The sequence below is a fragment of the Brevibacillus porteri genome (genome assembly GCF_003013475.1).
GTDB classification, from domain to species: domain Bacteria; phylum Bacillota; class Bacilli; order Brevibacillales; family Brevibacillaceae; genus Brevibacillus; species Brevibacillus porteri.
Window position 1 is genome coordinate 57209 of the sequence record NZ_PXZO01000067.1, and the last position, 57485, is coordinate 114693.

Annotated in this window: 61 protein-coding genes and 1 other annotated feature (2 of these 62 running past the window's edge); of the genes, 57 read left to right on the forward strand and 4 right to left on the reverse strand. The window is 48.3% G+C overall.

The window, feature by feature from the left end:
- The 8 genes from C7R92_RS29455 to C7R92_RS29490 form a co-directional block, all read left to right on the forward strand.
- Positions 1–520, forward strand: partial view of a PAS domain-containing sensor histidine kinase gene (locus tag C7R92_RS29455; RefSeq protein WP_106836611.1) — the 3' end only. Its footprint begins 914 nt before the window's first position; the window shows 520 of its 1434 coding nt (coding positions 915–1434); the start codon falls outside the window, past its left edge; the stop codon is at positions 518–520.
- Between the two features lie 140 nt (positions 521–660).
- On the forward strand, positions 661–2352 hold the full coding sequence (gene dnaX / locus C7R92_RS29460; protein ID WP_106836612.1) for a DNA polymerase III subunit gamma/tau: 1692 nt from the start codon (positions 661–663) through the stop codon (positions 2350–2352).
- 45 nt (positions 2353–2397) lie between these two features.
- The gene (locus tag C7R92_RS29465) at positions 2398–2709 is read left to right on the forward strand and encodes a YbaB/EbfC family nucleoid-associated protein (protein WP_026042919.1); all 312 of its coding nucleotides are present in this window, start codon (positions 2398–2400) and stop codon (positions 2707–2709) included.
- Between the two features lie 28 nt (positions 2710–2737).
- Positions 2738–3334 carry a recombination mediator RecR gene (recR, locus tag C7R92_RS29470; protein ID WP_017246916.1) on the forward strand — a complete coding sequence of 199 codons (597 nt, stop codon included), beginning with the start codon at positions 2738–2740 and terminating at the stop codon, positions 3332–3334.
- A gap of 261 nt (positions 3335–3595) precedes the next feature.
- Positions 3596–4069: an SRPBCC family protein gene (locus C7R92_RS29475; protein ID WP_106836613.1), complete on the forward strand. Its 474-nt coding sequence runs from the start codon at positions 3596–3598 to the stop codon at positions 4067–4069.
- Positions 4070–4128: 59 nt separating this feature from the next.
- Positions 4129–5106 carry a CPBP family intramembrane glutamic endopeptidase gene (locus tag C7R92_RS29480; protein WP_106836614.1) on the forward strand — a complete coding sequence of 326 codons (978 nt, stop codon included), beginning with the start codon at positions 4129–4131 and terminating at the stop codon, positions 5104–5106.
- A 15-nt stretch (positions 5107–5121) separates the two neighbouring features.
- Entirely contained in the window at positions 5122–5352 is a 231-nt protein-coding gene (locus tag C7R92_RS29485) for a DUF2508 family protein (protein WP_012683849.1), read from the forward strand.
- A gap of 12 nt (positions 5353–5364) precedes the next feature.
- Complete coding sequence (locus C7R92_RS29490) at positions 5365–5631, forward strand: pro-sigmaK processing inhibitor BofA family protein (protein WP_069852542.1); 267 nt, start codon at positions 5365–5367, stop codon at positions 5629–5631.
- Between the two features lie 16 nt (positions 5632–5647).
- On the opposite strand, the gene C7R92_RS29495 is transcribed toward C7R92_RS29490, so the two are convergent.
- Entirely contained in the window at positions 5648–6175 is a 528-nt protein-coding gene (locus tag C7R92_RS29495) for a hypothetical protein (protein ID WP_069852545.1), read from the reverse strand.
- 209 nt (positions 6176–6384) lie between these two features.
- Here C7R92_RS29495 and C7R92_RS29500 point away from each other — a divergent pair, with 209 nt between their 5' ends.
- The 13 genes from C7R92_RS29500 to C7R92_RS29560 all read left to right on the forward strand — a co-directional run bounded on the left by C7R92_RS29500 (position 6385) and on the right by C7R92_RS29560 (position 15906).
- Entirely contained in the window at positions 6385–7374 is a 990-nt protein-coding gene (locus tag C7R92_RS29500) for a hypothetical protein (RefSeq protein ID WP_106836615.1), read from the forward strand.
- A gap of 60 nt (positions 7375–7434) precedes the next feature.
- Positions 7435–7617, forward strand: a complete 183-nt coding sequence (locus tag C7R92_RS29505) for a sigma factor G inhibitor Gin (RefSeq protein WP_007719893.1) — start codon at positions 7435–7437, stop codon at positions 7615–7617.
- 104 nt (positions 7618–7721) lie between these two features.
- Entirely contained in the window at positions 7722–9194 is a 1473-nt protein-coding gene (locus C7R92_RS29510; RefSeq protein WP_106836616.1) for an aminotransferase class I/II-fold pyridoxal phosphate-dependent enzyme, read from the forward strand.
- A 39-nt stretch (positions 9195–9233) separates the two neighbouring features.
- The gene (gene tmk / locus C7R92_RS29515; RefSeq protein WP_017246923.1) at positions 9234–9875 is read left to right on the forward strand and encodes a dTMP kinase; all 642 of its coding nucleotides are present in this window, start codon (positions 9234–9236) and stop codon (positions 9873–9875) included.
- Between the two features lie 171 nt (positions 9876–10046).
- A complete protein-coding gene (locus C7R92_RS29520) occupies positions 10047–10376 on the forward strand; it encodes a cyclic-di-AMP receptor (protein WP_007719896.1) in 330 nt (109 codons plus the stop codon).
- A gap of 90 nt (positions 10377–10466) precedes the next feature.
- Complete coding sequence (locus C7R92_RS29525) at positions 10467–10913, forward strand: YaaR family protein (protein WP_007719898.1); 447 nt, start codon at positions 10467–10469, stop codon at positions 10911–10913.
- A 16-nt stretch (positions 10914–10929) separates the two neighbouring features.
- Positions 10930–11910: a DNA polymerase III subunit delta' gene (holB, locus tag C7R92_RS29530; protein WP_069852552.1), complete on the forward strand. Its 981-nt coding sequence runs from the start codon at positions 10930–10932 to the stop codon at positions 11908–11910.
- Between the two features lie 3 nt (positions 11911–11913).
- On the forward strand, positions 11914–12729 hold the full coding sequence (locus C7R92_RS29535) for a PSP1 domain-containing protein (protein WP_017246925.1): 816 nt from the start codon (positions 11914–11916) through the stop codon (positions 12727–12729).
- A 28-nt stretch (positions 12730–12757) separates the two neighbouring features.
- A complete protein-coding gene (gene yabA / locus C7R92_RS29540) occupies positions 12758–13129 on the forward strand; it encodes a DNA replication initiation control protein YabA (RefSeq protein WP_106836617.1) in 372 nt (123 codons plus the stop codon).
- Between the two features lie 108 nt (positions 13130–13237).
- Positions 13238–14005, forward strand: coding sequence for a tRNA1(Val) (adenine(37)-N6)-methyltransferase (locus C7R92_RS29545; RefSeq protein ID WP_106836618.1), 768 nt, complete (start codon positions 13238–13240; stop codon positions 14003–14005).
- On the forward strand, positions 13980–14255 hold the full coding sequence (locus C7R92_RS29550; protein WP_069852557.1) for a GIY-YIG nuclease family protein: 276 nt from the start codon (positions 13980–13982) through the stop codon (positions 14253–14255). Before C7R92_RS29545 ends, C7R92_RS29550 begins: the two co-directional genes overlap by 26 nt.
- Positions 14252–15124: a 16S rRNA (cytidine(1402)-2'-O)-methyltransferase gene (rsmI, locus tag C7R92_RS29555; protein WP_069852559.1), complete on the forward strand. Its 873-nt coding sequence runs from the start codon at positions 14252–14254 to the stop codon at positions 15122–15124. The genes C7R92_RS29550 and rsmI overlap by 4 nt, the downstream gene beginning before the upstream one ends.
- Positions 15125–15255: 131 nt before the next feature.
- Positions 15256–15906 carry a class I SAM-dependent methyltransferase gene (locus C7R92_RS29560; RefSeq protein WP_106836619.1) on the forward strand — a complete coding sequence of 217 codons (651 nt, stop codon included), beginning with the start codon at positions 15256–15258 and terminating at the stop codon, positions 15904–15906.
- 60 nt (positions 15907–15966) lie between these two features.
- Here the strand turns inward: C7R92_RS29560 and C7R92_RS29565 are convergent, their stop codons facing one another.
- Positions 15967–16215: an AbrB/MazE/SpoVT family DNA-binding domain-containing protein gene (locus C7R92_RS29565; RefSeq protein WP_007719913.1), complete on the reverse strand. Its 249-nt coding sequence runs from the start codon at positions 16213–16215 to the stop codon at positions 15967–15969.
- 444 nt (positions 16216–16659) lie between these two features.
- Positions 16660–16915, forward strand: a binding site (T-box leader).
- A 58-nt stretch (positions 16916–16973) separates the two neighbouring features.
- Between C7R92_RS29565 and metG the strand changes: the two genes are divergently transcribed.
- From metG to spoVG, 11 genes are all read left to right on the forward strand, one after another.
- Complete coding sequence (metG, locus tag C7R92_RS29575) at positions 16974–19001, forward strand: methionine--tRNA ligase (RefSeq protein ID WP_106836621.1); 2028 nt, start codon at positions 16974–16976, stop codon at positions 18999–19001.
- A gap of 27 nt (positions 19002–19028) precedes the next feature.
- A complete protein-coding gene (locus C7R92_RS29580; RefSeq protein WP_017246933.1) occupies positions 19029–19799 on the forward strand; it encodes a TatD family hydrolase in 771 nt (256 codons plus the stop codon).
- Between the two features lie 359 nt (positions 19800–20158).
- On the forward strand, positions 20159–21256 hold the full coding sequence (locus C7R92_RS29585) for a 3D domain-containing protein (protein WP_069852563.1): 1098 nt from the start codon (positions 20159–20161) through the stop codon (positions 21254–21256).
- A gap of 170 nt (positions 21257–21426) precedes the next feature.
- Positions 21427–21975, forward strand: a complete 549-nt coding sequence (rnmV, locus tag C7R92_RS29590; protein ID WP_069852640.1) for a ribonuclease M5 — start codon at positions 21427–21429, stop codon at positions 21973–21975.
- Between the two features lie 3 nt (positions 21976–21978).
- On the forward strand, positions 21979–22872 hold the full coding sequence (gene rsmA, locus C7R92_RS29595) for a 16S rRNA (adenine(1518)-N(6)/adenine(1519)-N(6))-dimethyltransferase RsmA (protein WP_017246936.1): 894 nt from the start codon (positions 21979–21981) through the stop codon (positions 22870–22872).
- Between the two features lie 216 nt (positions 22873–23088).
- The gene (veg, locus tag C7R92_RS29600) at positions 23089–23361 is read left to right on the forward strand and encodes a biofilm formation stimulator Veg (RefSeq protein WP_069852565.1); all 273 of its coding nucleotides are present in this window, start codon (positions 23089–23091) and stop codon (positions 23359–23361) included.
- 117 nt (positions 23362–23478) lie between these two features.
- Entirely contained in the window at positions 23479–23658 is a 180-nt protein-coding gene (locus tag C7R92_RS29605) for a small, acid-soluble spore protein, alpha/beta type (RefSeq protein ID WP_017246937.1), read from the forward strand.
- Positions 23659–23872: 214 nt separating this feature from the next.
- Positions 23873–24751 carry a 4-(cytidine 5'-diphospho)-2-C-methyl-D-erythritol kinase gene (gene ispE / locus C7R92_RS29610; protein WP_069852567.1) on the forward strand — a complete coding sequence of 293 codons (879 nt, stop codon included), beginning with the start codon at positions 23873–23875 and terminating at the stop codon, positions 24749–24751.
- A 55-nt stretch (positions 24752–24806) separates the two neighbouring features.
- On the forward strand, positions 24807–25640 hold the full coding sequence (purR, locus tag C7R92_RS29615) for a pur operon repressor (RefSeq protein WP_007719934.1): 834 nt from the start codon (positions 24807–24809) through the stop codon (positions 25638–25640).
- Between the two features lie 6 nt (positions 25641–25646).
- A complete protein-coding gene (locus C7R92_RS29620) occupies positions 25647–26027 on the forward strand; it encodes a RidA family protein (RefSeq protein WP_017246939.1) in 381 nt (126 codons plus the stop codon).
- Positions 26028–26219: 192 nt separating this feature from the next.
- Positions 26220–26507, forward strand: a complete 288-nt coding sequence (spoVG, locus tag C7R92_RS29625) for a septation regulator SpoVG (protein ID WP_007719936.1) — start codon at positions 26220–26222, stop codon at positions 26505–26507.
- Positions 26508–26554: 47 nt separating this feature from the next.
- Here spoVG and C7R92_RS29630 read toward each other — a convergent pair whose 3' ends face one another.
- Positions 26555–27571 carry a CobW family GTP-binding protein gene (locus C7R92_RS29630; RefSeq protein ID WP_069852569.1) on the reverse strand — a complete coding sequence of 339 codons (1017 nt, stop codon included), beginning with the start codon at positions 27569–27571 and terminating at the stop codon, positions 26555–26557.
- Between the two features lie 196 nt (positions 27572–27767).
- Here C7R92_RS29630 and glmU point away from each other — a divergent pair, with 196 nt between their 5' ends.
- The 12 genes from glmU (at position 27768) to C7R92_RS29690 (ending at position 43154) form a co-directional block, all read left to right on the forward strand.
- Positions 27768–29153: a bifunctional UDP-N-acetylglucosamine diphosphorylase/glucosamine-1-phosphate N-acetyltransferase GlmU gene (glmU, locus tag C7R92_RS29635; RefSeq protein WP_106836622.1), complete on the forward strand. Its 1386-nt coding sequence runs from the start codon at positions 27768–27770 to the stop codon at positions 29151–29153.
- 22 nt (positions 29154–29175) lie between these two features.
- Positions 29176–30126 carry a ribose-phosphate diphosphokinase gene (locus C7R92_RS29640; RefSeq protein WP_017246942.1) on the forward strand — a complete coding sequence of 317 codons (951 nt, stop codon included), beginning with the start codon at positions 29176–29178 and terminating at the stop codon, positions 30124–30126.
- 89 nt (positions 30127–30215) lie between these two features.
- Complete coding sequence (locus tag C7R92_RS29645; RefSeq protein ID WP_017246943.1) at positions 30216–30824, forward strand: 50S ribosomal protein L25; 609 nt, start codon at positions 30216–30218, stop codon at positions 30822–30824.
- Positions 30825–30929: 105 nt separating this feature from the next.
- The gene (gene pth, locus C7R92_RS29650) at positions 30930–31499 is read left to right on the forward strand and encodes an aminoacyl-tRNA hydrolase (RefSeq protein ID WP_017246944.1); all 570 of its coding nucleotides are present in this window, start codon (positions 30930–30932) and stop codon (positions 31497–31499) included.
- 61 nt (positions 31500–31560) lie between these two features.
- Positions 31561–31791, forward strand: a complete 231-nt coding sequence (locus tag C7R92_RS29655) for an anti-sigma-F factor Fin (protein WP_007726431.1) — start codon at positions 31561–31563, stop codon at positions 31789–31791.
- Between the two features lie 146 nt (positions 31792–31937).
- Positions 31938–35486: a transcription-repair coupling factor gene (gene mfd, locus C7R92_RS29660; RefSeq protein WP_106836623.1), complete on the forward strand. Its 3549-nt coding sequence runs from the start codon at positions 31938–31940 to the stop codon at positions 35484–35486.
- A 40-nt stretch (positions 35487–35526) separates the two neighbouring features.
- The gene (locus C7R92_RS29665; protein ID WP_069852576.1) at positions 35527–36594 is read left to right on the forward strand and encodes a peptidylprolyl isomerase; all 1068 of its coding nucleotides are present in this window, start codon (positions 35527–35529) and stop codon (positions 36592–36594) included.
- A 235-nt stretch (positions 36595–36829) separates the two neighbouring features.
- The gene (gene spoVT / locus C7R92_RS29670) at positions 36830–37372 is read left to right on the forward strand and encodes a stage V sporulation protein T (RefSeq protein ID WP_069852578.1); all 543 of its coding nucleotides are present in this window, start codon (positions 36830–36832) and stop codon (positions 37370–37372) included.
- Between the two features lie 109 nt (positions 37373–37481).
- Positions 37482–39146, forward strand: coding sequence for a putative polysaccharide biosynthesis protein (locus C7R92_RS29675; RefSeq protein WP_069852581.1), 1665 nt, complete (start codon positions 37482–37484; stop codon positions 39144–39146).
- Between the two features lie 9 nt (positions 39147–39155).
- Positions 39156–40628 (forward strand): bifunctional methyltransferase/pyrophosphohydrolase YabN, encoded by a 1473-nt coding sequence (gene yabN / locus C7R92_RS29680; protein WP_069852643.1) that lies wholly within the window; start codon positions 39156–39158, stop codon positions 40626–40628.
- Positions 40615–40908, forward strand: a complete 294-nt coding sequence (locus C7R92_RS29685; RefSeq protein ID WP_012683879.1) for an RNA-binding S4 domain-containing protein — start codon at positions 40615–40617, stop codon at positions 40906–40908. Before yabN ends, C7R92_RS29685 begins: the two co-directional genes overlap by 14 nt.
- A 110-nt stretch (positions 40909–41018) precedes the next feature.
- On the forward strand, positions 41019–43154 hold the full coding sequence (locus C7R92_RS29690) for a GDYXXLXY domain-containing protein (protein WP_106836624.1): 2136 nt from the start codon (positions 41019–41021) through the stop codon (positions 43152–43154).
- A 27-nt stretch (positions 43155–43181) separates the two neighbouring features.
- Here the strand turns inward: C7R92_RS29690 and C7R92_RS29695 are convergent, their stop codons facing one another.
- Positions 43182–44465, reverse strand: a complete 1284-nt coding sequence (locus tag C7R92_RS29695) for an MDR family MFS transporter (RefSeq protein WP_106836625.1) — start codon at positions 44463–44465, stop codon at positions 43182–43184.
- Between the two features lie 98 nt (positions 44466–44563).
- Here C7R92_RS29695 and C7R92_RS29700 point away from each other — a divergent pair, with 98 nt between their 5' ends.
- The 13 genes from C7R92_RS29700 to hpt form a co-directional block, all read left to right on the forward strand.
- The gene (locus C7R92_RS29700; RefSeq protein ID WP_106836626.1) at positions 44564–46342 is read left to right on the forward strand and encodes an SgrR family transcriptional regulator; all 1779 of its coding nucleotides are present in this window, start codon (positions 44564–44566) and stop codon (positions 46340–46342) included.
- Positions 46343–46403: 61 nt separating this feature from the next.
- A complete protein-coding gene (locus tag C7R92_RS29705; RefSeq protein ID WP_069852589.1) occupies positions 46404–48443 on the forward strand; it encodes a copper amine oxidase N-terminal domain-containing protein in 2040 nt (679 codons plus the stop codon).
- A 183-nt stretch (positions 48444–48626) separates the two neighbouring features.
- The gene (gene yabP / locus C7R92_RS29710) at positions 48627–48911 is read left to right on the forward strand and encodes a sporulation protein YabP (protein ID WP_007726414.1); all 285 of its coding nucleotides are present in this window, start codon (positions 48627–48629) and stop codon (positions 48909–48911) included.
- Positions 48908–49480 carry a spore cortex biosynthesis protein YabQ gene (yabQ, locus tag C7R92_RS29715; RefSeq protein ID WP_106836627.1) on the forward strand — a complete coding sequence of 191 codons (573 nt, stop codon included), beginning with the start codon at positions 48908–48910 and terminating at the stop codon, positions 49478–49480. The genes yabP and yabQ overlap by 4 nt, the downstream gene beginning before the upstream one ends.
- Before the next feature lie 18 nt (positions 49481–49498).
- Positions 49499–49807: an FtsB family cell division protein gene (locus C7R92_RS29720; RefSeq protein ID WP_017246953.1), complete on the forward strand. Its 309-nt coding sequence runs from the start codon at positions 49499–49501 to the stop codon at positions 49805–49807.
- 41 nt (positions 49808–49848) lie between these two features.
- Positions 49849–50220, forward strand: a complete 372-nt coding sequence (locus C7R92_RS29725; protein WP_106836628.1) for a S1 RNA-binding domain-containing protein — start codon at positions 49849–49851, stop codon at positions 50218–50220.
- A gap of 285 nt (positions 50221–50505) precedes the next feature.
- The gene (spoIIE, locus tag C7R92_RS29730) at positions 50506–52980 is read left to right on the forward strand and encodes a stage II sporulation protein E (RefSeq protein WP_106836629.1); all 2475 of its coding nucleotides are present in this window, start codon (positions 50506–50508) and stop codon (positions 52978–52980) included.
- Between the two features lie 139 nt (positions 52981–53119).
- The gene (locus C7R92_RS29735) at positions 53120–53881 is read left to right on the forward strand and encodes a vWA domain-containing protein (RefSeq protein ID WP_069852593.1); all 762 of its coding nucleotides are present in this window, start codon (positions 53120–53122) and stop codon (positions 53879–53881) included.
- Positions 53871–54806, forward strand: a complete 936-nt coding sequence (locus C7R92_RS29740; protein ID WP_244195866.1) for a serine/threonine protein kinase — start codon at positions 53871–53873, stop codon at positions 54804–54806. The genes C7R92_RS29735 and C7R92_RS29740 overlap by 11 nt, the downstream gene beginning before the upstream one ends.
- Positions 54807–54821: 15 nt before the next feature.
- Entirely contained in the window at positions 54822–55571 is a 750-nt protein-coding gene (locus C7R92_RS29745) for a threonine/serine exporter family protein (RefSeq protein WP_017246958.1), read from the forward strand.
- A 5-nt stretch (positions 55572–55576) separates the two neighbouring features.
- Positions 55577–56029, forward strand: a complete 453-nt coding sequence (locus tag C7R92_RS29750; RefSeq protein WP_069852597.1) for a threonine/serine exporter family protein — start codon at positions 55577–55579, stop codon at positions 56027–56029.
- Positions 56001–57431, forward strand: coding sequence for a tRNA lysidine(34) synthetase TilS (gene tilS, locus C7R92_RS29755; RefSeq protein ID WP_106836630.1), 1431 nt, complete (start codon positions 56001–56003; stop codon positions 57429–57431). Before C7R92_RS29750 ends, tilS begins: the two co-directional genes overlap by 29 nt.
- On the forward strand, positions 57428–57485 hold the 5' end (the start) of the coding sequence (gene hpt / locus C7R92_RS29760) for a hypoxanthine phosphoribosyltransferase (protein WP_106836631.1). Its footprint extends 482 nt past the window's final position; 58 of the gene's 540 nt are visible here — the first part of the coding sequence; it begins with the start codon at positions 57428–57430; its stop codon lies beyond the right edge, outside the window. The genes tilS and hpt overlap by 4 nt, the downstream gene beginning before the upstream one ends.

A 57485-nucleotide genomic window follows, 5' to 3' on the forward strand; every position in this document is an offset into this window, starting at 1 on the left:
AATCATGCTCACCGAAATCAATCGCATCAATTCTTTAGTCAGTGAATTCCTACTATTGAGCAAGCCGCGTAATATTCAATATTCTATGGTCGACTTAAATACTGTTTTTGAGGAAATTTTGCCGATCGTCGAGTCACAGGCAAATCTGTACGGAATTGATGTCCAGTTTGCCTCTCGGGGTAAGCTTCCGATGGTCGTAGGGGATACCGAGCTATTGAAGCAAGTGTTCATTAATATCTGCAAAAATGGAATAGAAGCAATGGGAGAGCAAGGGTCGCTTCGGATTTCCCATCATTTCGATCGGGATGGCGACAAAGTGAGTATCGATATTCACGATACAGGTCCGGGTATCCCGCTTTACATTATTGATAAGATTTTTGATCCGTTTTTTACGACAAAAGAGGAAGGGACAGGGCTCGGATTGTCTGTCTGCCAAAAAATCATTCACGATATTGGCGGTCAAATCCGTGTCTCCTCCAAAGGGTTTGGGACGACCTTCCATATCATGCTGCCGTATTAGGAGTAGAATGCGTCCCGCACAATTGTGAACGGGGCGTTTTTCTGTGAGACATGTCCGTTCACTTTGTACGAACGGTGGCAATCGTGTATACTGAATAGGATATAGAAGAGGACTGTGCAGATGGGGAGTGTCACACGAACATGGCTTATACCGCGCTATACCGCGTATACCGACCGCAGACTTTTCAAGACGTAGTCGGACAAGAGCATGTTACGACAACCTTGCGTAATGCTTTACGCGAAAATAGGCTGTCCCATGCCTATTTATTCAACGGTCCCCGAGGTACGGGAAAAACAAGTGCAGCCAAAATTATGGCGAAAGCAGTGAACTGCGAGCAGCCCATAGATGGCGAACCATGCAATCAATGCGATACATGTAGAGCCATCTCCAACGGTTCTGTAACGGATGTGCTGGAAATCGACGCGGCATCCAACCGTGGTGTTGAAGAGATCCGCGACATTCGCGACAAAGTGAAATTTGCCCCGAGCGACGTCAGGTATAAAGTGTACATCATCGATGAGGTGCATATGCTGACGACAGAGGCATTTAACGCTTTGTTAAAAACCCTCGAAGAGCCGCCGTCCCACGTCATTTTTATTTTGGCGACAACAGAGCCGCACAAGCTGCCAGCGACGATTATCTCTCGTTGCCAGCGCTTTGATTTTCACCGAATTCCACTGAGAGTGATGGTCGATCTTTTGCAAAAGATTTGTCAATCACAAGGGGTGCAGGTGGAGGAGCAGGCCCTGCAGCTCGTAGCGAAGATGGCTGAAGGTGGAGCCCGTGATGCTCTTAGCTTGTTGGACCAAGCGATTAGCTATAGCAAGGACGAGGTTCGTGCTAGTGATATTATGCAGATTACGGGCACAGTTGCCCAATCTTACTTTTCTGTGCTTGCGCGACATATTGCCGAAAACGATGTTGCACAGGTCATGGAGCAATTTGATAAAGTCATGGTGCAAGGGAAGGACCCGGAGCAATTCCTGCACGATTTCCTCTACTATTACCGCGATATGCTGTTATTGAAGACAGCGCCGCAGTTGGAAGAGATTGTCGAGCGGACCATGATTGATGATCAGTTTGCAGAGGTTGCAAAGCTGTACTCGTTTCCGGTGCTTTACGCAGCGATTGAGACCTGCAATCAGGCTTTGTCGCAATTAAAATGGTCGACCTATGCGAGGGTGTTGGTTGAACTGACCCTCGCCAAAATGTGCCAGCCTAATGCGACGGAATCTATGGGAGCCTCACCCGTTAACAGCGAGGAACTGACCGCGATGTCCAATCGCATCCGCATTTTGGAAGAGCGTTTGGTTCAAGTGATGCAAGGTCAGGTGAGCATTCCCGGCCAACAAAAGGCCGAAGAAACGCGCAAGAACGAGCCAAGGCGTATAGCCGCCGCTTCTGGTGGTTCACGAACCCCGATGAATAGAGTCAGGGAAGTCGCGAAGGCCATGGATGAGAATTTGGCGAGACAGGTGCGCGGGCAGTGGAGTCAAATTTTGACCGAACTGAAAAAGATCAAGATCCAGTACCAGGCTTGGCTAGTCAATGGTCAACCGGTAGCTGCTGGCAATGAAGCTGTTGTCGTAACCTTCAACAGTGCCATCCATTGCGATAAGACGATGGAGGCAGAGCTTCGGAGCGTGATCGAGCGCGTTATGTCTACGGTGCTGGGTAAGCCCCTGCAGCTCTTGTCTGTCATGGAGGAAGAGTGGCAAAGTGTAGACCAGCAGGTTGGTCAAAAAGACGCTTCTGATGAGCCAGAAGAGGACCCGTTTTTGGCGGAAGCCATCAAGCTCGTCGGAGAAGGTCTTGTTGAAGTCAAAGACTAAATCATACACTCATAACCATTTAGGGAGGATACCTCAATGAAAAACATGCAGCAAATGCAACAAATGATGAAGCAAGTGAAAAAAATGCAGGAAGATATGCAAAAAGCGCAAGAAGGCTTGAAAGAGAGAATCGTGGAAGGCTCTGCTGGTGGCGGTGCTATCACTGTGAAAATCGATGGACATAAGCAAATCAAAGACATCGTGATCAAGCCAGAAGTAGTAGACCCTGAAGATGTAGAAATGCTGCAAGACCTGGTGCTAACTGCTGTGAACGATGCACTGCGCAAAGCAGATGAAATGGTAGGTAAGGAAATGGGCAAATTTACCGGAGGCATGAACATCCCAGGCCTGTTCTAAAAATTGGGCAGGAAAAGAGGAGTAGGCGATGTTTTATCCAGAACCGGTCTCAAAGCTCATTGATGGTTTTATGAAGTTGCCCGGCATTGGTCCAAAAACCGCTGGGCGGCTTGCCTTTTTTGTGCTCAATATGAAAGAGGACGACGTGCTTGATCTGGCAAAAGCATTGGTCAATGCCAAGCGTCAGCTTCATTACTGCTCGGTCTGCAACAATATTACCGATCTCGATCCATGCCATATTTGTCGGGACAAACGTCGTGACGGCTCAGTCATCTGTGTGGTGCAAGAGCCGCGAGACGTGGTAGCGATGGAGAAGACGAGAGAGTTTGAAGGGTATTATCACGTTTTACACGGGGCGATTTCTCCTATGGATGGGATCGGTCCGGAGGATATTCGCATTCCCGACCTGTTGAAGCGCCTCGGTGACGAGCAGGTGAAGGAAGTCATTTTGGCGACCAATCCGAATATCGAAGGGGAAGCGACAGCGATGTACATTTCCCGGCTGATTAAACCTTTTGGCATTCGCGTGACGCGTATCGCGCACGGCTTGCCAGTCGGTGGAGATTTGGAGTACGCCGATGAAGTCACGCTGACCAAAGCATTGGAAGGCAGACGCGACCTGTAAGGAAATTTAAAAAGTCGTCCTTTGATCACGATGTAGTTTAAGCTGATCATTCGACATCGAAATTGGCGTTCACCTTCGAAGTCCGGTGCTCATGTAGGTCCCCTACACTCCGCTCCTCCTTCTTCAGGTTCTCGCCACTTTCTCGGTGCTGAAAGGACGACTTTTTAAATATCACCCTAGAGAATCAATACGAACGATATAGATTAAAAAAAGAAGACGGGGGCTGCCTGTCTTTTTTTCGTTTCGAGAGGAGGATGCAGTATGCCGGTTATTCGTATGGAGTTTTTGATAGATGCTCCGCGACAGGACTGCTTCGATGCTGCCAGAAGCATTGATTTGCATATGGAATCGACCGCCAGCACAAAGGAGAAAGCGATTGGGGGAGTAACGAGCGGACTGATAAACCTGGGGGAGACGGTTACCTGGGAAGCCATTCACTTCGGTATCAAGCAGAATTTGACGGTGAAAATCACAGAGATGGAGGAACCGCGCTATTTCGTGGATGAGATGGTTTCTGGCGCATTCAAACGGTTTCATCACACGCATGAGTTCATTCCGATAACGGAGAATCAGACGAGGATGATCGATATTTTTGACTACACATCTCCGCTGGGTATTTTGGGGAAGCTCGCGGATTGGTTGTTCTTGGAGGCGTATATGACGCGGTTTTTGCGGACGCGCAATGAATATCTCAAGCAAGTAGCAGAAGCACAGATAAAAGCTTTGCAATCCTGATAGAAATGCCGGACTTTTTTGAATGGACGAGACATACAGTGAAATAGGAGCGTGAGGAGATGCTGACAGGACCAGGACTGTCGCTTGCGAGTGGGATACGGCGACAAAAGTCCACTCCATGGGCGATCATGCTGTTTATTGGGTATTGGCTCATGTTTGCTGCCGAGCTATCCATGATTCGTTTTCACAAGGGGGAAGACGGAAAGTGGGTCGCTACCACCATCGGGCAACCGGAGGTATGGCTAGGATTACTTGCATTTGCAGTGACGGTATTTAGCTTCATTGCGACCGTTGGTTTTATTGTGAGCTTGCTCCGAGAAAGACGGCAGAAGACGTCATGGCTATGGCAATATGACGAACTCACAGGGAATGATGTACTGCATATTGTTGCTTGGCTGCATGTGTTTCAAACAGGCGTACTGCTGTTGTATGGGTTTTTACTGGAAGGTACCTTCTTTTCCACCGGTACGATCGGAGGGATATTGGAATCAGCTATTTTTCAACTATTCCTGTTGATTTTGATTCCGCTGTGGTTTCGTGGAAGACTGGGGGAAATCGGCGTTCGCCGACCTGTACGACTAGGCCGGATGCTGTTGATGCTCGCTGCTCTGTTTCTTTTGATTGCACTGGTGCTGGATGCGGTGGTGACTAACCCGATTGCGGACTGGTTTGGACTGTCTCTGTCATCAGAGCGAGAGCAGCTGATCGAAAAAGAGATTGTGCAGGCGAAAGAAACGGATATTTTGGCGGCGCTCACCTCACTTCTGGTCATTGGCATATTGGTTCCGATTGCGGAGGAGATTTTGTTTCGCGGCGTGATTCAGACTTATCTGGTTCGGAGAATCGGGCCCATTATGGGTATCTTCCTGAGCAGTTTCTGGTTTGGGCTCCTGCATATGGATATCGCTCTGTTCGCTCCGCTTTTTGTCATTGGAATTCTACTCGGATTCGTTCGACATCGGTACCAATCAATTTGGGGAGCTGTTTTGTTGCATGCAGTGAACAACATGACAGGAGTACTTTACTACTTTCACTGAGGGGGAAGCTTGCAGGTGAGTAGGTGGAGAAAAAAAGCGCGGTTCGTGGTGGAATGGAATGAAGCGAGCTTGGATGTGGCAGTCAATCAGGCGCGAATGGACTGGCAGCATGCTCGCCATCTTGTGGAGATCAGTGAACCGGATGGCGGTTTGGATGATGTCATTTATTATTTGCATGTGACCGAAAAGCGGTATATGTATTTGCTCGCGCAAGCAAAGCGCGAGAGGAATCGCCAACAGGCATAGGAGGAAAAGCCGATGACTACAGGGTGGGTTATAGCACTGATTGTAGTTGGGATTTTGCTGGTGATTGCCGCCAGCAAATCTGTCACGGGCCCAATCAGGTGGATTGGATTGGGGATCATGCAAGTTGTAATTGGCGCACTATTGCTGTTTTTCACCAATCTGGTTGGAGAGTTGGCTAACTTCCACATCCCGATCAACCCGGTGACGGCTCTGCTCGTCGGACTTCTCCGCTTGCCTGGATTGGCGGCGTTGATTGTCATCAAGCTATGGGTTATGTAAAGGTGTATCGATTCGGTTATCCATCGGTAAGCAAAAAAGCAACGCCGCGATCCTCGTATTTCACCCGGCTACGACTTGGCTGACGAAAGGAAGCAAGGAGGGCGAGGAGGCGTGGCAGCGCAACGATCAACGTTCCGGTGATCAAGGTGAGCGCGTATCCTTTCGAAAGCCACACATAAGCCCCGGCTGCTATCGCCATACTTCCCACGATTACCGTGAGCTCACTGCCCCGATAGACAGATAGCGGGATGGGAAGTGGATAGCCTGCACCCCACCACGGAGAGACGAGCATATCGGCAGTTGTCTTTGGCTTATGGCCGCGTAGAAGGGCATACAGTCGAAATAAAACCAAATGACAGATCGGTATTACAGGTAGAATCGCTAACGTCACAATCAGCGTATAAGCGGGTACTTGTAGCATGAAAGAGTGCGAAATAAGGGACAAGCCTAGTAACAACAGTTGAAAAAGGTAGCCGACGAATCGCCAGCGAAAACGATGGAGCAGCTTGTAGCTATAGATCGTATGGGCGGCGGTTTCCTTCATGAGAAGTCACTTCCTTTTACAGCGGTCTGGATGAATGAAAGTCTGCGTTTCCATTATCGCACAGTCGCAAATCTTGAGAAAGCTCATACAAGGAATGAAGCAAGCCGTTTGTCTAGCATGACTGGACTGACGGCTTTTTGTTATGGGTAGGATAAAAGGAACGATATGGAAACTGATTCGGTAGGGCGTGATGAGGAGGGAAGGAAAGCGTGAGGCTATGGGTCATTTCAGAGGAGGTCGTAAACAGATTCGGCAATGAGCTCGGAGCGTGTGGGATTGAGCTGTCTGTTTACCAAACAGATTCCTCAGATGAAGTCGCTGATGGGTTTTTACTGACAAAAGAGACTGATGGCAAGCTTTTGCAGGAAAGGATGCAACAGCTGGGAACGGGGCCATGGCTCACACTTGTCTACGGAAGCGACGTGCCATACGACTGGGCGAATACTTTACATGCCCAATACGAGCAAACCGGGGAACACGAGGTCATTCGCATGGCGTTATTTACCCACGAGCGTGCTTTGCTTGGAGGGGAACCCAATGGGAGATGGATGCGGTTCCTCTGTAAGCAGCTCGCTCGCTACTCACTGGTATCGATGGTATGTGGGATGCGTGAGGTGGATGAAGTGCTTCGGCAATTACCGCGCTATTTGGCGTGGAAGGAGCAGTTCTACATCAAACTTGGTGCCAGCTGCGATGAGAAAGGAATTTCTCTGCTACAAGTTAGTCGCGCGCTCGGTATGGACAAACGAATCGGTCAGGGCTGGCTCTACCCTTCCCGTCAAGACTCTTCCTTCATCGTTCGATGGCTTGAAAAAGAATGCAGGCTCGTTCTACAAAAAGTGAATATACAGCGGATCGTACTTTGGGGAGAGGACTGGCTATGGGAGCATATGTCTTCTGACTGGTTGGCTGAAAAAGACGTTGCGGTGTACACCGGAGAGGACAAGCCAATTCCGAACAAATGGATGATGGGTTGGACGCTATACGATTCGTGGCAGGATGCTGTAAAGGATGCGGATTTACTCGTGATCGGAAATGCCGCGGGAACGACCATTGCAGAGCTGCCGTTACCCGAGCTGGTTAACGCGATGAGGCAGTCCTACGTCATTGATGCGGCAGCTTGCTTCCCTGTGCAGGAAGCCCAGTCCTATTTCCAAGCCTACCGAGCTATCGGCGAAAACACGAACGTTTGGGAATGATGCTGATTATAATAGGGTATAATGGTTGATATATTGAGGAAAAGGGCAGGCGTTTTCACTATGGAAAAAGTTGCTCAGCGATGTATCGTCTGTGAACAGGAGCAGAATGACGGAATCGCCATTTGTGAGCAGTTTATCTGTCAACGGTGCGAACAGGAAATGGTCAATACCGATGTACAGGATGAAAAGTATCCATTTTTTATTCATCAGATGAGACGCATTTGGTTGCGAAAAGATGCGTGAAGAAAGAAGGCATCGGTGCATTCCGGTGTCTTTTTTTTGCTGGCCTCATGCGTGTCCAAATCATGCTAAAATAGGGGAATAAAAATAAAGGACGTGAGTCGCGCGTGTTGGAGAGAGATGTTGAATTTCGGGAGCGACAAAAGCGTGCGCCCCTTTATGAACAGCTTGAACGGCACGCCAAGCATCGGCCGCATCCGTTTCATGTGCCAGGACATAAAATGGGCCACAGCTTTGACAACCATGCCAAAAATCGCTTTCAAGACATATTGGAGCTGGATGTAACGGAAATTAGCGGGACAGATGACCTGCATCAGCCACAAGGTGTCATTGCAGAAGCGCAGGATTTGGCGGCGCAAGCCTTCCATGCGGAACAGACAAAGTTTTTGATCGGGGGAAGTACAGTAGGAAATATCGCTCTCATCATGACGGTATGCAGACCGGGCGACAAGATTCTCGTACAACGCAATTGCCATAAGTCTGTATTCAACGGCATTATGATGGCGAGAGCAACCCCGATCTTTTTAGTACCTGCTGTCGATCTGGCAACAGGAGTCGCTGCGGGTGTAAGGCGCGAAGATGTAGAGCGTGCGTTGCTTGCACACCCCGATGCCAAGGCATTGTTTTTGACGAATCCTACCTACTATGGGATGGGTATCGATTTGGCGAAAATGGCGGCTACGGTTCATCGGTTTGATGTACCGCTTTTGATAGACGAAGCTCACGGTGCCCACTACGGGTTTCATCCTGCCTTTCCGCGTTCTGCTATGCAGGAAGGTGCGGATGCTTCGGTCCAATCGACGCACAAAATGGGAACGGCGATGACGATGTCCTCGATGTTGCATATTCAGGGGGAGCGGATTGATCGTGAACGGTTGTTCCGTCATCTTGCTATGCTTCAGTCTTCCAGCCCGTCGTATGTGCTGATGGCTTCACTCGATTTAGCCAGACGTCATATGGCGCTTGCGGCGACCGAAGAGTGGAACAGGGTGTTGCCACTTTTGGACAAGTTTCGAGAGCGACTCGATCGACTGGACTGGCTGGATTGGCCGCGGCTGTCCACGAACAGCGTATACGCTACGCTTGACCCGTTGAAGCTGTTTTTCCATTTGCGAACGGCCCAATTCAGTGGATTTGAGTTGCAGAAGTGGATGGAAAAGCACGGGATTTTCTCGGAGCTGGCGGATGATTCTCATGTACTCCTTGCAGCCTCGACAGGAACATCCTCCCGTGACTTGGACGCTTTGTGGAGACTTTTTGAATCGATGGCGCCACAAGTAGAACCAGGGGAGGAACGCGTTCTTTTGACGGGAGTTGTGTCGTCCCATTATTTGCGCGAGCAGGCATTGCCGATGCATGAAGCCGTTGACTGCCCAATGGAGTCGATTCTTTTGGAGCAGGCTCTGGGACGCATTGTGGCAGAGATGGTGATTCCATATCCGCCAGGGATTCCAGTGTTGGTGCCAGGCGAGCGGATCGATGAAGAAAGTCTGACGATGCTGAAGGAATTGGCGAGAGGACAAACGCGATTCCATGGCGTACAGGACGACCAGCTACAAACGATACAGGTTTTACGATAATCTAAGCAACTGGCCTGCTACAACAGGGGTGGAAGGAGTATGGAAGTGGCAACAGGAAAGAAAGGCCGATTTATTACGATAGAAGGCGGAGAAGGGGCCGGAAAATCCACCGTCATCGCCAAGCTGTACGAAGAGCTGAAGGCGCGTGGAGTCGATGTACTTTTGACTCGTGAGCCCGGTGGAATTGATATCGCCGAAAAAATCCGGGAAATTATTTTGAATCCGGCCCACACACAGATGGATGAAAGAACCGAGGCTCTCTTGTATGCGGCAGCACGTGGTCAGCATTTAGCGGAAAAGGTGTTACCTGCTTTGGCAGAGGGCAAGCTGGTACTGTGCGACCGTTTTATCGACAGTAGCCTTGCCTATCAAGGACATGCGCGGGGATTGGGCATTGATGCTGTCTACCAGATTAACCGATTTGCTGTTGGTGATTGCATGCCGGAATTGACCTTGTTCTTTGATGTACAGCCCGAAATCGGATTGGCGCGGATTAATGCCTCCCGTGGACGCGAAGTGAATCGTCTCGATCTGGAAGGGATGCGTTTCCATGAGCTTGTTCGGGAAGGGTATCAGCTGGTTATGGAACGCGACCCAGAACGTTTTGTCGTGATTGATGCCGAGCAGCCGATGGAACATGTATATCAATCTGCCCTACAGGCACTGCTAGACAGGTTATAAATGGTTGTTCAAAAAGTCGTCTTTTGATCAAGCTGTAAGGTTCCCTGTACCGCAGGATGATGTACATGCTGTATAATATGTTTAAGCGAAATAACGTACCAAGCCTACGTGTTTTTCATACAATAAAGAAGTCAAATTGGGAATTGATCATGGGAGAAAGGGTGATAGCCGATGAAAATGGTAGTTGCGGTCGTCCAAGATAAAGACAGTGGTCGTCTGTCTCAACAATTGGTGAAAAAAGGTTTTCGTGCTACGAAGCTGGCTAGTACGGGTAGCTTTTTACGCGCCGGTAACACAACTTTTTTGATCGGAACGTCTGACGAAAGTGTCCCGGAAGTAATCGACATCATTGCGCATAATTGCAAATCCCGCAAACAAATGGTCACTCCCGTCTCTCCACTCAGTAATGCTGTAGACTCGTTCATGCCATATCCGCTGGAAGTACAGGTGGGTGGTGCGGCAGTATTCGTATTGGATGTCGGAGAGTTCCACTCATTTTAGTGGTTCCTTCTCTCTTTTTTTGCAACTTTCGTATATACTTGATCTCATGGGGATAAACCCTGTATTGGATCGGGCGACGGAGGTGGCGATATGAAAATCAGTGATGGGTTACGGCCTAAACTGGACTTGATTAAAACGACGGATTCACGTAAGAATCCTCAACTGGAAAAGCTGAATTTTGGCACGATGATTCAAGGAGAAGACGAACGTATGTCTCAGGAGAAGCTTACCCGGCTACTGACAGACATAGACAGGCAGGGACAGATTCTTGCTCGTTCCCGCGCCGTTCGTGACTTCTATGCTTATAAAAATCTCGTCAAGCAGTTCATGGAAGAGGCTGTGAAGTTTGGCATTGCCTTGGACGATAGACGAGGAATGAATCGGCGTGGCCGAAGCAGGCTGTACAAAATCGTCAAAGAGGTGGATGCAGAGCTGCTCAAACTGACAGATGAGCTCTTGAGCGAGCAGGCACCAACGATTGATTTGTTAGCCAGGATTGGCGAAATCCGCGGCATGTTGATCAATTTGTATTTTTAGTGGGTGTGAAACCATCATGACATGGACCCGTTTTTCTCAGCAGCCACGAGCACAGGAACTGCTGTATCATAGTTTGCGCAACGAACGACTGGCACACGCCTACTTGCTGGCGGGTCCCAAAGGTTCAGGTAAAAAGCAGATGGCCCTGCATCTGGCGAAGTCCCTTTTTTGTTCGGAAAGGGAGGCAGACGCCTGCGGGGCCTGTGTTACATGCAGGCGCATAGAGGGTGGCAATCACCCGGATGTGTTGTTTATTACGCCTGATGGGGCTTCGATTAAAATCGACCAGATCCGTTCATTGCAAAAAGAAATGGCGATGCGCGCTGTCGAGTCGTCACGCAAGGTATATATCATCGAGCACGTCGATAAAATGACGACACAGGCTGCCAACAGTCTGCTCAAGTTTCTGGAGGAACCGCCCGCCGGTGTACTGGCACTGCTTTTGACAGAGCACAGCCATGCGATTCTTCCTACGATTTTATCTCGATGCCAAATCGTTCAATTTTCACCACTTTCTGCAGAATTGATTGCGGAAAAGTTGCGTGCAGAGGGCGTTTTAGCGGGAATGGCGCAGGTTGCTTCCCACATTACGACAAATGTGGAAGAAGCCATGACACTCAGCCAATCAGAATCGTTTGCACAGCTAAGAAATCTAGTGATACAATTGGTGCAGGAGTGTAAACAGCGCAATTCATCTGCACTCTTAACGATCCATGATATGTTGCAAAAGAGCGACAAAAGTAAAGAGGAACTACCCCTCTTTTTAGATTTGCTCATCCTTTGGCTGCGCGATATCCTGTATTTGCAAGTAGGCAGGCATGCCCATCTCATTAACAGCGACCAACAGGATGTGCTGCAAGGACAAGCACTGGTATGGACAAAAGCTGAGCTCTTGCGTGGGATAGATTTGGTCATGGAGACGAAAAATCGGATAGAGCGAAATGCCAACGCACAGTTGGCTCTTGAGCGGTTGGTTCTTCAATTCCAGGAGGGATAACCCTTGTACGAGGTTGTTGGGGTCCGCTTTAAAAAAGCGGGCAAAATATATTACTTCGACCCTGACCGACTGCCGATTGAGCAAGACTGCACCGTCATCGTTGAAACGGCGCGAGGGGTCGAGTTTGGTAAGGTCGTCATTGGCAAAAAAGAAGTAGCTGAGTCTGATGTCGTATTGCCGCTGAAAAAGGTCATTCGGATGGCAGACGAGCGAGATGCAAAACAGGTGGATGAAAACAAGCAAGCCGCCAAGAATGCTTTTGCTGTATGTCAGACGAAGATCAAAGAGCACAAGCTCGATATGAAGCTGGTCGATGTGGAATACACGTTTGACCGCAACAAGATTATCTTTTATTTCACCGCTGACGGCAGGGTTGATTTCCGTGAGCTGGTAAAAGACCTCGCCTCCGTATTCCGTACCCGAATTGAGCTTCGCCAGATCGGTGTGCGTGACGAAGCCAAAATGCTTGGCGGGATCGGGCCTTGTGGCAGGTTGCTTTGCTGTTCGACGTTCCTCGGCGATTTCGAGCCTGTCTCGATCAAAATGGCCAAGGACCAAAATCTTTCGTTGAATCCAGCCAAAATCTCTGGTCTATGCGGCCGGTTGATGTGCTGTTTAAAATACGAGAACGACAACTATGAAAGCTCGAAGGATGAGATGCCGGACATTGGCAAAATGGTCACCACCCCGATGGGAAATGGACGAGTCGTTTCCGTAAACGTACTTGATCAATCTGTCCAAGTAGAGCTTTCAATCGACAAGCGTGTCACCGAATTTGGATTGGATGAGATTGCGATAGGTCTCCCCACCTTTGAATAAAGCGTGGGGGTAGGGGAGAGGTGAGCTAGTGGACAAACGGGAAATCTTCGTCAAGATGGCGAGCATTGAAGAACGTATTGGTGACCTTTATAAAGAAATTGGTGAACTGAAAGACGTCATCGTTGTTTTGATGGAGGAAAACGCCCAATTACTCGTTGAAAACCAGCACCTTCGCAACCGACTAGACAGGAAAAAGATCGGCGCCCAAGCAAAACAAAAGGGAACAAGCCCTGTCGCGAAGGAAAAAGCCAAAAAGGCAGTGGTCGGAGAAGGATATGACAACCTCGCCCGTTTGTACGCGGAAGGATTTCATATTTGCAATGTGCATTTCGGCAGCCTGCGAAAAGAAGGGGATTGCCTGTTCTGTCTCTCATTCCTGAGCGGCGGCCCTCAAAAATAAGCGGTGAGTAACCAGCACCACATGAAAAAGCGACCTGGGCCACGTGTCAGGTCGCTTTTTTCCGGATGGGAATAATAAGACAAGAACAAAAGGGAGTACGAGCCGTAGATGGAACCTGTCACCAACGTGCCGCTTTACGAAACAGAGCGCATCGATGATTTATTGACACATGAAATGAAAATAATCCAGAGCCACGAAGTGTTTTGCTTTTCGATGGACGCGGTTCTTTTAGCGCGATTCGCATCGGTGCCAAAGCGCGGAAAAGTATTGGATATGTGCACGGGCAATGGGGCGATACCGCTCATTATGACCACGCGTACGCCAGAAGCCAGTTTTGATGGAATCGAAATTCAAGAGCGTTTGTTCAGCATGGCAAGTCGCAATGTGACGTTGAATGGTTTGAACGAACGAATTACGATGCATCATGGCGATGTGAAGGATGCGGTGGCGTTGTTTGGGCACGGGAAGTTCGATTTGATCACGTGCAATCCGCCGTATATGCCTGCGACGAGCGGGGAGAAAAACATCAGCGAGCACTTTGCGATCGCCCGGCATGAGATTATGCTGTCCTTGGAGGATGTCATTCGCGTGGGGAGTCAGTTGCTAAAAAACGGCGGAAAGCTGGCGCTCGTGCATCGATCCACACGTTTGATCGACATCATTTCGCTTATGCGCCAATACGGCATCGAGCCGAAACGGATGCGTCTGGTTTACCCGCGCAAGGAAGCAGAGCCGAATATGGTTCTGATCGAGGGAATAAGGGGTGGAAAGCCGGAGCTGAGAATTCAGCCGCCGCTGATTGTGTATGAAAATGGAGAGCAATACTGTGAAGAACTACAGGAAATCTATTATGGCAGACGAGATTCCCTCGAGTAAGAGTCACTATGTCTACATCCTGTCTTGTGCGGATGGGACACTTTACACTGGATATACGACAGAGCTGATCCGCCGCTTGGCTGCTCATAATGAAGGAAAAGGTGCCAAGTATACGAGAGGCCGCGGGCCAGTGAAGCTGCTCTATTGGGAAGAAGGAGCAGACCGTTCCTGGGGTCTCAAGCGTGAAGAGAGCATCAAACGATTAACGCGCAAGAAAAAAGAAGAATTGATTGGAGGGGCTTCCGAATGAATGTGCAACGCAGTTTTGCGTCAGAAGAAGCAGGAGTCCTTTATTTGGTGGCTACACCCATCGGCAATCTCGATGATATCACGGTGCGGTGTCTAAATACGTTGCGTGAAGTCGATGTCATCGCGTGTGAAGATACGCGCCAGACAAGAAAGTTGCTGAATCATTTTCAAATCGAAAAACGTACGGTCAGCTATCACGAGCATAATAAGGAAGCAAGTGGAAATGGGCTGTTGCAGTGGCTTGCCGAGGGCAAGAAGATTGCCTTGGTAAGCGACGCTGGCTTGCCGGCTATTTCCGACCCGGGTGCGGAGCTGGTACGAGATGCGACCGCAGCGGGATTTCCTGTTATCCCCGTTCCAGGTGCCAATGCGGCGTTGACAGCTTTGATTGCTTCCGGTCTTCCTACTGATCGCTTCGTATTTTGCGGATTTATAGGCCGCGAAAACAAAGAAAGACGCGAAGAGCTGGAAAGATTGAAGCGATATCCAGAAACGCTCATTTTTTATGAAGCCCCCCATCGAGTGGAAAAGACGCTTGCTGCTATGCGGGAGGCGTGGGGGAATCGGAGAGCTGTCCTGGCAAGAGAACTGACAAAGCGCTACGAGGAATTTGTGCGTGGGACGTTGGACGAGCTGCTGGAATGGCTCAGAAGTGGCGAGGTGCGCGGTGAGTTTTGTGTCATTGTCGAAGGAAACACCGGACCACTGGAAGCGGAAGTCGATGATACATGGTGGCAATCGATGAGTATCGTGGAGCACGTAGATCATTACTGCGCACAAGGCATGGGGAAAAAGGAAGCCATCAAGCAAGCAGCCGATGATCGAAACGTATCCAAACGAGATGTTTACAACGAATATCATCGTGAATAGAAGGCAATGAGTGAGCAAAGCTGGCCGATACGGTCGGCTTTTTTTCTTTTCGTCATGTCGACGGTGTACGTGAATACGATGGTAATGGGCGCTGGCGGTGTTTTCGGAAGGAAAGGAAGGGGGAATCAGCAGTGAGTATACGTGATTCTCGTTTTATTGTGAATACAGATGAAAAAGACGATCACTTCATATTTACACTGCCGGTTACATGGAACAGTAGACCGTACGAATATGCCTGGGCCAAACAATTTGCCAATCCGAATGATGTTGTGCTTGATTCGGCATGCGGGATATGCCATCCATTCAAATTTTATTTGGCTGATCAATGTCGAGAAGTACACGCTTGTGATCTCGATAATCGGATACTGTCTAAGGAAGCGATCTATCAAGATATTGTGGACGTATTTGGGGAAAGAGTAGCAGACAGCTTGCCTGTGCATTATTTTGACGGTATTCATTATTGTCGAGCCAATTTGACCTACTTACCGTACTCGAATCAAAAGTTTGATACGGTATTCTGTATCTCTGTTCTTGAGCATCTCGAAGACCCGATTATGGTGCAAGCATTCCGCGAATTTCACAGAGTGTTAAAAGACGATGGGCAGCTCGTACTCACTTTTGATTACCCGCTGATTAATTTAGCGCGACTGCAGCAAGTTTTGGCGGAGGTTGGGCTACAATTTTCTGGCGAGGTATCCTTTGAAATGCCGGCTGATGTGGTCTATTCTGATTTGTATGCGCCTAGGCTGTTCTTCTTCCGAACGTTGTTGAAGAAAAAATAGCAAACAAAAAGCCTTTGTGAGGCTCGTCCCACAAAGGCATGTTTATGTAATCAAATGATATTAGCGTTTAACAGGCATTTCTGTCAGGCAATCTTGGCACACGATTTTACCTTTAAAGTGAGATACTTTGTCAGCGTTTCCACAGAAGATACATGCAGGCTCATACTTTTTCAGGATGATGCGCTCTCCGTCAACGTAGATTTCCAAAGCATCTTTCTCAGCGATACCCAGAGTGCGGCGCAATTCGATTGGAATAACAACACGACCCAATTCATCTACTTTGCGAACGATACCGGTTGACTTCATCATAGTTAAAATCTCCTCCCAAAATCTGTATATGTCGATGCTATTGTTATACACTCATCATTTATCGTCAATATTCGACATTTTCTGTTGGGATAATCATACCAGCCATTACCAAAGGTGTCAACATGATTTTGACAATTCCTTGAAAAGCAAAATGTTTTTTCAAAACGAAAACGTTGTTAAACCGCTGTTTATTAAAGTGTTGGAAGTGATCTGGATATTTTTATGGATAAAATTTACTGGGATTATTGGGTGTCGAATAAGTCGACGAATGTCGAAACAAAACATGTCGATTCGACAAAAACTCCAAGTTTTCTCTTTTCTTCTTGTAATTTGTAAAGCTGGTATGAAGCAAGCGATAAAATTCCTTAGGAAAATGGGCTTGCCGAGGATGTTTACAAAACAGGTTGGTCGTGTACAATAGAGGATAAATGCAGCAAATGATACCAAACGACCATGATGGGAAGAGTAAGCCGATCCTCCTTATTTCAGAGAGCCGGGGTAGCTGAAAACCGGTATAAGTGAGCAAGCTGAACATGGACCCTGAGTCTTGCAGATGAACAGTGACGGCATTGACCGTACCTAGTAGTCTGTGACGTATGCCCACGTTACGGGTAGAGTCATGTTTTGACTCACCAAGTCCGTTTTCCGTGAGGGGGACGGAGTGTTTGGGTGGTACCGCGAGATAGAGCTCGCCCCAATTTTTTTGGGGTGGGCTTTTCCTTATTTTAATAAACGTAAACAGGAGGGGAATAGTTGCAATGAAACCTACTTATTACATCACAACACCGATCTACTATCCAAGTAATAAACTCCACATTGGTAACGCCTACACCACAATCGCGTGTGATGCTATGGCTCGTTATAAGCGTTTGCGCGGCTATGATGTGTATTACCTGACAGGGACAGATGAGCATGGTCAAAAGCTCCAAGAACGTGCTGCTGAGGATGGCAAACAACCGCTTGAATTCATCGACCCGATTGTCGATTGGGTAAAGGACCTGTGGCAAAAGCTCGACATCTCTTATGACGATTTCATTCGTACCACAGAGCCTCGTCATAAAGAGGTCGTACAAAAAGTGTTCCAGCGCCTGCTCGACCAAGGTGATATTTATTTGGGCGAGTACGAGGGCTTCTACTGTGTACCTTGCGAGGCTTTCTGGACAGAAACCCAAGCGAAAACGGACAACGGGTATGCTTGCCCAGACTGTGGTCGCGAAGTGAAAAAAGTGAAGGAGAAAAACTACTTCTTCCGCATGTCCAAGTATCAGGACAGACTGCTTGCACACATCGAAGCAAACCCTGAATTTATTCAGCCGGAGAGCCGCCGCAACGAAATGATCAACAACTTCCTGAAGCCAGGTCTCCAGGATTTGTCCGTATCCCGCAGTACATTTGACTGGGGAATCAAGGTGCCCAGCGATCCAGACCACGTCATTTACGTATGGATCGATGCATTGACGAACTATATTTCTGCACTCGGCTATTTGTCCGAGGATGACAGCAAATACCGTAACTTCTGGCCTGCCAATGTTCATATGGTTGGAAAAGACATTTTGCGCTTCCATACGATCTACTGGCCAATCCTGTTGATGGCACTGGATATCCCGTTGCCAAAACAAATTTTTGGTCATGGCTGGCTTCTGATGCCAGATGGAAAAATGTCAAAATCCAAGGGCAATGTCATTGATCCGAAGGTTTTGATCGACCGTTACGGTTCTGACGGCGTTCGCTACTTCCTGCTTCGTGAAATCAACTTCGGTCAGGATGGCATCTTCACGCCAGAATCGTTCGTACAGCGCCTGAATTACGACTTGGCTAATGACATCGGAAACCTGCTGAGCCGTACCGCTACGATGATTGAGAAATATTTCGATGGTATCGTTCCAGCGCCACAGGATGCAGGAGAGCCGGATGACAGCTTGATCGGCCTCGCGATGAAAACGAAAGCGCTGGTGGAAGAGCACATAGAAGAAATGCGCTTCTCCAATGCACTGGCTCACATCTGGGAACTGGTGGGACGTACAAACAAATACATCGACGAGACCATGCCTTGGAATTTGGCAAAAACCGAAGAAACCAAAGGTCGTCTGGCAACCGTTATGTACAATTTGGTGGAAAGCATCCGCATTAGCTCCGTGCTGATCCAACCGTTCATGACCAAAGCGCCAGCGAAAATTTGGGACCAACTGGGTATTTTGGGCAATGAAGAAGCAACGAGCTGGGAATCTGCAAGTGTATGGGGTGGATTGCCTGCTGGAAGCACCGTTAGCCGCAAGGAACTGCTCTTCCCTCGTCTGGATGTTCAAGCAGAACTGGCTTTCATCGACGATTCGACAGCAGAGGCACGTCGCCAAGCAGAGGAAAACAAGAAAAAGCAAGCAGCTTTGAAAGGGGAAGCACCTGTGAGTGAAACAAACACCAACCAAACAGAAGCAGCAACGGACAAACCAGCTGATGCAAAGGAAGAAATTAGCATCGACGATTTTGGAAAAGTAGAGCTGCGCGTCGCACAGGTCGTGGAATGTGCCAAGCATCCAAATGCTGACAAACTGTTGGTTCTGCAATTGGATCTTGGCTACGAGAAGCGCCAGGTTGTTTCCGGTATAGCGAAATACTACTCCCCAGAAGAAATGGTCGGCAAAAAAGTGATCCTCGTAGCTAACCTGAAGCCAGTGAAGCTTCGCGGCGAGCTGTCTCAAGGGATGATCTTGGCAGCATCGGCAGGAGATCAGTTGACACTTGCGACTGTTGACCCAAGTATGCCAAATGGAGCAATCGTGAAGTAACGAGGGCAAGGAAAGGAAGGACCCATCTTGTTATTTGAAACCCATGCTCATCTAAATGCGAAGGAATTCGATGAAGATCGTGCAGAGGTCATTGCTCGTGCGCAAGAAAATGGCGTCAGTACAATTGTGAACATCGGATTCAACGCTGAAACAATTCCAACTTGCATGGATTTGGCTCATGCGTATGACTTTATTTACGCCGTCATCGGTTGGCATCCACAAGACGCCAAGGACATGACAGACGAACACCTAGAATGGATCGAGGAGCTCAGTCGTGATCCGAAAGTAGTGGGATTGGGTGAAATGGGCTTGGACTACTACTGGGATACGTCGCCACGTGATGTGCAGGCAGAGGTGTTCCGCAAGCAGATTCGTCTGGCTCGCAAGCTCGACATGCCGATCATCATCCACAATCGCGATGCGCACCAAGACGTTTTAACGATCCTGAAGGAAGAGAAGGCAGCAGATGTTGGCGGCATCATGCACTGCTTCTCTGGCAGCTGGGAAACAGCGAAGCAGGCACTCGATATGAATTTTTATATTTCGTTCGGTGGTCCGCTTACATTCAAAAATGCCAAGCAGCCAAAAGAAGTAGCAGCGAAGGTACCGCTAGACAAGCTGTTGATAGAGACAGATTGCCCGTATCTCACTCCGCATCCTTTCCGCGGGAAGCGAAATGAGAGTGGATATGTGCGCTACGTCTGTGAGGAAATGGCGAACATTCATGGTTTGTCTTACGAGGAAATGGCACAAATTACCGCTGACAACGCCAGACGTCTTTTTCGCATGAATGGTTAATAAAAACGGGAAATCACGATTGATTACGTGATTTCCCGTTTTTTTTGTGTTATGTAACCGGGTTCTACTCTATTTTGTCGACGCATACGATGAACAATGTGTCGAACGATTATTGTCCATCCGACATGGCTTCTCGACAGGTTTCTGCTACCATTCGCCATGCCTATTTTGCTAGTCTGGTACCATTATCGCTTCAGCCAAAAGGGAGGGTAAATTTGACAAAGCCGGGAAAGTGAAATACAATCAAAGCCGACCTTGTGAAGTACCGGCCACTTCCAGAATATTAGTGCAATTACATCGACCCTTACCTGGCTAGACAAGAAGAGCCTTGCGCTTTTCTAGGAAAAGGAGTGTGGGAAATGGAGTTACGCGCGATATGGGAAAGGTATAAGAATCGTGGGCTAGTCATGTTTGGCTGCCTTGCTCTTGTGCTCGTTCCCATGATTGGCTATTTCTCTGCCCAGGCTACTCAGCCAAAACAGGTCACTTTTTCGTTGGACGGAGAAAGCAAGACGGTCGCTACAAAAGCCAAGACCGTTGAGCAGTTCTTAACCGAGCGAAACATTACGGTAACGGAAAAGGATTCCCTTCAACCGACCCCCGAGACGAAGCTAAAAGACGGAGCACTCATTACTTTATATACAACCTGGTCCATACCAATCCAGGTTGACGGGCAGAAAAAAACGATAGAGACACTTAGTCGGGATGTTGCTGGTGCGTTGAAGGACGGCGGCATCGTGCTAGGTGAGAAGGACCGGGTAGAACCGGTATTGACCGCTACACTTACCAAGGACTCCTCGATCAGCGTAAAGCGGGTTGTTGAGAAAATGGTAAAAGTCGATGAGCGAGTCACCTTTCAAGAAATACGCAAAAATGATCCAGCGCTGGAAAAAGGTAAGACCCGCGTATTACAGAGCGGGCAAGAAGGTAAGGCAATTGCACACTATAAGCTAGTCATGGAAGATGGAAAAGAAGTCTCCCGTGATCTGGTCAAAAAAGATGTACTTGTACCGAAGAAAGATAATGTCGTAGCCGTGGGTACCGCAGTTCCAACGTTGCAGAAAAAGGGTCAACCAGATCGGGTCCTGGTTGCTTCAGCAGCGGGTCCGGTATCACGTGGTGGAAAAGTGTTTAGGCCGAAAAAAGTACTGAACGGGGTTACCCTGACTGCTTATACTCCTTCGGGAGGTGGCAAACACCCAAGCTCTCCGGGATATGGACGCACATCGACAGGGGTAAAAGCCAAGACAGGTCACACAATCGCTGTAGATCCTAAAGTCATTCCGTATGGATGGTGGGTGTACATTGAAGGTGTTGGGTATCGTCGAGCTGAAGATACGGGTGGTGCCATGAAAGGTGGCAAAATCGACGTATTCGTAGGCACGGAATCCGAGGCGAGGAAATTCGGTCGCAAGCGAAACAAAACTGTATATATCATTGGACCACAGAAGCCTTAGGACAGGAGCGATTGCTCCTGTTCTTCTGTTTCCTACATGGTTATTGTGATAAGCTGTTTGTTAGTTAGACGATCCTTTTTACCAAATGTTTCATGTATTTTTGGCTTTGGGTACGGTTTTTTTTGGAACACTAGTATCGTACCGACTTTGTACGAAAGTGGGAGCACATGATGAAGATCAAGGAAGTCATCGTGGTGGAAGGACGAGACGATACCGCAGCAATCAAGCGTGCGGTTAATGCTGATACGATTGAAACTGGTGGTTCTGCCATTCATAAAAGAACGATTGAAAAAATCAGGCTGGCGCAACAAAAACGCGGTGTTATTATTTTTACAGACCCTGATTATCAAGGGGAGCGCATCCGAAAAATTATCAGCAAGTCGGTTCCAGGCTGCAAGCACGCATTTATTACCCAGGAGGACGGGACCAAAAAGGGCGACATCGGCGTTGAGAACGCGTCACCTGACGTGATTATTCGTGCGCTTTCAGAGGTACGTACCGAAATGGCGGAAACGGCTGGAGAGATTACCTCAGACGATCTGTTGGCAAATGGTCTTACGTCCGGAGTAGATGCTAAAGATCGCAGAATTAAGCTGGGAGAAGCATTGGGGATCGGATACGCCAACGCCAAGCAAATGCTGCAGCGGCTCAATGCCTTCCAAATCAGTCGAGCAGAATTCGAAGCGGCCATTACGGCTATCAACAAAGAGAGGAAGTAAGCCATGACCCAAATAGCGGGCAAGGATATTGCGACACCTACGCGTACAAAAGAAATATTGGAGAAGTACGGCTTTTCTTTTAAGAAGAGTCTGGGCCAGAACTTCCTGATAGACACCAACATTTTACATAACATTGTTTCAGAGGCAGACCTTACCAAGGAAAAGGGAGCGATTGAAATTGGGCCCGGTATCGGTGCGCTGACGGAGCAATTGGGACGAGCAGCCAAAAAAGTAATGGCGATCGAAATCGACCAGCGTCTTTTGCCTATTTTGCAGGACACGCTGTCACCCTATGAAAATATTGAAGTCGTTCATGGGGACGTACTGGAGCTAGATCTGAAGAAGTTAATAGAAGAAAAGATGACAGGAGTGGAAAAGCTGAGCGTAGTGGCGAATCTGCCTTACTATGTGACGACACCCATCCTGATGAAGCTGCTGGAAGAGAGATTGCCCCTCGAAAACATCGTGGTCATGATTCAAAAGGAAGTGGCAGAGAGAATTGCAGCCAAACCAGGAACGAAAGACTATGGCTCTCTTTCAGTCGCAGCTCAATTCTATGCAGAAACAGAAGTAGCGATGATTGTGCCTGCAAGTGTGTTCATTCCGCGTCCGAATGTCGACTCGGCAGTGATTCGCTTAAAGGTAAGGGATCGTCCTCCAGTGGAAGTAGACGACCAGGATGTGTTTTTCCGGGTGGTACGCAGCTCGTTTGCACAGCGCCGTAAGACGTTGTTGAACAACCTAATGAACGGACTGTTTCCTAAAACCCAAAAGGATGAAGTAATACAGATGCTCACTGACATCGGGATCAATCCGACTCGACGTGGTGAAACACTCAGTTTGGACGAATTTGCCCGCCTAGCGAACGAAGGTATGCGCCGCGGACTGATTACGTAAATCGTGTAGACGACCCTCTTATTTTTGGGCGAGATCACCCAAGAATGGGGGTTTTTGCGTATTTATGCCCTTTATGCATATCTTTTGACAAATATCTACGTTTTTTATGAAAAAAACCCCGTTGACAAAATATCTACAGGGTTGCTATAATTTTTTATTTCTTTGACAAAATATAAGTGAGCTGTTATAATAGATGTAAGCGAGGTGGATGGAACAATGGCAAGAAACACGTTACTTGACATTAAACGCAGTTTAGACGGACACATCGGTGAGCGCATCCTGCTGAAGGCTAATGGCGGTCGCCGCAAAACCGTTGAACGTAGTGGCATCCTCGAAGAAACTTACCCATCTGTGTTTGTGGTAAAGCTGGATGACGACCAACTCTTTGAGCGGGTATCTTACAGCTATGCTGACATCTTGACGGAAACAGTAGAATTGACGGTGTGCCGCGAAAACGAGCACATCCGCATCACATTTGTACAACAGTAGAGCCCTTTTGGGTTCTACTGTTTTGTTTTTTATATCGAAAAGCTCTGAACATTTGGTTGAGGCAATAAAAAGAGCAGCATAGAGCACACTAAGCCTGTCAACGAGAAGGAGGGTGCTATGGGTCGCAGACGAGGACTGATGTCAGAGCAGTTTAAGATGGAACTGGCCAAAGAGCTTGGGTTTTACGATACAGTAAAAGCCGAGGGTTGGGGAGGCATCACGACACGGGATGCGGGTAACATGGTCAAGCGTGCTGTTCAGCTTGCTGAGGAAGCATTAGCCGCTAAGCGATTGTAGCATTTGGTTTGATCGTACGGACGTTTCTCACCATATAAACACTCGTTGACAAGGCCGGGGCAACCCGGTTTTTTTCTGTAAAGAGAGCTGAATTTTCGAAATACCCATAATGATCTCGATCCTATTCTTTTTAATTGATCAAGTGGCATGGGAGAGATTGGCTATGCTACAATAAGAGACTAGGAAATTTAGAAAGTAGGCAGAGGTGAATTACGTGCGTATCTCGGTCAAAGCTCCGGCCAAAATTAATTTGACTCTCGACGTGCTTGCCAAACGGCCGGACGGTTATCACGAAGTGGAAATGGTGATGACAACCGTAGACTTGGCAGATCGTGTGGACATGACTCTACGCGAAGATGGTGAGATTACGCTGGACTGTTCTGCCAGCTTCGTACCGGATGATATCCGTAACCACGCATATAAAGCGGCAACGCTCATGAAAGAAAAATTTCAAGTACGCCAGGGCGTACACTTGTATATCGACAAGCAAATTCCGGTTGCGGCTGGACTGGCAGGTGGCAGTAGTGATGCAGCAGCAACACTACGCGGCTTGAACCAATTGTGGAATCTCGGGTTGACCAGAGATGAGCTGGCTAAAATCGGAGCAGAAATTGGCTCTGATGTGCCGTTTTGCGTTTATGGAGGAACAGCGCTGGCGACAGGGCGTGGCGAACAGATTGCGCATCTGGGAGCGCCTGCACCGTGCTGGGTCATTCTAGCCAAGCCGCCTATCGGAGTATCTACCCCGGATGTATACGGAAACCTGCGTGTGGCCCAGATCGATAATCATCCCGATACCCAACAAATGCTGCAAGCCATCGCGACTCAAGACTTTTCACTCATGTGCCAATCTCTTGGGAATGTGTTGGAGAACGTCACGCTCTCGCTTCATCCACAAGTAAGACAGATCAAGGATCTCATGGTCGCTTCGGGGGCAGATGGTGTCCTGATGTCTGGCAGCGGCCCTACTGTGTTTGCTCTTGTGCAAAAGGAAGCGAAAGTACATCGGATCTACAACGCGTTGCGAGGTTTTGTCAAAGATGTGTTTGTTGTCCGAATGTTAGGCGCTCAAGATGGGGAAATACTTGCATAAACCCGTATGGAAATGATACATTATCAGCATAATATTCGGTTTTGGAGGAAGAGCCATGAAGAAATTGCGCAGAAGTGCACGTCTGGTTGATATGACGCAGCACTTGCTCGCCCATCCCCATACGCTGACTCCTCTCACTCTGTTCGCGGAACAATACGGCGCAGCGAAATCATCCATCAGTGAAGACTTGTCTATCATTAAAGAGGCTTTTGAAGTCCAAGGGGTAGGCTTGTTGAAAACGGTGGCGGGAGCGGCAGGCGGAGTGAAGTATATTCCACAGGTCAAAACGGAAGAGGCCCTTCACTTCATGCGCGAACTGATCGGTCAACTCGCTAATCCAGAGAGACTTTTGCCAGGTGGATACTTGTATATGTCCGACATTCTCGGGAATCCACAAACGATGGCGAAGATCGGAAAGCTCTTTGCAACCGCTTATGCGGATAAAAATGTGGATGTCGTTATGACGGTGGAAACAAAGGGGATTCCACTTGCGTATGCGACGGCTATGTTTCTGAATGTGCCTGTTGTGATTGTGCGCCGTGACAACAAGGTGACGGAAGGTTCAGTAGTGAGCATTAACTATGTATCGGGTTCCAGTAAACGAATTCAAACCATGTCACTCGCTCGCCGCGGTTTGGCCGAGCAGTCTCGCGTCCTCATTGTGGATGACTTTATGAAAGCTGGCGGGACATTGCGGGGCATGATTGATCTGTTGCAGGAATTCCGTGCAACCGTAGTAGGGTGCGGCGTACTGGTAGAAACAACAGCAGATGTTTCTGAGCGTTTGGTAGATGAATATGTATCGCTTGCAAAACTGCAGGATGTAGACTTCAAGGGCAAGCAAATTGAAATAGAGCTAGGCAGTTTTTTTGAAAATAGAGGGGAGTAGATAGGTATGGCAATCTCTTTTGTTTCAACTGACAAGGCTCCTGCCGCTATTGGTCCTTACAGCCAAGCTGCGAAGGTAGGTCCATTTCTTTTTGCATCGGGTCAAATTCCGCTGCGTGCTGACGGCACTTTGGTAGAAGGTGACGTCGTGGAGCAAACCCATCAGGTTTTTTCCAACATTCAAGCAGTACTAGCAGAAGCCGGTGGCAACCTGACGAACGTAGTGAAGGCGACTGTATTCATCAAGGACATGAATGATTTTGGCCAACTGAATGAAGTGTACGGCCACTATTTCGGCGATCACAAGCCAGCTCGTTCCACTGTGGAAGTGGCACGTCTGCCGCGCGACGTAAAAGTCGAAATCGAAATTGTAGCTTATATCGAATAGGAAAAATTGGAAAATAGCCTGATGCCACGCGCATTAGGCTATTTTTTTGTGTGATTGTAGAAAATTTCCAAAAAATGACATATAAACATATTTATATATTTTTTCAAATATTGCATAATGGTAAGCAGGAATATTTACCCAGCGAGTGGAAATAATCCTAAACGCGTTACATAGATAAAGGGAGTGAACTAGATGGAAGTAACAGACGTAAGGCTGCGCCGAGTGAATACGGATGGTAGGATGAAAGCGATTGCATCCATTACAATTGACCATGAGTTTGTGGTTCATGATATCCGTGTCATTGACGGAAACAATGGTATGTTTGTAGCTATGCCGAGCAAGCGTACACCAGATGGAGAATTCCGTGATATTGCCCATCCGATTTCTTCGACTACCCGTGAAAAAATCCAGGCAGCAGTTCTCACAGAATACGACCGCGTAGGTCAAGAAGAAGAAAGCACTATCGAAGCTGGTGCTTAAAACACACAAAGCACCCTGTCACTTGCGGCAGGGTGCTTCGGCGTCCGTTAACCATAACATTTTTTTAGGTCGTTCAAAATAATTTCTCGGTCCATGCCTTCCCCGATGAAAACAGCCACCATTTTTGGTCCGAAATTTTCAAAAGGGAACAGGAGCACCTGATTATCGGTATGTTGAAACGAGATCAGCTCGGGCTTTCCGTGAAACTGGACGTAACCTTTTGCCCGATAGACGTTTTTGGGGAGATCGTATAGGAAGTCCTCGAATTTTTTCGCGTCTACTGGTCCGGTGAATACATAGGAAAATGTTTCGATACTATTGTAGAGAGAGGGCTGGCTTGTTTTTAGGCCGAGGGATTGCTTGAGCCTGTCCATCGTGGACATTCGGCCGATGCTTTTCTGTACGGCAATAGGGCGGTTTGTCTCGTTGTCGAGCGGTCGCTCACGAACGGTGCGTTTGACAGACAAAAGCCGGGAGACTTCTATTTCCGCCTGAACAGTAGCGTGTATGGGTGCAGTCGGATTGATTTCACTGAGCTTTTGACGGACCCGCTCTATGACATCAGGACTGGTCAAATCGGTTTTGTTCAAAAGAAGCAGGTCTGCGTAACGCACTTGGTTTCGAATCGTTTTGACCAGAGTGCCAGTCGAGGAGAATCGTGAGTTGAGGTCCAGAAAGCGAGAGGCGTCGACAACACTAATGGTCCCTTTTAACTCTAGTCGATCATACAGCTCTGGATGGGTAATCGTATCGATGACATCAAGTGGATCGGCTACGCCAGTAGTCTCGATGAGGATTCGGTCTGGCGCAATGGCGTTCATAATATCTTTCAAGCCCTCCGTCAGCTCGCCCTTGATCGAGCAGCAAATGCAGCCATCGAGCATTTTTTTGACAGGAAAGCCGAAGCCTTGCAATTGTTCCCCGTCAATATCTTCCTCCCCCATTTCATTCATCAAGACGACTACTTTCTGGTCTGTGATGCGCAAATGAGTCAGCCATTGTTGCAAAAGGGTGGTTTTTCCGCTTCCTAAATACCCAGTCAGCAAGTATACCTCTGCGCTCATCTAATCCTACCTCCTTCAAAATAACCTCTTTCGCCCAACAATATATCACATTTCTGTCAGAAAATTAAATGTTGTCTGCCTTGTGTCTAACTACTGGCAATGCAAGGAATCAGGGATAATCCTGTATCGATTGTCTTGAAATTCACATATGAATTAGGATATAGTCATTGTGGAACTTCTACGATGGAGGGTTGACATGTCTAAGATCCATGCCGTGGTTCTGGCTGCTGGTCAGGGTACACGGATGAAATCGAAGCTGTACAAAGTCCTGCACCCTGTGTGCGGAAAGCCTATGGTTCAGCATGTAGTCGATACGATGGCGTCCATGCAGGTTCAGGATATCGTTGTCGTCGTAGGTCATGGTGCTGACGCTGTCCGCGCCAAGCTAGGCGAGGATATCACTTATGCACTGCAAGAAGAACAGTTGGGAACGGCACATGCCGTTTCGCAGGCAGCGCCGTTTTTACAGGATAAAGAAGGAACTACGTTTCTTTTATATGGCGACGTTCCCCTCTTGTCAGCGACTACGTTGTCGGCCTTGCTGACCTATCACGAGGAGCAGCAAGCGGCTGCAACTGTATTAACCGCCGTATTACCTGATGCAACAGGTTATGGGCGTATCGTGCGCAATGAGGCGGGCGAAGTATTGCGAATCGTGGAACATAAGGACGCTACAGAAGCGGAACGGGCGATCAGAGAAATTAATACGGGCATATACTGCTATGACAACCGAAAATTATGGAAAGCCTTGGCGGAAGTGAAAAATGACAACGCACAAGGCGAATACTATGTAACAGACGTTGTCGGTATTTTGCGTGAGGCAGGTGAAAAGGTAGTTGGGTACGAAGCGGTTGACCCGGAGGAAACGATGGGTGTGAACGATCGTGTACAGCTATCCGAAGCAGAAGCCTACATGAAAAAACGTATTATGACTGGTCACATGCGAAATGGTGTGACAATCATCGATCCAGCTTCTACGTACATCGAAACTGATGTGAAGATTGAGGCAGATACTGTGATCCACCCAGGTTCTTTCCTGCGTGGACAAACAACCGTGGGAGCTGATTGTGTAATCGGACCCCAAGCGGATCTGACGAATGTGGAAGTAGCGAGTGGCGTGACCATTTCTTACTCGGTAATGGTTGATTCGAGTGTGAAAAGCGACTCATCTGTTGGGCCATTTGCTTATGTTCGACCAGGAACACAGATTGGAAGCAATGCCAAAATCGGTGATTTCGTGGAATTGAAAAATGCGAAAATTGGTGACGGTACGAAGGTTCCTCATCTCAGCTATGTAGGAGATGCGGAGATCGGAGACGAAGTCAATATTGGCTGTGGAACGATTACCGTCAACTACGATGGGGCAGTGAAGCATAAAACGACCGTAAAAGACGGCGCATTCATCGGTTGCAACAGCAATCTGGTGGCGCCCGTTACAGTTGGACAAAGTGCTTATGTAGCTGCTGGCTCGACCATTAACCAAGATGTGCCGGATAATGCGCTTGCGATCGCACGTGAGCGTCAAGTCAATAAGATCGATTACGCGAACAAAATGCCTCGCAAGGGCAAAAAGCAATCATAAACGGGAGGTTCTTGAGAAGATCATGGCTAACTACCGCGACCCAAAACTGAAGGTATTTACGTGCAACGCAAACCCGGAACTGGCAAAAGAAATCGCCGAACACATCGGTGTACCACTCGGAAACGCACAAGTAGTGCGCTTTAGTGATGGCGAATGCCAACTCAAACTCAATGAAAGCGTTCGCGGTTGTGACGTATTTGTCATTCAGCCAACATCTGCTCCCGTTAATGAGCATCTGATGGAGCTTTTGGTCATGGTCGATGCATTGAAGCGCGCTTCGGCTAAGAGTATTAACGTGGTAATTCCTTACTACGGCTACGCTCGTCAAGATCGCAAAGCACGTGCACGTGATCCAATCACAGCCAAGCTGGTTGCTAACCTGATCGAGACTGCAGGTGCACAACGTGTGATTACGATGGATCTGCACGCAACACAAATCCAAGGCTTCTTCGATATTCCAGTTGATCATCTGCTGGGTGTGCCTATCTTGGGTAAACACTTCTCTGAAAAAGGTCTGAAAGATATCGTTGTCGTATCTCCAGACCACGGTGGAGTGACTCGTGCTCGTAAATTGGCAGAACGTCTGGAAGCGCCTATTGCCATTATTGACAAACGCCGCCCAGAACCAAACGTAGCCGAAGTAATGAACATCGTAGGTAACATCGAAGGCAAAACAGCGATCATCATCGACGATATTATCGATACCGCTGGAACGATCACACTAGCTGCAAGTGCACTTGTAGAAGCAGGCGCACGTGAAGTATATGCATGCTGCACGCACCCAGTTCTGTCTGGTCCTGCTATCGAGCGTATTGCTAACTCGACGATCAAGGAACTGATTGTGACCAACTCGATCCCGCTGACAGAAGAACAAATTATCGATAAGATTACCGTTCTTTCGGTAGCGCCAATCATTGGTGAAGCAATCATTCGTGTTCACGAAGAGCTTTCCGTAAGCAAGTTGTTCGATTAATATACAATCCCCTGTAGGGGATTGAACTAAACCTCCGATGGACAAGCTAGTGAGGAAACTTTTACTAGCAGTCCGAAGGAGGTTTTTTTGTGGAACAATTACAGGCACAGTCTCGTGAAAAAAAGACAGGCAATGCTGTAAAGGTACTGCGCAAGGAAGGCTGGGTTCCCGGTATTATGTACGGCAGCGAAGTGGGCAATAAGCCAATTCAGCTCAAAGGAAGAGAACTGGATGCGGCCCTGCGTCATCAGACGACGAATAAGCCATTTCGGTTGAGTGTAGACGGGGACACGCACGATGTCATGGTTTATGAGCTGCAACGGCATCCTTTGCAGGGAAACATTTTGCATGCAGATTTTAAGAAGATCAATATGAATGAAAAAATACACACGTCCGTACCTGTCCTCATGACAGGAGATCCGGAGTTGGGTGTGGCTACTCTTGTCCGCCATAGTGTGGAAGTGACTTGCTTGCCAGGTAATATACCAGAATCGTTCCTAGTCGATGTAGATGGGTTCAACATCGGGGATGTCGTTTTGGTAGCGGATCTGACAGTCCCGCCAGGAGTGGAGCTGGGGCTTGATTCCACGGAAGTGCTGATCAGTGTCCTGCCAGTTAAGGTCAAGTCCGAAGAATCGATTGATGCGGAGCAAGAAGCAGAGGCAGTGGCCGAAAAAGCAGGAACCGCTAACGAATAAAATCATGGCATAAAAAAGAAGGGCGAGGTGATTTCATCTCTGCCCTTCTACTTTTGTTCACGTAACCATTCGAGTACAATGGGGAGAGAGTGGGAGGGAAAAAGCGTGAAAGTCATAATTGGATTGGGTAATCCCGGGAAAAAATATGAAGACACCAGACATAATGCTGGCTTTATGGCCATAGATAAGATTAGCGACAAATGGGGAATTCCTGTTACGCAAAACAAGTTTCGTGCACTAGTTGGCGAAGGCCGAATCGAAGGCGAGAAGGTGCTGCTGGTGAAGCCGCAGACGTACATGAATCTCTCAGGTGAATCGGTAGCGGAAGTCCTCAAGTTTTACAAGCTGATTCCAGATGATCTCGTTGTCATCTACGACGATCTTGATTTGCCGACCGGACATCTTCGTCTGCGAGAAAAAGGCAGTGCTGGTGGGCACAACGGCATCAAGTCGATGATTCAGCATTTGGGCACACAGGAGTTTAAACGAATCAAGGTAGGAATCAGCCGTCCTGAACCAGGGCGGAGCGTCAGCGACTATGTTTTGAATACGTTTCCAGTGGCGGAAAGAGCCGACATTCAAGAAGCGGTGAGCGTGGCTGCTGAAGCATGCGCCATGTGGACAAGAGAGTCGTTTTTAAAGGTCATGAACCATTACAACAGCTTGAAGAAGTAGTATGATTTCCCACCCAATCGTCCATACTAACCAATAGGAACAGTATGGGGGTGGTATGTGCATGAGCATACGCTATACATGTCGTTGTTGCGGCATGAAGATTGCAGAATTTGACGAATCGCAAGTAACAGAAGCGCAGCTCGGGTTTGATTCCTTGACCCCGGAGGAACGTGCTCTTATAATATCGAGAGAACAAAGTGGAGATACGGTCGTCAGCATCACGTGCGACTATTGCCGTGAAGCGCTGATTCAGCATCCAGAGCTTTCGCTAGTCGGAAACCCACTTCAATAAGTGGATACGCATTAGGAAGGCTTGCACTGACAAGGCCTTAGCTTGGGGAGCTAAGGCTTCTTTTCGCATGGCTGACCTGCGGTTATTGTGAACGTAAGCGAGGCTCTGCTTTTAGTTGACAGAAGAATTAGAGAGGGGATTAGTGAATGCAAGTCATCATTAACCCGATGAAACAGGACACGAATGTCGGGACAATCGTGGCTGGTTTGGAGAAGGGGCTTCAAGAGCAGCTTGTCTCTGGCTTAGCTGGTTCCGCCCGGCAAGTATTGATGGCGTCATTGCAACAAATGTCAGATCGTCCGGTCTGCGTAGTGACGCATAACATGTACCAAGCACAAAAAGTATACGAAGATTTGATCGAGTTAGTTCCCTCTGATCAGGTGTTGCTTTATCCCGGTAATGAGCTGATTGGCTCTGAGCTTGCCATTGCCAGCCCTGAAATGCTGGCGCAGCGAATTCATGTATTCAACCGTCTGGCCCAAGGCTTTACGGGTTTTTTGGTTGCACCATTTGCTGGCTTGCGTCGCTTAGTCGTTCCCCCGCAAGTATGGAAGGAAGCACAAATTCAGTTATCTGTCGGTGATGAGCTCGATATTGATTCCTTTTTACTCCGATGTATTGAGCTTGGCTATGAGAGAGTGGACATGGTCGAGCGCAAGGGAGAAATGAGTATTCGCGGTGGAATTATCGATTTGTATCCGATCGATTCGGAGTGGCCGGTGCGGATTGAGCTGTTTGATGTGGAGATCGACTCGATCCGTACGTTTGACATGCTCTCCCAACGGTCACTAGAATCCGTCCAGACTTATATTCTCGGTCCGGCAAAAGAAATGATCGCTTCGACTCCGTTATTGCAGGAATCGGCTGTTCGCTTGGAACAAAAGCTGGGAGAAACCATCGCCAATTTGAAGGATGGGGCTGCCAAGGAAAAAGTCATGGAGCGAATCGGCTCTGATGCAGAGAGAATGAAGCAAGGACAGCGTTTTGCACAGCTGTATTCGTACATCTCTGTCATTTACCCGACGGGTGATACCTTATTGTCCTATATGCCCTCCGATACCTTGCTGATCGTTGATGAGCCTTCCCGTGTGTTGGATACGGCAGCGCAATTGCAAAAAGAAGAAGGGGAATGGCTGACAGGACGCATCATCCAGGGCGAATATATGTCCAATCTCAGCCTGTCGCGCACGTACGACGAGATCGTATCGACGAAAAAGCGCCAGATCGTTTACCTCTCCCTATTTTTGAGACAATCACCAAAGACTCAGCCGCAAAACATCGTGAATCTGACTTGTCGTACCATGCAAAACTTCCATGGACAGATGAACGTACTGAAAACAGAACTGGCTCGTTGGAAGAAGTCCCAGGATCAGATCGTCTTTGTCGCAGCTGATTTGGAGCGTGCAAAGCGACTGGAGCGTGTCCTGCATGACTACGAAATGGAAGCGGATGTTTTAACTGATGCAGTGGAAACGGTGCCTCCGGGGCGTCCTACGATCATTTTAGGAAATCTCCAGACAGGCTTTGAGCTGCCATTAAACAAGCTGGTCGTTATTACGGAAGGCGAAGTTTTTACAGCAAAACAGCGCAAGGCACGCAAAGTTCAACAGACGATGAACAACGCCGAGCGTATCAAAAACTACCTTGAGCTCAAGCCCGGTGATTTCGTCGTCCACGTCAATCACGGGATTGGGAAATACCTCGGAATTGAAACCAAGGAAATTCTCGGAATTCATAAAGATTACCTTCATATTCAATACGCAGCAGGAGACAGTCTGTTTGTTCCGATTGATCAAATCGACCATGTGCAGAAGTACGTGGCGAGCGAAGAGGCACAGCCGAAGATTTACAGCTTGGGCGGCAGCGAGTGGAAACGGGTCAAAAATAAAGTCCAGTCGTCTGTGAAGGATATCGCTGAAGATTTGATCAAGCTGTACGCAGCACGCGAAGCAGCTGTCGGTCATACATTCTCTCCCGACACGACAGAGCAGCGTGAATTTGAGGCGATGTTCCCGTATCAGGAAACACAAGACCAGCTCCGCGCGATTTCTGAAGTCAAAGCGGACATGGAGCGCAAACGTCCGATGGATCGCCTCGTTTGTGGGGACGTGGGTTACGGGAAGACAGAGGTTGCGATTCGTGCTGCCTTCAAGTCTGTCATGGACGGAAAACAGGTAGCCGTTTTGGTTCCAACTACGATTCTGGCTCAGCAGCATTACGAGACGTTCCGTGAGCGTTTTGCGGAATATCCGATCCGCGTGGAGGTATTGAGTCGATTCCGTTCGCGCAAAGAGCAGAATGCCACGTTAAAAGGACTGAAGGAAGGCACAGTCGATGTCGTCATCGGTACGCACCGTCTCCTTTCCAAAGACCTGACATTCCGCGAGCTCGGTCTGTTAATCGTAGACGAGGAGCAGCGCTTCGGTGTGAGCCACAAGGAAAAGCTCAAGCAGATCAAAACGAATGTGGATGTTATGACACTGACCGCTACGCCGATTCCACGTACCTTGCACATGTCGATGCTCGGTGTGCGTGATTTGTCTGTTATCGAAACTCCGCCAGAAAATCGTTTTCCGGTGCAGACGTATGTGATGGATTACAGCCCTGCTTTGGTTCGCGAAGCGATTGAGCGTGAGATGGCTCGTGATGGTCAAGTGTTCTTCCTCTACAACCAAGTACAAGGAATCGAACAGATGGCGGAGCAGATTTCTATGCTCGTTCCTGACGCGCGCATCGCTGTGGCGCATGGGCAGATGAACGAAAGTGAGCTGGAGGGCGTCATTCTCGACTTTTTGGAAGGGAATTTTGACGTATTGGTCAGCACGACGATCATTGAGACCGGGGTGGACATCCCGAACGTCAATACGCTGATTATTTACAATGCAGATAAAATGGGCTTGTCCCAGCTGTATCAGCTGCGTGGACGTGTAGGTCGTTCCAACCGAATTGCGTACGCTTACTTTACGTATCAACGGGACAAGGTGCTGACAGAGGTAGCGGAAAAACGTCTGCAAGCCATCAAGGAATTTACCGAGCTCGGCTCTGGTTTCAAGATCGCGATGCGAGACTTGTCCATTCGTGGAGCCGGTAATTTGCTGGGCGCGGAGCAGCATGGTTTTATTAATACGGTCGGATTCGACTTGTACAGCCAGATGCTGAAAGAGGCCATTGATGAGCTAAAGGGCGAAGTCAAACACGAAATTGTCACACCTGTGGAGATTAATCTGCAACTGGATGCCTATATTCCGTCGATGTACATTACGGACAGCCGACAAAAAATCGAGATGTACAAAAAGTTTGTCGCGGTGTCTACATTGGAAGACGTCGACGATTTGGCAGAGGAGCTGCTAGACCGTTTTGGACCAGTTCCGAAGCCAGTTGATAATCTGTTGACCATTTCCCGTTTGCGTGTGTATGCCCTGAAGCATCACATCACCGAAATTAGCCAAAAGAATCCAGACGAGATTAAATTGTTCCTGCACCCTAGTCAGAACAACAACATCGATGGTGGAGCCTTGTTTGCACTTACCAGTAACTGGAGCAAGAGGGTTGGGCTGTCGGGTGGACAACAGATCACTATTGCTGTTAAAGTAAAGGGGTTAAAAGAAGATGAGGGCGTGCAGTTGGTTGAAAAGCTGCTGCGTCAATTTCACCAGGTGCGAAGAGACACCGGTACGGAAAGCCCCGTGTCTTAACTGACAAAATGGGCTTGCCCGGGAAGGGAGAACCTTATTTATGAAACGTTCTGTAGCGATTCTATCTTCGGCTGTTCTGGTCGTTGCACTCATGACTGGTTGCGGCGGAAAAGCAGAAGAAGCGAAACAAGAATCAAAAACTCCAGCGAATCAGACAGATGGCAGCAATCAAGCTGCTAATGATCCTTTGGTACAATTCCCTAAACTCACTCTGCCTTACGCAGCAGACCCGAAAGCGGTCATTGTGGAGTATCAAGGAGGAACTGTAACAGGAAATGAGTTCGAAGAGTTCCTGCGTGTCATTAACTTCATGAACCCACAACAAGGTACCATGATTGAAATGGCAGATAGCAACTCACTGAAAGCTTTTGCGCGTGAGTATACAGCTACCAAGGTTTTGGCTAGCCGTTCTGACGATGCCATGAAAAAAGAGGCCAAAGAACTCGCTGAGAAAACCTTCGAGAAAATCAAAACGCAGTACATGGGCTTTTTGGGCAAGGATGAAGCTCAGTTCACCAAGCTCTTGGAAGGTCAAGGCGTAACGAAGGACATGATCGTCAATCAGATGAACCTGATCAACCAGTCCATCAATGTGATGAAAAAGAATATCGACGATGCTACGCTGAAGCAAACCTATGATCAAATGGACAAAGCTTCCCGTACCGTTGCTTCTGTTCGCCACATCCTGATCTCTACCGAAAAGCGCACACCAGAAGAGGCGTTGAAAATCTCCAACGACTTGGTAGCGCGCCTGAAAAAGGGTGAAGACTTCGCGAAGCTGGCAAAAGAGTTTACAGATGACCCAGGCAGCAAGGAGTCTGGCGGCTTGTACGAAAATGCGGATGTAACGCAATGGGTACCAGAATTTAAAGAAGCATCCCTGACACAAAAAGTCGGTGAAGTTGGCCCGCCAGTAAAAACTGATTTTGGTTACCATATTATTAAGGTCGAGAATCGCAAAGAAAAGACCTTTGATGAGATGAAAGAACAGCTCCGCGCGAGTTCTTTGGAGAAAGCCTATGATGCTTTCGCCAAGAACGAGCTGGACAAGCTCATTACGAAATTCAACATCCCGCAGTCCAAAAACGACGCTCCGGCGAAGAAATAAGAAGTCCGAAGAAAAACAGGGAATTCGTTTCCCTGTTTTTTCGTTTTCTCGCATATTCTTCAAACATGGGCAAATACTATTATCACTCGCTACCACCCGGGGGAGAGTAATTGAGGTAACTGGTAAAAATTAATACCATCACCCATAGTTAAACTTAGAATTTGAGGAAAAAATACAACTAACCAACCACCATCTATTCACTACCCACTTCTCAGGGAAAGCGAGGCAACAAGACATGAAAGCAACTGGTATCGTTCGTCGAATTGACGACCTCGGTAGGGTCGTGATTCCTAAGGAGATTCGTCGTACACTGCGCATTCGTGAGGGCGACCCGCTTGAGATTTTTGTGGATCGTGACGGAGAAGTCATTCTCAAAAAGTATTCACCAATTGGAGAATTGGGTGATTTTGCAAAAGAGTACGCCGACTCTTTGTATGAAAGCATGAATCATACCGTACTGATTTCAGACAGAGATACTGTCATTGCTGTGGCAGGTGCCTCCAAAAAGGAATACTTGGAGAAACCCATTGGTAGTATTGTTGAGAAATGCTTGGAGGAAAGAAAAACCCGACTGGAGAAAAACGCAGGCTCTTATGAAATTTGTCGTGATATGAACGAAACGATGGGCTCGTTCGTCGTTGCACCCATTGTAGCAGGAGGCGATCCAATCGGGTCCGTGATCCTCCTCAACAAAAACGAGTCAACCAAGATGAGTGATTTGGAGATCAAAATGTCGGAAACAGCGGCCGGTTTCCTGGCAAAGCAGATGGAGCAGTAGGATAGGATCAGCAAAAACAGCCTCGTACCCCGGGGCTGTTTTTCTTGTGCCTATGGCCTTGTGGTATAATGAACGAAGTTTTAGGTTGGAGAGGAGAAATTTCACGCACATGGCTCAAGAAAAGGCTTCCGTTCAATTTGTGAAAGGCGCGGCGATACTTGGAATTGCCGGTCTTGTCTCCAAGCTTTTAGGCGCTGTATACCGCATCCCATACCAAAACATTGCCGGAGATATCGGCTTGTACGTATATATGCAAGTATACCCGCTGTACACCACGTTGTTGATTCTGGCGACGGCGGGTTTTCCCATCGCCATCTCCAAGATCGTCTCAGAGCGCGTCGCTGTCGGGGATGCGATCGGGGCGCGCAGGGCGTTTCGAGTAGCCAGTATATCGCTGGTTGTTCTCGGGATCTTTTTCTTCTTACTGTTATATGGAGGGGCACCTATGATTGCCCGTATGATGGGTGATGAGCATTTGATTACCCCGCTCCGAGCGGTAGCTTGGTCACTCCCGTTGGTGCCGATGGTTGCGATCTTGCGCGGCTATTTTCAGGGGCATCAAAATATGATGCCGACTGGCGTCTCTCAGGTTGCTGAGCAGTTCATTCGCGTGATTTTCATCTTGGTCGCTGCATTCTGGGCGATGAACATGTATCAGGATCCGTACATGGCTGGTACAGGTGCCGTTTTTGCTGCTTTTCCAGGTGCCATTGCTGCTATTCTCGTCTTGCTTTGGTATTGGAGAAAAGACAAGCAGATGGGGCTAACGACCATCAATCAAGTGCAGCAATCAACCGCGAATTCGTGGACCAATCGCCAGATATTACGTCATCTCTTGACCTATGCCGTTCCGATTTGTATGGGTGCACTGGTTTTGCCGCTTGTTCCGCTTGTAGACTCGATGACCGTCGTCAATATGCTGCAATGGAGCGGGACCCCGGAGGACATGGCCAAGCTTTTGAAGGGTGCATTTGACCGTGGTCAGCCACTCATTCAGTTTGGTACGTTTTTCGCTACGTCCTTGTCTCTGGCATTAGTGCCTGCGATCAGTGAAGCTGTTGCCCAGCGCCAGCATCAATTGATCTCTCATCGTTCCGAAGTAGCGATTCGACTGACCTTCCTGTTAGGATTGCCTGCTTCCTTTGGACTTGCTCTGTTGGCGGAGCCGATCAACGTCATGCTCTACGGAGACAGCAACGGTACCGAGGCCCTCGCTGTACAGTCCTTCACGATTATTTTCGCCACGGTGAGTATTGCCAGCGCGGGGATTTTGCAAGGCTTGGGACGTGTAATGCGACCTGCCCGCAACTTGTTTATTGGTGTATTGGTGAAGCTCATCCTCAATCTGGCGCTCGTTCCGTTCTGGGGCATCTCTGGTGCAGCAGTGTCCACCGTTTTAGCTTATTTGGTCGCCATGGGACTGAACGTTCTTGCGGTAAGCAAATACACGGGGGCACAAATCGGATTCCGCCAAACGGTGAAAAAGCCATTCATCTCCGTCGTGGTGATGTCGATTGTCGTGTTGCTGGTCGAGTGGCTCGCTAATACAGTGCTCGGCAGTGCCGGACTTTCAAATCGCTTGTTCCATACGCTGGTAGGCTTGATTGCTGTCGGTTCAGGAGCATTGGTCTATTTGCTGGCACTTTTGAAAACGGGTGGACTTACGAGAAATGATATTCAATTTTTGCCAAAAGGAAAGCGAATTGCTTCGCTATTAACGAAATATAAGCTCCTCCCAGCGGAGAAAGCGAGAAGGAACGAAAAGGAGGCGTGACGAGTGGAAATGAAGAATAAGACCATTACCGTGGTCGGTCTTGGTGCCGGAGATTTGGACCAGCTCCCTTATGGCATCTATCGTACACTCAAAGCTGCCAAACAGCTGTATTTGCGCACGAAAGAGCATCCGGTCGTAGCCGAGTTGATCGCAGAAGGCATCGCGATTGAGTCCTTTGATGCTGTATATGAGCAGCACGATACGTTTTCCGATGTGTACACCGATATTGTGGAGCGACTTTTTTCACAGGTAAACGAAGCAGGCAGTCTTGTCTATGCCGTGCCTGGCCATCCTTTGGTGGCGGAACGTACTGTGCAGCTGTTGTTGGCAGAGGGACCAAAACGTGGAGTAGAGATCGAAATTGGCGGTGGACAGAGCTTTATCGATCCGTTGTTTGCCCGCCTACATATCGACCCGATCGAGGGATTCTCTTTGCTAGATGGGACGGCGCTCGCTGCTCATCAAGTATCTCCGGGTCTGCATACGATTATCGCGCAAGTGTACGATGCCTTTGTGGCTTCTGATGTGAAGCTGACCTTGATGGAAGTGCTGCCGGACGATTACGAGGTGACGGTAGCGACTGCCGTAGGGGTAGCGGGGCAAGAAATCATTGAGACAGTGCCGTTGTATGAACTGGACAGACTCGATCATTTCGGGAATTTGTCCCTGGTGTATGTACCGCCGACGAAGGATGAGAAGGTATCGTACCGCCAATTCTCCTACTTGAAGGAGATCGTTGCGATCCTGCGCAGTCCGGATGGATGCCCGTGGGATCGCGAGCAAACACATCAAAGCATCCGCAAAAACTTGATTGAAGAGACGTACGAGGTTTTGGAGACGATCGACGACGATGATCCAGATGCGATGTGTGAGGAGCTAGGTGATTTGTTGATGCAAATCATGCTGCATTCGCAGATGGCAGCCGAAGACGGATATTTTTCGGTAGATGATGTTGTCGCGACATTGAATGAAAAGCTAGTTCGCCGCCACCCGCACGTATTCGGGGAAAAGAGCGCGAATGATTCTGAGGAAGCACTGGCGAATTGGCAGGAGATCAAAGCACAGGAAAAAGCAGCAAAAGGCATCGATGTAACGGTTCAATCACAGTTGGCGGGAATACCGCGTGATTTGCCAGCACTGATGTATGCGTACAAGCTGCAGAAAAAAGCAGCCCAAGTCGGCTTTGACTGGGACGATATTGCAGACGTGTACAAAAAGGTAGAAGAGGAGTACCGCGAGCTGCAAGAAGCATCAGAAGAAGAACGCGCTGGCGAGCTGGGTGATTTGCTATTTGCGGTAGTCAATCTGGCGCGCTTCCTGGGGCTCGATCCGGAAGCAGCCCTCGCGTTGACCAACAACAAGTTCAAGAAGCGCTTTTCCTATATTGAAGGCAAGCTGCAAGAGGCGGGTCGTACCTTCGAGCAGACAGACCTGCAAGAGATGGACAAATGGTGGGAGGAAGCCAAACATGAGACTAGATAAATATTTGAAAGTGTCTCGACTGATCAAGCGGCGCACGCTCGCAAAAGAAGTGTGCGACAAACAGCGTGTGGAAATCAACGATCGCCCTGCAAAGGCGTCCAGTAACGTGAAAATCGGCGACAAGCTGGCGATCCGTTTCGGACAAAAAATCGTGTCGGTAAAAGTAGAGGACATTAAGGAAAACCCGCGCAAGGAAGAAGCGGCTTCGCTGTATACCGTCATTGGCGAAGTTCCCGTTCCGCGTGATGAAAAAGAAGAAGACGCCTACCTCAAAGGGTAATGTACAACGAAAAGAGACTGCCGGGATGGCAGTCTTTTTTTTAGGCTTTTTTTCCAAGCAAAGGATATAATGAGAGTACCTGAAGGCATTTCCGAAGGGATGTGTGCTGTGTGCAACAAAACGGAGTTCGAACGGGCTACTTTTTGTCTATTTCGCTTCTGTTATCATCTATCCTGTACTTTTTTGCCTCGAACTGGCCGCTTATGGTCAGGGAGCAAAAGATCGGCGTCAGTGTGGCAATCCTCGTTCTTTTTTATTTGTTATCCTATGGACTGCGTTTCATCAAACGTCATACGTTTTTGAGCAATTGGCTTCTGGTGGCTGGTGGCTTGGCCTTTGGCATCAGCGTGGCTTTGTTGGGGCAAATATACAATAGTCATGCTGATAGCTACATGCTGTTCGTCGTATGGCTCATTCCGAATTTGTTATTTGCGGTTTTCACGCGCTATCAGCCGTTCTATGTCATCAGCTATGTCCTCGCTCATTTGGCCATTTACTTCTTTCTCCATCCATCAGTCATTCATGTAGCGCGTGAAGACGAGTGGTGGTTCATGATTTTTTGGTTGATTGCTTTGGGAAATATGGTCTTGTTCTGGCTAACCACGACAGGAAGATTACATTCTAAACCGATCTACTACTTATCCTTTCTGACCTTTTCCGTCAGTCTTTTCTGGTCAGCTTTCACGGATGTATACGGTCCGTTTCCTGAGCTTTTATATGTCCTTACCGGGGGCATCCTGTTTGTCACGTTTTTAAAGTGGGTGCCGAGTCGCGGGCTTCTGATTGTGACAGCCTCGCTGCTCTCGCTGTTTGTGCTCGTTAAATTCATATCCTACATGGTGAAGTATTATTCAGAAGGCTTCTTTGTTTTGATGCTGCTGCTGACCGTAGTCATTATTTGGGGAGCAGTTGCAGGGATTAATTGGCTGCGCAAGGAATCAGCGTATCAAAAAAGCAAATGGGTTGTGTTTTTTCAAGAGGCATTTACGGTTCTCGTTACGACCATTGCCGCATCTATTGGAGCTATTTCGATAGCAGGTCTGCTTTTTCTGATCATTCAAGAGGAAACGGTTATTGATTTGCTGTTTTTCCTTTCCTTAATTGGCTTTATTGGCCCTGTGGTGTTTATGAGTGGGATGAATGCAACGGTACGATATACACTGCTCACAATGGGGTATATATTGGGTGTCGGTTCTGTTCTGTTTTTAGAAGGAGCTTACTGGATCGTTTTCCTGTTGGTACTGTTATACGTGTGGAAAGCTGTCCCTGCCATTCCGGCGCGGCTTTTGACACAGCTGACTTTTTTAGGCGTCCTGGCTACGAAGCTGGACGAGTACCTGCCTTCCTTTGAATATGTACTATTGATCATATTTGCTACGCAGTTGGCGATGCATTACGTAAAACAATTGCCAGCCGTTTTGCAAAACAGCTCGTTGGTGTACGCCTTACTCTCGCTTTTGATCCTGACAGAGGAAGGGTTTCAATCGGGCTCCATGAATGTGGTAGTGAATCTGGCTTTTTTCGCAGTCAGCACGTATTTGTTGTATCGGACATTGCATCAGCAAAATAAGGTGAGATTCGGTATTGTACTCGGTTTCTGGTTTGCCTTTCTCCTCATGAAGTACTACGACATGCTATGGAGCTTGCTGCACAAGTCACTGAGCCTGCTTTTGCTCAGCCTGGTGTTTTTCATCGCTACCCTGTGGTGGGATCGAAGGTCGAAAATCGAGTGGCCGAGAAGCGAGCCTTCCCTTTTTGTGAGAAAAGCGTTTGTGTTGCTTCCTGTCATTTTGCTGCAATTTGTTTTGATTGGCTATCAAGTATGGAGCAGTGAAACGATCCTGGCCAACGGAAAAACGGTGAAGCTGGAGCTGGTTCCAATCGATCCGCGTTCGTTACTGCAAGGTGATTACGTCAGACTTGGCTACACCATTTCTACACTGGGCCAAGAACAGGTTGACTCAGGGGATAAGATTCGAGTCGTACTCCGCCAAAAAGCAGATGGCTTGCACAGCTACAGTGGCTATTATGAGATCGATGGTCGATGGAATCGAGCCTACGAGCCTCAGCCATCGGATGTGGTGATTAATGGAAGTTCAATCGGTGGCAATCAGGTGGAATACGGCATAGAAAGCTATTTTGTCCCAGAAGGAACCGGACTTGAAGTCGAGCGGAATGCCAAATACGCTATTGTGAAAATTGGTGAGAGAGGCGATGCCATCCTGGAGAGCCTGTCGAACCAGTAGACATTACAAAAGAAGAAGCTGCCTGTGTCATCGAGCAGCTTCTTCTTTTGTGTGGGGAAGTAAACGTTCTTTGGAATCCATTGGCAACACGATCGAACGGGTGAGCATAACGCCTACGATCCCCAGCGAAAAGATGAGGAGTGCCATTAGATAGGACGGGAGGACAGCTCCCAAAGTGATACCGACTGCCCCCATGATCCGAGCGCCAGGCACAACGAGTCCGTTCACAGCCATATAAGAGCTACGCAAATCATCTTTTACAATTTGCGCCAGATAGGTTTGGCGAATGGGAGCGTGAATCAGCTCGCCCATCGTGCTTATAAGCACCGCGGCCAGGATAACGATAAGGGAGTTGCTGTACATGATCAGTGAGTACCCGGCAATATACATCAGCCCACTTGTATACAAGGCAGGAGCTTCTTTCAAGTGTTCGATGAGCTTGGTGACGGCAAGAGAGAACAATACCACGAGCAGCGTATTTTCGAGCTGGATCAGGCTGAATATTTTGATGCCCGTCAGTTCAACAGAAAACCAGTCAAACAAGTCAAAGCTCTGCGGGGCAAACTCCTGAGCAAGTCTGACAGCGATGTAGTTAGGTGTTTGAAATTCTGGTGCAAAGATGAGCATGCCGCTTAGTGAAAAGAGGATGAAACGACGGTCAGTCATTACCAGCTTGTAGCTTGCGACCATATCCCGTAAGATACCTGTCCCCGTTCCGACATGGTTCATTGGCTTCGGCTGGTACGATTCCTTGATACAAAAGGAAATGATCACAAGTATGAAAAAACTGATAGCGGTAAGCGTGAGGAGCAGTTCGAAACGATGGGTAGCAAACAAGAGACCTCCCACTACGGAACCTAGTGCAATCGATAAGTTGTTGGACCAGTAGTTAATGCCGTACATATACGTTCGGTTTTCTTTCGTACTGACATCGATGAGCATCGCATCTGCGGCGGGGTTAATCATTCCGTTACTCGCATTCTGGACGAGCATCATGGCAAACGTGAGCCAAGCAGAATCGAGCCACGGGGAGTTCGCTGCCATCATGATGAAGAGAGCGAAGCACTGAATCCATTGTCCGTATACCATCACTTTTTTTCTGCCCCACCGATCAGCCAGGTAGCCGCCGTAGAAGCCCATCAAGATTTGCGCACATACGGTCAGGACTAACAGGAGCCCTGTTATAGCAGGACCGAGCTTGGCAGAAAAGTAAATGGCCATAAAAGGGAAGATCATATTTCCTACCAGACGTGTCAGAAAGGAAGTCACGATTCGTATGCGGATGTTGGGATGGAGTTGCGAAAAGCTCATGGGGACGACCTCCTTTTTTCCAATTGTAGCTATGAAAAGGAGAAGAAAAAGGGTAAGATTCCTCTGTGAATTTCACCTTTTAAGGAATGTGATGCCTTATGAAAAGCAATGAGCACTTTATGCAGATGCTACTCGGGTTATCAGAATGGGAGACGGGGCGCGAACAAAAGATCGGTATACAAGAGTTGTCCCAGCTTTTATGCTGTACGCCCCGCAATGTGAAACTGATTTTGCGCAAATGGGAGAGTGAGGGGCTCCTTTTATGGAAGGCAGGCGTAGGACGGGGCAATCATTCGAGACTTACGATTCTCTGCGATATCACTGACTTTTTGGCCAGTTACTTTCAGAAGCTATTGATGGACGGAAACATTGGGGAAGCAGTGCAGCTTTTGCATCATAAAAATTTGCCTGCGGGTGCAAAGCGGCTTTTGCAGGAAAAGTGGGACAGTCAATTCGGATTTGTCGCGGAAGAGAACGAGAAGAGGCGTCAGGAAATTTTACGTATTCCGCGTGAACGAGCTTTTTCAACCATCGACCCCGCATTCGTAGCCGTAGCGGCGGAGAGTCATTTTATCCAGCAAATCTGCCATGCGCTCGTCATTTTCGATTTGGCTACACAAGATTTTAAGCCCCAGCTAGCCTACGCTTGGGAAAGTAATCTGGATATGACTGCTTGGACCTTTTATTTACGAAAAGGAGTTCGCTTTCACCATGGTCGTGTACTGACAGGAGAAGACGTAGCCTATACCGTTCAGCGACTGATTGAGCTGGATTCACCGTATCGTTGGCAAGTGGACGATATCGATTGGATCGAACAGCGAAATGACGGAGCCATTACTTTTCATTTACGGAAGCCAAACGGTTTTTTCTTGCATTTGGTATCTTGCATCGGGATGTCAATTTTGCCGCATGATGTGCCGTTTTCGGAGTCTGCGATTGTAGGGACAGGCCCGTTTCGGCTGGTCGAATTTACAGAGGATCGGTTGGTATTGGCAGCGTTCGACGACTATTATCGGGAGCGGGCGATTCTGGATCGAGTAGAAATCTGGCGAGTACCGGGATCAAGTTCTTCGAAGCAACGGTATCAACTTTCGCTGGCTGAGGATGAAGCGACGGAAGATGATAGCAAATCTTTGGAGGTTCAAGAGGTAGGCTGTCACTATCTGAACTTCAACTTTCGAAAGCCCGGTATTCAGCACGACTTCGCTTTTCGCCAAGCAATCAAACTTCTGATCGACCCCGTGCAAATGATTCGAGACTTGAAAAAAGAGACGTTTACGCCTGCCGGAAGCTTTTTGCCGGAGAGAAGCCAACGCATGTACTTTTCCTCACATACCATAGAGGAAGCGGCTCATTGGCTACAAAAAAGTGCATATCAGGGCGAGGCTGTCTTGTTGAGTTTCAACGACGCGAAGAAAATGAGAGAAGAAGCAGAATGGCTTCAGGAGAGGTGTCAGCTGGTTGGCATTCAGCTAGAATTGCAGGGCATCACGAAAGATCAGTTCTTGTCGTACGATACAGCTCAACATGCTGATATGGCTATGATGGGGGAGGTCCTGCAACGTGATATCGAGCTGGGGCTGATGGAGATATACAAAAACAAATGCTCCTTGGTGCATCGTTTTTTAGACGATGACAGGTTGGCGATTGTTGAGGAGCGGATGTCAAAAATTCTTCAACTACAGGACAGTAAAGAACGTATGCGTGCTTTGGAAAAGATGGAGGACACACTTAGGGATGAGGCGTGGCTGCTTTTCTTGTACCATGCGAAGCGATTCGATCACTACCATCCCGCTTTGCAAGGAATTGCGGTCGATTCGTTTGGATGGATCGACTTTTCCAAACTGTGGGTTAAATCATTCGTTACCAGTCTGTAACCCTTTCTTGCCGAACATTTCCTATCATAGTAAGGAAATTGTAGAGAAGGAGGCGTTACCGTTGAAAAAAAGCGTAAACAAAGGGATCTCAGTGCTGCTGGCCACTGCGGTTTTGGCAAGTCCACTGATGCTCGAGCCAAAAGCGGCTTATGCTCTCTCTATTGAGGATGTTTCTGCAGACGATACAGATGCAGACGAGGAAACAGAATATACGATTGAGTTTGAAATCAATAAGGAATTAACAGCAGGGGATAGTATTTACGTTAGATTCCCTTCAGATTATTCGGTAGATAAAAAGCTGAGAACATCAGACATCACGCTTGAAGATGACGATGATGATGAGATCTCGATCGACAGCGTATCCGTCAGCAAAAATGTAGTGGAGATTGAAGTCGATGAAAAGATCAAAAAAGGCACTGTTCTCACATTGACTATTGATAACATCACCAACCCGGAAGACAAGGGCAGCTATGAGATCGAAGTAAAAACGAGTGAGGAAAACAGCTACAAGGGTAAAAAAATCACCATCGGCAAATCTTCGAGCAGTAGCAGTAGCAGTAGTAGCAGCAAGGGCGACTTCGAGGCCTCCCATAGCAGTAAAAATGCCGAGGACGGAATCTCCTTAACGCTCGGAAAATTTAATCTTTCCTCGAAGAGCAAGCTGAAAGATGGCAAGTACATTTATGTCGATTTCCCTTCCAAAGACATGCTGCCAAAGAGCATCAGCAAGTCTGATGTGACTGTAAACGGGTACAAAGCAGAATACGTCACGATCGTTGACAACGACTCGATTCGGATTGAGGTTCCGAGTGGTGCAGACGGTGATAGCTACATAAAGCTGGAGTTTACGTCCTCAGCGGGGATTGTAAACCCATCCAAAGCAGACAAGTACTATTCGTATGAAATTGAATATGACAGCAAGAAATACAAGTCAAAAGATGTTGAAATTACAGGCATAAGTAATACGCCATTCACCGTTTCTTTGTCGGACAGTGCAGCTGGGGCGCGCACGAGCTATACGTTTGAAGTGGATCTTTCCTCCAAGCTGGGGTCGAACGCAGAAATCGAAGTTGAATTCCCAAGTGAGGTAACGGTTCCGCCGATTCTTACCAGCAATAGCGTCACCGTCAATGGTTCTCAAGTGACGAATGTAAGCGTGTTGGGGAATAAGGTTTATTTCCGCACGCCATACGGATTCAATGGCACAAATCGCGCGAGCATCAAGTTTGCATTCGAAGGCTACTTGACCGCTCCGAAAACAGCGGGAACATATACCGTGGCGGCCAAGATCGACAACAAGTCCTATAAGTCGAAGGAATTCCAAATCACAGGAATGACTCCACCAGTCGCCGTGGACAATGCATTGGCAACGGTTGGGCTGACGAGAGCGACTGCCTCTACTCCTGCTGGAATTTCAATCGGTATCAAAGCCATGGGTGCTCCGATTGTTCGCAATCAGGGATTCATTGAAGTCGTACTCCCTGTTGGCTTCCGTGTTCCAGCCTATTTGCCTGCAAACACAGTAACAGTGAACGGTGTGGCCGCTAGCTTTGTTGGTGTGCGCGGACAAAATCTGATTATTATTCCTGCCCAGGATATTCCGGCAAAAACAGCAGCTCAGGTCAATATCGCCGAGACAGCTGGTATTGTGAATCCGGCTACTCCAGGTGTGTACAACATTGGTGTCTACAACTCCGAGGAGAGGGGCTTACTCTTCTCTCGTCCAGCGACCATCGTGTCTCTAAATGGCGTCAGCTTCAAGCAGAACGTCGCTTCCTTTACGAAGGCTGGTAAAACAACCGGACTCGCAGTGGCACCGTATACCGTAAATGGCAACACGCTGATGCCAACTACGTTCTTCCGTGATGCCCTCGGGTTTTCGATCAGCTACACCAAAACGACTGCCAAAGTCGTGAGCGGCAATACGGTCATGCAATTCAAGGTCGGTTCAAACGTAGCGACCATCAATGGCAAAAATGTAACGCTGCCTGCAGCGGTTCAGTTGAAAAACAACGTTCCTACTCTGCCTCTTAAAACCATCACGGAGCGTACCGGTTACAAAATCATCTATGTGAACGGGAACTACACCGTTTACAAGTAAGGACAGTCTGGCAAAAACCCCGTATGAATACGGGGTTTTTTTTGTAGAAAACATCGAAATGTTATTCATTAGAGTTAATGCGACCGCTTGCAGTCAACAAAAACGGTATTGACCGTTTTTGTTCTATCAGGACATCCCTCCCCATAGGATAGTACAAGAAGGGTACGTGAGGAGGGAGTAATCATGAACGATCACACGAGACGGCCACGTCATGAAGTCGTGATGATTAATCGTCGCAGCTTAGCGATATCGGGAGTAAAAAACGTCGAAAGCTTTGATAGCGAAGAATTCCTCTTGGAGACGGACGGCGGCTTTTTAACCATACGAGGCCAAAACCTGCATATGAAAAATCTGAGTCTGGAAACCGGAGAAGTAGCGATCGAGGGGCTCGTTCACGAGATGGCCTATCTGGAGCAAGGGCAGGCCGGCGATCGGTCGAGAGGATTCTTCGGCAAGTTATTCAAGTGAACATCGCCATCCAGTTACAGACGGTATTGGCCATGTCGACGTGTGGTGCACTGATGGGTATGGGATTCGATACGTACCATGTATTTAAGGGCAAGGCCAGACTGCCACTCTGGTTAGTCTTTTTCTTTGATATCCTTTTTTGGGTGGGCAGTATGGGTGCTGTCTTCTTGATTTTGGTGAAAGTGAACGACGGGATTATTCGGTTTCCAATATTTTTTGGAATGCTATTTGGCGCGTGGCTTTACTTCTTATTAGGTAGTAAGAAGTATATCCTTTTCTTGCATCGCGTGATAAAATTCTGTCAGTGGTTTTACCGTACGGTCGTAAAAATTATAGACATCCTGCTTGTACGTCCTGTGCTCTTTCTTTTCCGAGTGATCATCATGGTGCTGACATTTTTGTATTCCGTGTTGCTCGCGATCCTCGTCTTTTTGTGGAAAGTGACGCGTTTTGTCACCTCCCCTTTTGCCAGATGGGGTCAACATTTGTGGAAAAAAATGTACGGAAAAACAACAGGAATTTGGACCAATTGGAAGAATTGGTTTCACTCAAAGAGAAAGCGGGAGTAGATTCGAGGTGGCGTACTGATGAAGGAAGCAAGAACCTCTTCCATTAACCGAAAAGGGCAAAGAAGGAGAATGCGTCTCTTTTTCTTTGTGATCCTGTGCTTTTTCGTCTGGACTAGCTATACCTTGTTTTTGCAAAGTGGCGAGTTGTCCAAGAAGGAGACAGAGCTGGAAGCCCTGAAGCAAGAATCAGCGATCTTGCAGCAAAAGCAAGAAGATCTGACCTATGAAGCAAGCCGACTAAACGATCAGGAGTACTTGGCAGAGCTAGTCCGTAAGCGAATTTTGTTTACCAAGCAGGGCGAAAGCATCTATATCATTCCAGATTGAGTATACATCTGATCTTCAACGAGAGGGAGGCATTCCACGTCATGGAGATCGAGGTCGGGAGCATACTGGAAGGGAAAGTCACGGGTATCACCAAATTCGGAGCGTTTGTTCAACTGCCGGGCGATGTGACCGGACTGGTGCATATTAGTGAAATTGCTGACGTCTACGTCCGGGACATCCATCAATTTTTAAAAATGGGAAACACGGTAAAGGTAAAAGTCCTCAGCCTCCGTGAGGGCAAGATCGGGCTTTCTATCAAAAAAACAATGGAAAAGGAACGGCCACCCCGCTATCAGCGGGAGCGAAGTGAAGGTTTTGAAGAAAAGCTGAACCGCTTTTTGAAAGAAAGTGAAGACAGGCAGTCCTCCTTGAAGAAAAGCGTAGAGAAAAAGGGCCGCGGTCGGTCTTTTTGATTCTGAAAATTACGGCTTTTCTTTCTTTGTGAAAAGCGCATTTTGACTGTAAAAATAGGAAGGTCATTTCAAAGTCTTGACGAATAAAGTATCCTAAGCCCGTTTCGCAAAGCGCGAATCACCTGTCAGCCGACGTTATCCGCCATAACGTCGGTTTTTTTTGTCCGTTTTCGTTACTGAATTTGTCGCACGATTCTGTGAATATCCATTGGATTTTTGACAAATTTTACAATGCTCCCTCCGTATAATGGAGAAACACATTGACCAAGAACGGGGTGGAGCGAAATGATTGCGAACAAAAACGTAACACAGGCCGGACAAGCTTGGACGCGGCAAGTGTCCGATCGAATGGGTACCACTGCCCAGACGTGGGGAGAAAAAGTAGCAGATTTCATAGAAAAGTGGAATGTTCTCCCCATTCTCATGGGCTTCTTATTAGGACGAGCTCTGATCGTGGAAGAGCTAACCCCCTTTGCTATACCGTATTTCATTGTCATGTTTTATATTCGCCGAGATTGCTTGCTTGTCACGGGGATGGCTCTTATTATCGGCGCTTTTACCCAGTCTGTGCCTGTTGGACTGGAAACCGCGTTGAGCGTGATACTTGCCTTGTTTGCCTGCAAATTGATGAATAAAATGCGCAAGAAAGATTTTTCACGGACGCCTTTGCTGGTCGTCGGGACGATTTTCATCAGCCGTCTGTTGTATGCGGTTCTGACCAATCAGGTAACGACCTACGAGCTTGTGATGGTAGCAGTGGAAGCGATTCTTGGCTTTGTACTGACGCTCATCTTCATCCAGTCCTTATCGATCATTCATTTGGCGAAGCCTTACGAACCTCTCAAAAATGAAGAGATCGTTTCGTTAGTCATTTTACTGGCTTCCTTGATGACGGGTACTGTGGACTGGATGGTCGAAGGCATTTCGATGGAGCATGTACTTACACGCTATTTGTTGCTCGTCTTTGCTTTTGTCGGTGGTGGCACGATCGGTGCGGCTGTTGGTGTGGTCACAGGTCTCATCCTCAGTCTGGCTAATGTGAGTGCGCTTTTACAAATCAATCTGCTCGCTTTTTCCGGTCTTTTGGCAGGCTTGCTGAAGGAAGGCGGCAAAGTCGGCGTATCCGCAGGCTTGTTGATTGGTACGGCCATTCTTGCGATTTACGGTGGAGCAGAAGAGACACTCTACTACTCCTTGATTGAAACCTCTCTGGCCATTGTGCTCTTCATTTTGACCCCTGCTGCTCTTTGGAAAAAAGTGGCCCGATTTATCCCTGGGACCCCCGAGAATCTACAATCCCATCAAGAATACATGCGCAGAGTCCGCGATGTGACTGCGGGCAAAATCCAGCAATTCTCCGATTTGTTTACGCAACTCTCCCATAGCTTTGCCCAGACAGCCGATCCTGAAGAAATAGAAGAACAGGCCGATGCCTTTCTCAGCCGCGTATCTGAATTCACCTGCCAGAAATGCTGGAAAAAAGAACAATGCTGGGAAAAAGATACGCAATCGACCTATGAGGGAATGCGCTTTTTAAGGGAAAAAGTGTATGAGCACGGTACCTTGGCAGGTGTTACTCCGCCGCGTGATTGGGAGCGCAAGTGTGTCAAAACCGAAAAGGTCATGACTGTAATGGAGCAGGAATACGATCGCCAGCAGTCGTTTGACCAACTGAAAAAGCAGGTAAAGGAAAGCCGGATGCTTGTAGCTGACCAGCTATCGGGAGTTTCTCGTGTCATGAGTGATTTTGCCCGGGAAATACAACGAGAGGGCATGGAGCTTAGCTTTCAGGAAAAGCAGGTCTCACAAGCATTGGAGGGTTTGGGTCTGTCGGTACGCCGCGTAGAAATACACAGCTTGGAAGAAGGCAAGGTCGATATCGAAATCAGTCAGCCGACTTGCTATGGCCGCGACGAATGCGCGAAGATCGTGGCTCCCATGCTTACGGAGATTTTGGGAGAAAACATTGTGGTTCGCGAGCGGCATTGTGAAGCGCAAAAAGACGGCTCATGCACGATGTGCCTTGCTTCCGCCAAAACGTATGAAATCGATATCGGGGTCGCAGGTGCGGCCAAAGACGGTAAGCTTTTATCCGGTGACAGCTTCCGCACGATGGATTTGGGTAATGGAAAAATGGCGCTGGCGATCAGCGATGGAATGGGAAATGGCGAGCGGGCATCCATAGAGAGTCAATCGGCCCTCGATATGCTCCAGCAGCTTCTGCGATCTGGTATGGACGAAAAAATTTCGATCAAAACCGTTAATTCCGTGCTCGCCCTGCGCTCCAAGGAGGAAATGTTCGCGACGGTGGACTTGGCTCTGATCGATTTGCAAACAGCTCATACGCGTTTTGTAAAAATCGGCTCCACCCCGAGCTTTGTCAAAAGAAATAAAGATGTCATCACAATCACCGCCAACAACCTGCCAGTAGGGATTTTGGAAGAAATCGAGGTGGATGTCGTATCTCGTATGCTCAAGCCAGGTGATTTGCTCGTCATGATGTCCGATGGCATCTATGAGGCGCCACGTCATATTGAGAATAGGCAAGCGTGGATGAAGCGAATCATCAGCGAACTGGAGACGAATGATCCACAGGAGGTTGCTGATTTACTATTGGAAAAAGTCATTCGCCAGCATTCCGGACAAATTGTCGATGACATGACCGTGTTGGTGGCGCGAATTGACCGCTTTGTACCACAGTGGGCTGCCATTGCGGTGCATGGGATGGAGAAGCTCGAGCGTCCACGGATTGTGAGTTAGGAGTATGTTTTCTCTATTACCCGTCGATACTGTTGCTAAAAATATCCTGCGAAGTGAAGTGGATGTATGGTCGCTGCGCGGAGCAGGGAACCTCAACACCAGTTGAGGCAATAAAAACAGATCGAATGGGGAGATTATTGTGAAAGAAGCGACACTTCGTCAAATACTGGTAGTGACAGACGGCTGCTCCAACTCAGGGATGAGTCCCGTTGCTGCAGCGGCATTGGCACGGGAGCAAGGGATTACGGTCAATGTCATTGGTGTAATCGACAAGAGTGAGCTGGGTGAAAAAGGGGAGAAGGAAATCAGGGATATTGCGGAAGCAGGTGGTGGACTCTGCGATATCGTGTTCCCCCAACAGCTTGCGCAAACGGTACAAATGCTGACGCGAAAAGCAATGACGCGCACCATTCATCAAGTGGTCAATAAAGAATTAAAAGAGATTTTGGGCGATTCCGGAATAGAGGAGCTGGCACCTGATAAAAGAGTGCAGGTGGCCGGAATGGTTGACGAGTTGGGTGAAAAAAGCAGCTTGAACGTCGTGATGCTGGTGGATACCTCAGGAAGTATGAAGCCAAAGCTGTCGGCTGTTCAGCAAGCGATACACGATTTCAGTATCAGTCTGCATTCGCGGAGTGGACAAAGCAGAATGGCGGTCGGGTCATTTCCGGGGAAACAAAAGCATCTCGATATCCGCATTCCGTGGACAGAAAAGGTCGAGCAGGCTCACCAAATTACGAGTGATTTGGCGATGAGTGGAATTACTCCTACTGGCCCCGCCATCGTAGAGGCAATTGCCCTGTTTGAGCAGGACAAGCTCCCACGCTCGCTGCAAGAGCGTTACATCGACCAAGACGAAGAGGACGACTCGAACGGAATGCTGCGTGACCATGTCTTTTAAGGCAGCCACCCCCGACCTGCCCAAGCACTTTACAGGCAAATGGAACAAAAAATCGTACCACGTCTTACGGGAGTTGGGGCGTGGTGCAAACGGGACCGTGTACTTGGTATCCCAAGGTGGCGTACAGCGCGCGGTTAAGGTCGGTGTGGAAGGCATAGACATTTTAATGGAAGTGAATGTTTTGAAAAGCACACAGCAGGGGCGGGATTCCAAAGTGGGACCGCTCCTGTGCGACGTGGACGATCTCGTTGTAAACGGGAAGGCCTGTACGTTTTATGCTATGGAGTATCTTCAAGGCTTGCAATTGGATGAATATATCAAGCAAGAGGGTACGGACTGGGTGGCCGTGATGATGGTTCAATTGCTGGCGCGACTGGATGTTTTGCATCAGCATGGCTATATTTTTGGTGATTTGAAACCGCAGAATGTGATGGTTACCCAAACGGACAAGCAGGTACGCTTGATTGATTTCGGTGGAGTGACCAAGCTGGGCAACGCCGTTCGGCAGTTTACGGAAGAGTATGATCGAGCTTTTTGGCACGCAGGTGATAGACGGGCTGAAGTAAGCTATGATCTGTTCTCGACAGCCGTGATGATGGTGCGTCTGACGGTTGGAACGGAAACGTGGAAAAACAGCCTTGGTGACCCACGTCACACGATATTGCTCTGTGATATAATACGAAAAAGTGACAGCCTGTACCCTTACCGGGAGCCTTTATTGAAGGCATTTCACGGTAAGTTTGCGACCGCGAAAGAAATGCGAGCGGAGCTGTTGGCAGTCTTGCGAGATAGCATGGGCGCCAAACCGCAAAAGAAGCAAAAGAAAGCGCGGACGAAAGGGAATGTAGGAGCGGGCATTAGTGGTCTTTTTGTCGCCTCGTTACTCCTATTGGCTGGCACTTTGTATTACGCATGGTTTATGTGAAGGATGTGACGGTTCGTGTCCTCAGATTTGGTGATGGATACTTGCTTGTTGGCAGGCTCGATTATTTTGAAAAACGGTGGGGAGACATATCGGACGGAAGAGACAATGGCATTGATTGCGAAGGCTGCGGGGATGGATGATGTCAACAGCTCTGCTACGCCCACGAGCATCATCTTGTCCTTTCGTTGCAGTGGACTGGATCATACAAGAATGGTTCGCACCCCCAAACGTACGACCAACCTCAATAAAATTACGCTGGTGAATGATGTTTCCCGACAGTTTGTCGGTGGGAAAATTAATTTGGAGCAAGCCTATCGGACGCTGCGTGAGATCGATCAAAAAAAGCAGATCTATCCGAAATGGTTGCAGCATCTAGCAGCCGCTACGGCCAGCGGCTCCTTTTCTATGCTTGCAGGGGGAGATTGGGGTAGTCTGATTCCTTCTGCGATGGCAGGGTTGATTGTGAATCTGAGCCAGGAATATTTAGAACAGTTTGTCCGGATGAAGTTTTTTACGGAGTTCTCTGCCGCTTTACTAGGGGGACTTTTCGCGTTGTTGACCGTGACGATCTTTCCGCAGTTGCATTTAAGCATCATTATTATTGGTGCGATGCTTCCGTTGTTTCCGGGGATCGCCATCACCAACTCGCTTCGGGATTTGATGGCTGGTGATTTGGTTGCAGGTGTTTCACGCGGAGTAGAAGCCATGCTGACAGCTGTCTCCGTAGCGGTAGCCACAGCCATTATTCTTTCGTTTACGAGGTGAGTACGATGTTGTTACAAGGATTGGCGCTTAGCTTCGCCTCTTCAGTAGCGTGGTGTGTGCTGTTCAATGTGCCGGTTCGAACCATCGTAGCGGGTGGTTTTGCCGGAGTGGTCGGTTTTCTCGTCTACTCCATTCTTCCTATCTACGGTGCAGAGGTATTGTTGTCGACGTTTGTTTCGGCTGCTGCTGTCTCTTTGCTCAGTCAACTCTTATCTATTATACTGCGAGTTCCTTCTACGAATTTTAGTGTCGCGGGCATTATTCCACTGGTACCAGGATCGTTGGCTTACAAAGCCATGCTTGCTTTTGTGAACAACGATTATGTCGGAGGGATTACACTGGCGACCAAGACTTTGATGGTGGCTGGCGCGATTGCTTCTGGGCTTATATTTGGAATTTCGGTACTGACGATTTGGAAAGGGGCCCGCTATGCTGGCAATCGTGCGCAACGAGATTGAGTCCGAGGGGCTTTTGCTTCCAGGTGAGACCATTGTTGTCGGAGTTTCCGGCGGCAACGATTCTACCGCACTGTTGCATATATTGGCTTCTCTCAATAAACAATACCAGTATAATTGGAAGCTGCATGCTGTCCATCTGAATCACGGCTTTCGTGGGGAAGAAGCAAGGCAGGACGCTCTCTATGCAGAAGAGCTGTGTCGTGAACTCGGCGTGGCTTTCCACCTGTTTGAGTATGATGTCCCCGCTTATATGGAAAAAACGGGACTGGGCGGGCAAGAAGCAAGTCGCGACATTCGCTATCGGCTGTATCGAGAAGTAGGTCTGGCGCAAGGAGCGACCAAGCTGGCATTGGCCCATCATGCTGACGATCAGGTGGAAACGATTCTTTTTCGTTTTGTGCGAGGCAGTAGGTTGCATGGACTGACAGGGATGCCGAAGCGAAGAATGCTTGCGGATTGCCCGATTGAGCTCGTGCGTCCGCTCTTGCATAAAACGCGTCAAGAACTGGAAGGCTACTGTCGGGATCATCAACTCGTCCCTCGTGAGGATAGTAGCAACCAATCGCGCAAGTATACGCGCAATCTGCTGCGTCTGGATGTCATGCCCTTATTGGAAAAAGTGAATGACAAGTATCGGGAGCATATCTTGGCTACCGCAGAGGCAATCCGGCAGGACGAAGCGCTTTTAATGAGGCTGGCGATTGAGCAGTTGAACGAGGTAACGATTGAGAAAAAACCTGAAGCATTTTTGATGGACAATGACAAGTTTCAAACTTGTGACGTTGCTTTACAAAGGAGAATGATTACTCTAATATTAAGTTATCTCTCAAAACATACCGAATGGTCTTCGCAACATGTGGAGACCGTTTTGCACATGCTAGGGGGAAGTCGCCCTTCTGCGGAATTGCATTTGCCGAATGACCTGGTAGTCGACCGGGTGTACGAGCGAATCACTTTTCGTCGTAGAAAGCGACAGGATCGCATACATACGTATAGTTACGAGCTCGCCGTTCCCGGTGTAACCTGGATCGACGAGAGTAAGGCCACGGTACATATTACTTACCTGGAAGGTCCCATGGATTGGGAGCGACTCCCGGCGAATGAAGCGGTCTTTGATGCCGATCAGTTGCCAGGATCGCTGTATTTGCGTAACCGAAAACCTGGAGACCGCCTCACCCTGTTTGGCTCAGCAGATGGAAAGAAGAAGCTAAAGGATTTATTGATTGATGCCAAATTTCCGCGAGCATGGCGTGACAAACTTCCGCTTTTGACGGCGGGCGATGAGGTGATTTTGATACCAGGTGTGCGCCGTTCCGCCGTAGCGCCTGTCAGTGGACAGACCAGGCGTTTTCTACACGTGCGGGTAGAGTTTGGAGAAGATTGGCGGGAGGTTTTTTCATGAATCAAGACATCGAGAAGATTTTGCTATCAGAAGAGGATATCGCGGTAAAAGTTC

Bases quoted from the DNA above. Each gene is read 5' to 3' on its own strand.
- dnaX (WP_106836612.1), top strand. From the start codon at position 661: ATGGCTTATACCGCGCTATACCGCGTATACCGACCGCAGACTTTTCAA.
- C7R92_RS29465 (WP_026042919.1), top strand. From the start codon at position 2,398: ATGCAGCAAATGCAACAAATGATGAAGCAAGTGAAAAAAATGCAGGAA.
- recR (WP_017246916.1), top strand. From the start codon at position 2,738: ATGTTTTATCCAGAACCGGTCTCAAAGCTCATTGATGGTTTTATGAAG.
- C7R92_RS29475 (WP_106836613.1), top strand. From the start codon at position 3,596: ATGCCGGTTATTCGTATGGAGTTTTTGATAGATGCTCCGCGACAGGAC.
- C7R92_RS29480 (WP_106836614.1), top strand. From the start codon at position 4,129: ATGCTGACAGGACCAGGACTGTCGCTTGCGAGTGGGATACGGCGACAA.
- C7R92_RS29490 (WP_069852542.1), top strand. From the start codon at position 5,365: ATGACTACAGGGTGGGTTATAGCACTGATTGTAGTTGGGATTTTGCTG.
- C7R92_RS29495 (WP_069852545.1), bottom strand. From the start codon at position 6,175: ATGAAGGAAACCGCCGCCCATACGATCTATAGCTACAAGCTGCTCCAT.
- C7R92_RS29505 (WP_007719893.1), top strand. From the start codon at position 7,435: ATGGAAAAAGTTGCTCAGCGATGTATCGTCTGTGAACAGGAGCAGAAT.
- tmk (WP_017246923.1), top strand. From the start codon at position 9,234: ATGGAAGTGGCAACAGGAAAGAAAGGCCGATTTATTACGATAGAAGGC.
- C7R92_RS29520 (WP_007719896.1), top strand. From the start codon at position 10,047: ATGAAAATGGTAGTTGCGGTCGTCCAAGATAAAGACAGTGGTCGTCTG.
- C7R92_RS29525 (WP_007719898.1), top strand. From the start codon at position 10,467: ATGAAAATCAGTGATGGGTTACGGCCTAAACTGGACTTGATTAAAACG.
- holB (WP_069852552.1), top strand. From the start codon at position 10,930: ATGACATGGACCCGTTTTTCTCAGCAGCCACGAGCACAGGAACTGCTG.
- C7R92_RS29545 (WP_106836618.1), top strand. From the start codon at position 13,238: ATGGAACCTGTCACCAACGTGCCGCTTTACGAAACAGAGCGCATCGAT.
- C7R92_RS29550 (WP_069852557.1), top strand. From the start codon at position 13,980: ATGGCAGACGAGATTCCCTCGAGTAAGAGTCACTATGTCTACATCCTG.
- rsmI (WP_069852559.1), top strand. From the start codon at position 14,252: ATGAATGTGCAACGCAGTTTTGCGTCAGAAGAAGCAGGAGTCCTTTAT.
- C7R92_RS29565 (WP_007719913.1), bottom strand. From the start codon at position 16,215: ATGATGAAGTCAACCGGTATCGTTCGCAAAGTAGATGAATTGGGTCGT.
- metG (WP_106836621.1), top strand. From the start codon at position 16,974: ATGAAACCTACTTATTACATCACAACACCGATCTACTATCCAAGTAAT.
- C7R92_RS29585 (WP_069852563.1), top strand. From the start codon at position 20,159: ATGGAGTTACGCGCGATATGGGAAAGGTATAAGAATCGTGGGCTAGTC.
- rnmV (WP_069852640.1), top strand. From the start codon at position 21,427: ATGAAGATCAAGGAAGTCATCGTGGTGGAAGGACGAGACGATACCGCA.
- rsmA (WP_017246936.1), top strand. From the start codon at position 21,979: ATGACCCAAATAGCGGGCAAGGATATTGCGACACCTACGCGTACAAAA.
- veg (WP_069852565.1), top strand. From the start codon at position 23,089: ATGGCAAGAAACACGTTACTTGACATTAAACGCAGTTTAGACGGACAC.
- C7R92_RS29605 (WP_017246937.1), top strand. From the start codon at position 23,479: ATGGGTCGCAGACGAGGACTGATGTCAGAGCAGTTTAAGATGGAACTG.
- purR (WP_007719934.1), top strand. From the start codon at position 24,807: ATGAAGAAATTGCGCAGAAGTGCACGTCTGGTTGATATGACGCAGCAC.
- C7R92_RS29620 (WP_017246939.1), top strand. From the start codon at position 25,647: ATGGCAATCTCTTTTGTTTCAACTGACAAGGCTCCTGCCGCTATTGGT.
- spoVG (WP_007719936.1), top strand. From the start codon at position 26,220: ATGGAAGTAACAGACGTAAGGCTGCGCCGAGTGAATACGGATGGTAGG.
- C7R92_RS29630 (WP_069852569.1), bottom strand. From the start codon at position 27,571: ATGAGCGCAGAGGTATACTTGCTGACTGGGTATTTAGGAAGCGGAAAA.
- glmU (WP_106836622.1), top strand. From the start codon at position 27,768: ATGTCTAAGATCCATGCCGTGGTTCTGGCTGCTGGTCAGGGTACACGG.
- C7R92_RS29640 (WP_017246942.1), top strand. From the start codon at position 29,176: ATGGCTAACTACCGCGACCCAAAACTGAAGGTATTTACGTGCAACGCA.
- C7R92_RS29655 (WP_007726431.1), top strand. From the start codon at position 31,561: ATGAGCATACGCTATACATGTCGTTGTTGCGGCATGAAGATTGCAGAA.
- mfd (WP_106836623.1), top strand. From the start codon at position 31,938: ATGCAAGTCATCATTAACCCGATGAAACAGGACACGAATGTCGGGACA.
- C7R92_RS29665 (WP_069852576.1), top strand. From the start codon at position 35,527: ATGAAACGTTCTGTAGCGATTCTATCTTCGGCTGTTCTGGTCGTTGCA.
- spoVT (WP_069852578.1), top strand. From the start codon at position 36,830: ATGAAAGCAACTGGTATCGTTCGTCGAATTGACGACCTCGGTAGGGTC.
- C7R92_RS29675 (WP_069852581.1), top strand. From the start codon at position 37,482: ATGGCTCAAGAAAAGGCTTCCGTTCAATTTGTGAAAGGCGCGGCGATA.
- yabN (WP_069852643.1), top strand. From the start codon at position 39,156: ATGAAGAATAAGACCATTACCGTGGTCGGTCTTGGTGCCGGAGATTTG.
- C7R92_RS29685 (WP_012683879.1), top strand. From the start codon at position 40,615: ATGAGACTAGATAAATATTTGAAAGTGTCTCGACTGATCAAGCGGCGC.
- C7R92_RS29695 (WP_106836625.1), bottom strand. From the start codon at position 44,465: ATGAGCTTTTCGCAACTCCATCCCAACATCCGCATACGAATCGTGACT.
- C7R92_RS29700 (WP_106836626.1), top strand. From the start codon at position 44,564: ATGAAAAGCAATGAGCACTTTATGCAGATGCTACTCGGGTTATCAGAA.
- yabP (WP_007726414.1), top strand. From the start codon at position 48,627: ATGAACGATCACACGAGACGGCCACGTCATGAAGTCGTGATGATTAAT.
- C7R92_RS29720 (WP_017246953.1), top strand. From the start codon at position 49,499: ATGAAGGAAGCAAGAACCTCTTCCATTAACCGAAAAGGGCAAAGAAGG.
- C7R92_RS29725 (WP_106836628.1), top strand. From the start codon at position 49,849: ATGGAGATCGAGGTCGGGAGCATACTGGAAGGGAAAGTCACGGGTATC.
- spoIIE (WP_106836629.1), top strand. From the start codon at position 50,506: ATGATTGCGAACAAAAACGTAACACAGGCCGGACAAGCTTGGACGCGG.
- C7R92_RS29740 (WP_244195866.1), top strand. From the start codon at position 53,871: ATGTCTTTTAAGGCAGCCACCCCCGACCTGCCCAAGCACTTTACAGGC.
- C7R92_RS29750 (WP_069852597.1), top strand. From the start codon at position 55,577: ATGTTGTTACAAGGATTGGCGCTTAGCTTCGCCTCTTCAGTAGCGTGG.
- tilS (WP_106836630.1), top strand. From the start codon at position 56,001: ATGCTGGCAATCGTGCGCAACGAGATTGAGTCCGAGGGGCTTTTGCTT.